Origin of the sequence: Streptomyces sp. BK340, assembly GCF_007827595.1 — a bacterium.
In the GTDB taxonomy this organism is placed as follows: domain Bacteria; phylum Actinomycetota; class Actinomycetes; order Streptomycetales; family Streptomycetaceae; genus Streptomyces.
The window spans coordinates 1-41,179 of sequence record NZ_VISR01000049.1 but is presented as its reverse complement, the minus strand read 5'-3'; the positions used below and the strand labels follow the sequence as shown (position 1 = coordinate 41,179).

Genomic DNA, 41,179 nt, shown 5'->3' with positions numbered 1-41,179 from the left:
GCTCCAGTACCGCCCCGACGTCCTCGACGGCTGCTTCACCGGCACCGGCCTCCGGCGCCAATCAGCATGACGACATCACGCATTCAAGGTCAGTAGTACTCCAGCCGTAGATCGTGATTTCGCCTGCTGGGTCCCGGACGCTTGAGTTGACGGTCCCACACTCTGTCGTGCTCAGGTGCCGAGTGAGGTTGTCGAGAAGGTCGGCCAAGATGTCCCCCGTAGGATCCGGGCATGAACAGCAAAGGGTGGGGAGCCCTCTACGGGCTGTGCTTCGCTGGCGCGCTCGGCTGGGGGGACGACCGGGCTTGTCGAGGGCGGGTGCGGCTGGCATTACGACGGCCAACGTAGCGCGCGTGGGGGGCCGGACGGCTACGGTTGGTATACCGCCGTCTTCATCATCGCGGCCCTTTCGTTCCCTCCGCTGTGCTGGACGGTGATCCGTACCGACGACCGGCGACCGTCGTCGGGGATCTCTGTCGGTGCTGCCATTGCTTTGGCGATCACCCTGTCCACGGGTATCACCCGAGGATTCTTGATCCTGGCGGCAGTCGAGGCAGCCATCGCCGTGGAAGTGCCTTGATTCTTAGGAGGGTCGGGCGCACGAAGGCGCGAGCGAAGAAGATGAGCGGGTCCTCCACGCCAACTTGAACGCTCGGAGTCGCCGGCCAGAGCGCCCGGAGTCGGGCGGGACGCAGACTGGTGCGGCCACCGATGATCATCGGTGTGTGAAGACTGAAGATCACGCGGTGGCCGCGGGTCACAGCGTGGACCCTTGCAGGAGGCGTTCGAGATCCCATTGATCACGAGCGTTTGTCAACGCTGGCCGGGCTTGATCATGGCGAAGACCTCCGGTGTGGTGGAGCTGTCCAGGAACACACCGCACGGAGGTCTTCGTGTCCCACCGTAATGCCCGGCTGACCGTTCACGGCAGGCGCCTGCTCATCGAACGTGTCTGCTCGGGCCGTCCGGTCGCGCACCTTCGTGAACCATAGGGATGCGTGCCGCGTCCTCCTGATGCGCGGTCCGTGCCGGGCGGGCGCTGTGCGAGGGAGAGCAGGGGACGGATGACGGGTGAGACGATCGGTATCGGGCTCGCCGTATTGGCGGGCCTGGTGAGTCTGTGGGCCGGCGCCCGGGAGGCACGGCTGCAGATGCGGGTGAACCGCCACGGGCTGCACACCGAAGGGGTGGTGGTGGACCAGGAGCACACGTCGGCGGACGACTACTCAAAGCCCGTCATCGAGTTCACCGACCGGCAGGGCCGACCCATCAGGTTCCGGCCCCCTATGACGGGGACGGGGCTGGCCCTCGGAACCCATGTACCGGTCGCCTACCTGCCCGAACGGCCGAAAAGCGCAAGGGTATTCACCCGGAAGTACCGCCTATGTCCGATCGTGGGCCTGTTCTTCGGAGCCATGCTCTGGCTCGGCGTCGCGGCTGGGTGCGTGCTCGCGCGCTGAACTTGTTCTCCCACCTCGTTCTCACTTGCAGATCCACCGCCAGACCCGTCACGGGACCCACCGGACACGCCCAGCGACCTTGCTCATCGCCGTTATGGCCGGCCATGGACCAGCCCTGCGCTCAGAGTGAACGGTCGAATGCGTTCTGATCGAGCTGAACCTGTGGCATATGCATCTCTGCCCACTCTCGCAACTGTGACAGGGGTTGTGCCAGCGACGTTCCACGCACGGTGAGCCCGTAGAACACCCGTGGCGGAACGGAGGGCTCGACCCGGCGGGTGACGAGGCCATCCCGTTCGAGTGACCTCAGGGTCTGCGTCAGCATCTTCTGGGAGATCCCGGTCATGGCTCGCTTGAGTTCGGTGAAACGAAGTTCTCCATCGGTCTGGTCGAGGGTCAGGACGAGCATTGTTGTCCATTTCGTGCCGACCCGGTCGAGCAGCTGCCTGGTGGGGCAGGCCGCATCGAAGAGGTCGCCGCGGGGAGGGGTTACCCCGGGGTGACCAGGGTTCCAGGAAGTGCCTCCTTGAACGTCCACAGCCGGTCTCCTATGTTCGCCTGGTATCTGATGGTAACCAACTGGATGAGATGAACGATGTTGATTGCCTACCTGGCGGATGCGCAAGCGCGGTACATCTCGGTGAACGACGTCCGCCTCGCGGTCGAGGTGGCGGGTGAGGGCCCCGCGGTCCTGCTGCTGCACGGTTTCCCGCACACGCGGGCAATCTGGTCCGAAGTCGCGCCGCTGCTGACGGCGGCCGGGCTTCGTGTCGTCGCGCCGGATCTACGCGGTCTGGGCGACAGCGACCGAGCAGCTGGCGGCTACCTGGCGACCGAGCTCGCCGGGGACCTGGTCGGGGTCCTCGACGCGCTTGACATCGACCGGGCGCACGTCGTGGGTATCGACCTCGGCACCGCACCGGCGTTCGCGTTGGCCGCGGCCCACGCGCACCGGGTGTCCAGCCTGACGCTGAGTGAGGCGATGATCGGCACTCTGCCCGGCGCCGAATCCTTTACGGCGAACGGCGCGCCCTGGTGGTTCGGGCTGCACTCGGCTCCGGGCGGGTTCGCCGAGGGCTTGCTGGAGGGACGGGAAAACCACTACATCCGGTTCTTCCTCGAAGGCGGAAGCCGCCGCGGGCTCTCAGAGGCGCTGACCGCCCGGATCGTCGAGGCGTACCGTGGGCGGGAGTCCTTGCGGGCCGCTTTCGAGCATTACCGCGCGATGCCCGCGAACGCGGGCTGGATCTCCTCGTGGGTGACACAGAACGTGTTCACACTTCCGGTTCTCACGATCGGCGGAGGCGCGGTCGGCGAGGGCACGGCGCGTCAACTCGCTCCGTTTACCGAGAACTTGACGGCGAGCCTGCTGCCCAACGCCGGCCACATCGTTCCGGTCGACGCGCCCGAAGGGTTTTCGGCACTGGTAGCGCAGCACGTCAAGTCGGCGGAGGCGCGATCATGACGAACAAGTGCGCCGTCGTCCTCGGCCCGGTCGAACTTCCACACCGCATCGGCCTCGGAACCAGACAGGTGACAGCAATCGTTCCATCGCCCGCCCCGACGGCCGGACTTCGGAAGATACGGCGCGATCCGCGACCACTCATCGTCTGTTAGATCACCCCGCCCCACGAGCGAAACGATGACCCCTAAGCGGGACGGCCCACATGATCTGCCGGACAGAACCTAGCCTCGAAGACCATGTCGGCGACAGATCGCGGGACGGCTCCCCAAGAGGGGACGGCCTGGCTGGCCCAGAACACCATACCGCTGAACAGCCTGCTGCCAGGCGTCCCTACCACCGGCCTCCAGCCACTGAAGAGCACCCTCGACGGCATACGGATCGTGGGCCTGGGCGAGGCCACTCACGGGACGCGCGAGTTCTTCCAGGTCAAGCACCTCCTGATGGCACCGACTCAGGGCGTGCGGCGGCCGCCGTCATTACCCAGCCCCTGAGCAGTGTCGAGAACCGCGCACTGGACGGCCTGCCCGCCGAGGCAGTCGCCGGCTTCTACGCCGTTCTGGAGGCGCTGGTCAAGGAGGGGTCATAACCGCGCACGACCACGGCCCGCTCCGGGTGCGCAGTCCATCTCCGCCGGCCGTTCAAAGCGCTGACCGTCCCGGCGGGGCGTCTGCGGCGGCATCTGCATGTCGGCCACGGCGCGGACGAGGAGTCCTCGCCGTTCGCCGAGCTGATGGGAGAAGTGATGGCGACCGCCGAGCGGTTCGGTCACCGCCAGCACCTCCGGCTGACCTGGCTGGCCGTCCGGCGCTACGGCACGACTGCGGCAGTGGACCTGGTCAGCGACGGCATCCAGCGCACTGCCCGCTACGCCGGCGCCCCGCACACGTACAACGCCGCCGTCAGCCAGGCCTGGGTCGAACTGGTGGGCCACCATGCCGGGCGGTCGGGCACCACCGACTTCGACGCCTTCGCCGACCAGCACCCCGTGTTGCTCGACAAGAAGCTGCTCGCCCGCTTCTATCGGTCCTCGATGCTGGCAGGCGACCTGGCCAGGACCGGCTGGGTCGAACCGGATCTTGCTCCGTTCCCCTGGCAGCAAGCTGGCGGGTGAGACGGGGCTCAACTCGTCCTCGGTGATAACGCGGAGCGGGGCATGACGGTCGTGCGGTCGGACGGGGATTTTTGCGGGCTCCGCGGCGGGCGTGGCCGGGTCCCTGGACACACTGGCGGGCGTTTCCGGGTTCCTGGATGGAGGAGTCCACACCCGGCAGCGTGAGTGTCGTCCGCTGTGGGGATGGCTGTAGCCGAAGAAGGGCCCTGACGCGGTCGGCCCGGCGGGTACTCGTGTCTCGGCTCGTCCTTTGGCTGCGCAACGGGCTGGTGGCTCACCCGCCTTTTCGTTCCTGGGCGGCCATGACCTCATCGCAGTGCTCGAAGACCCACGCGCCGAATGGGTCGACCGGGCCGAGCAACGTCCGCCCCAGAGCGCTGAGTTCGTACTCGGCACGGGGCGGCGCTTCGGCATAGGAATTCCGTGCCACCAGCCCGTTGAAGTCCAGCCATCGCAGTGCCTCAGTCCGGACTCTGGGGCTGATGCCGCCGATGAGCTCGCACAGTTCGCCGGGGCGCCGCGGGCCGTCCACGAGGACCCAGATCAGCACGGTTTTCCAGGTGTTGGAGAGGGAGGTCGAACGCCAGACGGGCGCGGCAATCAGCGAGGTGGGCGTCGGTTGTCGCGTACCAATGGTGGCTGACGGGTTCCGTGATGTCGTCCCGAAAGCGGTTGGAGCAGGTGCGGAGAGAGGCGGCTGTGCGTCTTCATGTGACCGTCGATGCCGACAATGTGCAAGGGATCCTCCCCCGGGCCGTGGAGACCTACCGATGTCTCCACCATGGGGGCACGCCTCAATCGGGTCGCGCGGCACGCTCCTATCAGGCCACTCCGAGGCGGAGACCTGGGCTTGACGCGAAAAAAGCCGAGGCCGCCTTGCGGATCTCGTCTGCCCGTCGCAGTTCGGCGGCCTCGGGCGCGCAGCCGCTCGATCCCCGCGGCTTCTTGCCATGTTTCTCCGGGCCGCTGGCCAGCGGCCACCTCAGTCTTCCGGGCCCAGGTCCGCACCGTCTCCGCCGCACCGATCCCCGGCTTGGATGCAACCGCCCTCATCACGGCCCGATCGGTCGGGTAGTTCGGGCAGATCTCTGCGACCATACGTACCGCACGCTCGTGAAGCTCAGCAGGGTAGGGGGACGGACGTGCTGTGGCTCGATCCTCTTAGGGAATCGAGCCTCCATCAGCCCCAGAGCGGTTCGGCGTCCTGTTACGGCCGTGGACCGCGCATCCGGCCGCTCACGAGGGCGGTTCCGTCCCGGCCTGCTCGCTCACCATGTATCGCGCGTACCAGTCCGGCCAGTCCGGGTCCTCCGCACCGATGCGAGCCTCGTGTGCACCGTGCGCCGCCGCGGCCCGCCGCAGGGCGCCCGCCAGGTCCTCGGCCGAGGTGAACGACGTGGTCGTGGGATCCAGCCGTCCCGGAAGCCGTGTGGTGACCTCCTGCAGGAGCCAGCCGTTGCCGTCCGGGTCACTGAACGACAGGAAGGAGCCATAACTGCCGTGCTGTGTATCAGGACCGGGTACCCGGGCGTCAGCGCCGGCGTGGTGGAAGACGCCGCCGGCGTCGTGAAACACATCGCTCGGCTCGGCGCCGCGCCGTATCAGCTCGTCATGGGCGGCCTCGATGTCGTCGACGACCAGGTGCAGGCCACGAGCCGAGCCCGGGGTCTGATCGGTGACCGAGCTGCCGAAGATGACAGAGGCCGGGGAACCCGGAGGGGTCACCTGCACCACCCGGAAGTCACCGTCAGGGGCAATGTCCGCGTCGAGCCTCCAGCCCAGCGCTGAATAGAAGTCCTTGGCCCGGTCGACGTCGGACACCGGTACCACGACGACCTCGAGTTTCATGTCCATGGCTTGCGCCTCCCGTCTCGGAGGGGGTAGCGGCGACGACCGGATCCGCGGTGGCGCCGGGCTTGCAGAACGCATCCCACGGCACTCGAACGCGTTGCGTGCGCCTCGTCTCACGCCCGGCCCGGCAGTGTCCTGACGCCCTGTCGAAACGGGCTGTATCGCTTTCCAGCTTAGGCGCGCGTTCGATGAGGCCGCATGTGGACGCTCGCCCACTTCGTCGGCGGCGGATCACGATAGGCGTCGGACGAGGCGGTGCCGCCTGCGGGAGCCCGGGCGCTCGACGGCCGACCGCGGCCTGGGCTGAGCGCAGTGGACGGTCAGTGTGCGACGAGCTGCTGGCCGCCGTCGATGTCGTACGTGGCGCCAGTGAGGGCGCCGTTGGCCATGATATGCAGTGCGAGAGCGGCGACATCCGCCGGTTCGACCACCCGGCCAATGGGGAGCGTCTTCCTCAACTCCGCTCGTCTTTGCTCAAGTTGCTCTCCGAGGAGGGAGGCCGACAGCGGTGTGTCCACGAACCCGGCAGCGATGAGGTTGACCCGGACAGGGGCGACCTCCAGTGCCAGGTTGGCGGTCAGCGCTGGCAGCGCCGCGGTGAGGGCGCCCACCACAGCCATCCCGGGTGCGGGCCGCCGACCGCCGGTGCCGCCGATGAACAGCAGCGTTCCCCCGGCCCTGACTTTCTCCCGGCCCGCCCGCGCCACCGCCAGCATCATCGCGATACGCCCGCCGAAGTCATGCCCGGCCTCGGTCAGGTCGAGTTCGGCGACAGGGGTGTATGACGGGCTGCCCGCCGTGACCATCACGTGGTCGATCTGCCCGGGCAGCTCTCCGAGAAAGCGCTCCAGGCGGTCGGTGTCCTGGGCGTCGAACGCGGCCGTGCTCAGCGGGTTCAGTTCGTCCGCCGCCTGCTTCAGGCGTTCGGCGTTGCGCGCGACGAGTATCAGCTCGCCCTCGGCCGCGCGCACCTGTCGCGCGGTCTCCAGACCGATGCCCGCACTGCCTCCCACCACCACGACCGTCTGCCCGGCGAGCCCTCCGCGCGCTCCACCGGCTCTTCCATCGGTCCCATTCACGGGGGTCACCACCTCAGAACACGGTTTCCGTACGCTCCTCCGCTCGCTCGGTACACCTCCGCTTCTTCTGGGCGCTCGTGGTCCTGTTGTGCTCTCCGGCGTTTACTCTTCCGCGCTGATGGCAGCCCCGCGCCTCGCGGTTGCTGAGTTCGTTCCGCGCTCCTGCGCGCGCCGATGATGCGTAAGATCCGTAAGCGAGTTGCTGAGCCGCCCAGCCTTGCGCACGGCCGACCAACTGGATGCCGAGGATTTGGCACCACGGGGAGCCATGCCGATCAGAAGGATCTTCCGGATGTGGTGCTGCTTAAGCATCAAGTCGAGGTCCGTGTGAGCAAGCCGCTTGAAGCCCAGTGCTGGCGTATGACGGGCTCGTCCTCGCGAGAGTGGAAGTCGGGGTGCCACTCTGCCCCAGCTGCCCTCCGCAAAGGTCTGTCGGGACACGATGTGCTGTTCGGTCGGGGACAGGTGGTCCCACGCGTTGTGGTCGTCATAGCTCGCATCCGGGGCTTTCGTCTCCTCACCGTGCCCCACCACCAGACGACGCCGAGAAGAGCGGTCTCGTCCTGGGAATGCGGCGTTTGAGAAGTCATGAACAGTGCCCATCTGGTCAGCGAACGGATCGCTCGCTGCTGGGATGCAAGACGGAATGGACGGCAAGGGCAGGCCCCAGACGCTCTGGTGCACACCGCCGACTCGAGTTTCAGTCTGTCACTCGTCCGGCGGAACGGCATCCGCGCCGACAGTGCCCAGGCAGGTGAGCTGGACCGGTCGGGGTACGGAAGGCCGCTCCTCCGTGATCGTCCAGCGGTGCACGGGCGGCCCGCCAGGTCGTCCGGTTGACTGCCCGCTGGCTCGTCTCCGTGATTCGTCCGTGGCCCGGAGACGAGGTCGTGGCCTGCGGGGACGGGCTCGGATGCGGTGCTGCGTGGGGACGCGAAACGTGGACCGCGTCAGTACTCCAGAAGACCACGTCGCACATGTGGTGGGCTGGGTTGAACACCGACTCTCCGAGTGCCACAAGGTTGGCCGGTGAGCGGACGGCGCCCATGTCGCAGGCACCGTCTACGACCGCCGTCATGGCGTCGAGGAGCGCGACCCCTGCGCAGGTCAGCGGGTGAGCCGACGCATCTCCGCCAGCCTGGCAGCCCTCGGCCTCGCGGACGCCGGTCTTCTCGCCACGGGGGCCGGCTCGGCCCACGCTGCGGACCCGGGCTGCTCGGACTGGGCCAAGACCGCGAAACGCGGTCACATCACTGCGGCGACGTGTCGCCGTCCCGTTCCACGGTGGTGGAGACACCCGCCGGTCCCTCCGGAGGCAGGACCTGGTCCTCGGGCACGTCCTCCTTCTTGGGATGGTGTGTGCCCCGCGGCGGGCCCGCCCAGCTCGCGAAGTCGTCGTCGAGTTCCTCGTAGTCGGCGGCGTCAGACTGCGTCATCGGCGTCTCCTCGGGTGTCGCGGCGCGGTTCGTGGAATTCCAGGAGGTCGACGTCGGCGGCCCGGACGTACAACCCGGCCGTGCCGCTCATCCGTGGTCCGAAGGCGCCGTCCGGCTCCATCCGGTACTGGGACTCCAGATAGAGGTCACCGGGCTGCGGATAGGCGGAGGCACGCGAGCGCGTTCCGTACCAGCCGCCGGCCCAACCGCCGTTCTTCAGCCGGACCCGGACGAAACACGCCCCGCGGTCCTGGAAGAGAGCGTCCCACGCGGTGGGGGTCCCCTCGTGCACGGCGGCGCGCCGACGCCGGATCCAGTACGCCTCCGCCCACGCCACCAGTGTCGGCACGATGACGACGAGAAGCAGCAGCCACAGCCCGGCCGCCCGCGGCTGCTCGGCGACACCGGTCAGAGGCTGCTTCCCCCCGCCCTGGAGTAGACGTATCAGGTGGGGACCGGCGGTGATCAGATATGCGGCGTCGAGCAGGACTCCGACGGCGAGGGCGCGCAGAAAGCGGTTGTTCACCTCCTGCTCGGCCTCGCGGATCCCGAGGAGCCGCTCCCTCGCGTAGAGGTAGGAGGTGCCGGGCAGAATCAGCAGCACCAGGATCGCGAGCTGCTGGATGGTACTTGGTGTCATGCTCCGCTCCCCCGCTCGCGCGCGCTGACGGCCGCGTTCCGGGCCAGCGTGCTCAGTGCGCCGAGGTCCAGATGAAAGGCGTGGGTCTTCACCCACTCGGCCAGGGACGGCTTGATCAGCTCCACTTCCTGCCCGGCCCGCTTCATCAGCTCGATCGTCGCCGGCTCGTCGTCCTCGTGGAAGGCGAGCTGTGCTCCTACGAGCAGCAGGAATGCCGCCAGCAGGCGTTCCCGTGGCCGGGCGCGCCGCTCCAGCAGGGCCAGGGCACGGGAGAAGCACGTCCTCGTGCGCGGCACGATGCCCCGCAACGCGCTCTCCACACCGTCGTCGACCAGAGCGCCCACCTCGCGCAGGGCGCCGGGGCCGAGCGGCGGCGCGCCCGCGGGGTCGCCGATGCGCCGGTCCGCCTCGCGCAGGAGCAGGGTCGTCTCCCGCCGCATCGACCGGGCGCCCCCGAGCGACTCGGTCAGCACCAGGACCCGGTCCAGGACGGCGATCGCGTCCGCCACCTGTCCACGGTCGAGGAGCGCCTCCCCGAGCAACCGGGAGGCCCGCGCGCTTTCCGGCTGCCGGTCCGCCGCCTCGAAGACGGCACGGCACTCCTGGAGGAAGGCGAACTCGGCCTCCCCGGTCCGCCGCCCGGCCTCCAGCGCCAGCAAGGCGTTCGCACCGGCCTTGAACAGCGTCCCCTCGTCGCCGCCACGGCGTGCGTGCGTCCAGCTCTCGAGATACGCGGCGAGGCCCTTTTCGAGGTCACCTGCCTGGCTATGGGCGACCCCGAGGTTGAGCAGGACGTGGCCGAGCAGCGCCGGGTCGTCCGTCGCCCGGCCCCTGGCGATCCGCTGTGCCCGCAGCCCTGCGGCGAAGGCCTCGTCGTAGCGCTCCTCCATGGCGTAAGCCAGGCAGAGCGAGCCCAGAATGGAGGCCACATCCCTGTCCGAGAGCGTGCGCCGGAGAGCCGGGGTGTCGACGAGCGCGAAGCGTGCGACCCGTTCGTAGGCGGGCATGTGCAGGAAGTCGGCGGCGGTTGGGTCCGGCACCTCGGTCATCATGCCCCCACCATGCTGAAGGGTGCCCACAGGAAGGGGTGCCGGAAGGGACGCGCCGGCACACGGCGGGACGTCAGCCGCCGGCGGATCTCGGCCGGGAGCCAGTCCAGGCCCAGCAGTTCGGGCACGGTGGCCGAGCGCAGCCACAACTGGGCCCACCGCAGCGCCTGTGCGGGCGATTCGGCAACGCCGGGCGGTGTGCCGTTCGGGGGCGGCTCGACGCCGTGGCCGAGCAGCCGCCGGTAGAACGCGATCATCAACAGCACGGCCGCGGTGTCGTTCGTCCTCCAGCGCGAGCAGACGACGCCCGCTCCGCCGGCCAGCAGGATGCCGGTCGGCAGTCCGATCGCCTCGTCCGGCAGGCGGGGGTCGACGAGCCCGGTGTCACAGGCCGACAGGGTCACCAGCCGAGCCCGTTCCAGCGGCCGGGGACGTGAGTTCAGCAGGTCGGCCAGGGTGATGCGCTCGCCGCCGAGGTCGAGCCTGGAGGCGAGCGGATCGGTCGGGTCGTAGGCCCCGTGGCATGCCAGGTGGACGTGGCTGCCGCCGGACAGCGCGTCGACCAGGTCCCCTTTTGTGCATCCGTCCTCCGCCCCGGGCGGATCGCCGGTGACGTCCCGGCTCTCCCCCACCGCGGCGAACAGCCGCCGCAGCGTCTCCACCTCCTGCGCGGCGAGCAGTCCTCCGTCCTGGCCCGGGGTGGACGCCGTCACGAGAAGGGGTTCCGACAGCGGTGCCGCGGCCCGGTGTCTTGCCGCGAGGAGCAGCCGCACCGACGGTGCGTACGCGACCGCACAGGTCGCAAGCAGCGGCTCGCCCGTCGAAGGAAGGTGCGCGGCGTGCAGGGGCAGATGGGCGGTAGGGCCACAGGCGATCACGACCACACCGGTCGCCGTGCCGAGCGCCACGGCGACGGGTCCGATCAACTCCTCCCCGAGCCGCGGGAGCAGCTCCCGCAGCTCCCCTCCCTTCTCGGCTACGGTTGCGGCGAAGGCGTCGGCCAGCGCCCGGGCGTCCGCGGCGGTCAGCGTGGACTCCACGGCTTCGACGCGGGGCCCGGGATCGCTCTCGTGCCGGACGATCAGGGACAGGCTCCCGTTCTTCGTCGCGGCGATGTAGCAGAGCGGCTCTCCCGGTAGTGCGGCCCCCAGGATGTCGGCCCGCGTCGTCTCCCGCAGGAAGGAGTCCATACCCGGCAGCGCCCTGACCCGGGCCAGGGCGGCGGCCAGCTCCGCCCTGGCTTCGTCGAGATCTCCGCCCAGCTCGTACTCGGCCGCCTCCAACTCCCGCCCGCCGTCCCGCGGGGCTCCCTGGCGGCTCAGCTCACGGTTACGGGCCTCCAGGGTCTGTACGGTTGCGGCGGCTCGCACATAGGCGGTGTGGGTCTCCGGGTCCGTCTGCGCCAGCCGGTGAAGCTGGTCGTGATCCGGTGACAGGGCCAGACTGAAGTTGCGTGTTCTGCCGCGCTCCAGGCAGAGCAGCGCCTCGTCCAACCTGCCAGCGCGAGCGAGTGCGTAGGCGGCTCGCTGATGCAGATCCCCGGCCGAGTTCAGCTGCAGCTCCCGCGAGGAACTCACCAGGCAGGCGCGGAACCGCTGTTCGTCCGCCTCTACGGCCTGCTGGTACGCATCGGCCGCCGCGGACCATTCGGTCCGTTCCGCGAGGGCGTCGCCGAGCTGTTCTGCCGCGGTGTGCAGCAGGTCGCTGTGCCCGTAGGCACGGTCCATCGCTTCCCGCAGAACGGACAGCTCCCGCTCACGAAGTTCGTCCTCCCGCGAGGGGTCCAGCTTGCGACAGAGCCGGCACGCCCGTGCCAGGGAGATGAGCTGAAAGCCGACTTCGAACCCGGTCGGGAGACCCTCGTAGGCGGCGACGGCGTCTTCGATGTGCCCCAGACCCCGCCGTGCCCTGGCGGCAACATTTTCCGTCTCGTCTCTCTCGGCCTGCTCGAGCAGAGCCCAGCCGAGCTTGGACATGCTGCGTGCCCACAGGTGGGGAGCGGTGTCCCTGTGGCGGTTCACGAGGGCGGCCTCGTGGCACCGGATCTCCTCGTCGTACTCGCCGAGGTCGCCTGCGACGACGGCCAGCTTGTCGTAGGTGCTGGAGGCCTCGCCGCGGTCGCCGACCCGCTCGTAGACGGCGAGCGCCCGCAGCAGGTGCTCGCGTGCGCGAAGGCTGTTCTCCCGGCTGTCCCCGCGCATTCTCTTGGAGAGTGAGACCGCCAGCCGGGCCTGCGTGTTGGCCCACTGTTCGGGGTCGGTCTCTTCCGATTCGACGGCGTCCAGCTGCTCGTACAGCCGCACCACATGCTCCCTGTTGACGGCCGGGTCGCCTTGTAGCCGTACGTTGTACGCGCCGGCGAGGAAACTCTGGGCGTCGCACCAGAGCTCCTTGTCCCGGGCGGGGTCGAGCCGGGCGACGACCGGTTCCAGCAGGCCGATGGCCTCTTCGATCTGTCCGGGTGCGGACTGAGTGCCCTGATCGATCAGCACCTTCGCCAGCTCGCTGCGGACACGTGCCCAGGTCCCGGTATTGCGCTCCGGCTCCGTCTCTTCCAGAGCCGCCCGCAGGTGCCGGATGGCCAGCTCCTGGTTGGCGTGGACATCACCCGTGTAGCGCTGGCCATAGGCGCGTGCCAGTTCGTATCGCGCTATGGCCCAGCCCTGCGGGTCCTCCTCCCGCGAAATGCTGCGCGCTCTGCGCAGCAGCAGGCCGATGGCCCGTTCCAGGCCGATGACGTCCTGCCCGCGGTTCGCACTGCTCAGCATCATGCCCAGCGTCATCTCCAGGTCGCCCCGCAACTCGGGCTGGTCACGGTCGCCCAACAGCTCCAGCGCCCGCTCCGCCAGACGCGCCAGCTCCTGCGCGAGCGGCCTGTCGCTCAGGGACCGGCCGAGCCCGGCACGCCCGGACGCCACCAATTCGGCGCCGATCCGCAGAACTTCAGGCGGTGGTGCCGAGCGCCGGGGCTTGACCCTGCACATGCGCGGCCCTCCACCCGCCGAGGCGCCGCGGGCAGTCGGCGCCAGCACTCCCCGTGCCGCGTCGAACGGCACGGTCAGGACGCCGGAGTTCTCCGCCTCCTCCGCACTCACCGGCCCCAGCCTGTCGAGCAGCGCCTCCACGTAGAGCTTCTTGTTGGCCTCGTCCTGCTCGGGCGGGGTGTGGGGTGGATAGAAGTAGACCAACTGCCCAGTCGCCTCGCCGCGGTACACCAGCAGCGGGAAGAACCGGGCCTTCCTCGCGCCACAGGACGGACAGGTGACCGACGGCACCTTGCCCTTGATCACTCCCTGCACCAAGTCCGGCCGCGCCAGGGCGTCGACGACCATGTACGTGTCGTCCTGGACGTCTTCGCCGCACCTGCGGCACTGCCAATCGTGCCTGATCCGCACCGAGTAGTTCACCGGCCCCCCAACCGACATCACACGCTCCGAGTGAGGACCCCCTCCCCCGTGCCCACCCGAGGTCCTCGGGGTGCGGCCGCCGAACCACAGACGCGCCGTCACCCACTGCCCCACTGTAGGGACACACAGTGACAGCCGCCGCGTGAACCCGTGATTCCGGCATCGGGCGCCTCGCCCGAGTTCATAATGCCTCCCCGCACCGCCAAGGAGCGACAGCAGGCCGACGCACTAAAGGGTGTTGCAGAAGGCCTGGTGGCGGGCTTTTTGCCTGTATGGGTGGGGTGTTGAGGGCTGAGCCGGTGTGGGTGGAGACGTTCACCGGGTTGCGGATGGGGCGGTTTGAGAAGCTGCTTCGGGCGGCGCGGGAACGAGGCGGCAACGGTCCTGGTGGCGGCCGGCCGTGGTGTCCTCCGCCGGCCGAGCGGGTGCTGCTGGTCGCCGTGTACTACCGCACGAACCTCACCATCCGGCAGCTCGCCCCGCTCTTCGGCTGCTCACCTGCCACCGTCTGCCGGGTCATCCAGCGCCTGCGACCGCTGTCCTGGAAATACACGTCGTTGAGTGCTTCGGCGGTGATCTGCTGGACCTGCTGGTCGGTGGCGCCCTGCTACGGGGTCTCGAATGGGCGGGCGGCGTAGCGGGGTGGCAGGGCGACGGTCAGGTGCCGGAGGCGGGCATCATCGGTGGTGCCGATCGGGGCGGTGCAGCCGATCCGGGCGCGGGTGTCGATGACCATGCCGCCAGGGTCGCCGCCTTCTGGCGGGCCTCGCACCGGATCTGCGGCTGCCACCGCTTATTCACCTCGGACTCCATGCGGGCAGCGAGGTCCGGGCGGTGTGGCGCCCCAGGGGAGGCGCTGGTCAGGATTCGCTGGTGATCAGGCGCACGGCCGGGGCCGACACCAGTTGGCTGCCGGGCACGCCGGGGAGCCGGACATGGACGAATCCGCCCTCGATCGCGAAGTCGATACCGTCGGCGCGGCCGACGGGACGGCTCTCGGCGTCCATGAGGGTGTAACCGGACACGAGCTCGATCGAGCCCTTGCGCCAGTCGCGGTTCACGCGGCCACCTCCGGGAAGTCCAGGTCGGGCTGGGCAAGGTGGTTGAAGTAGTTCGACAGGGTGTTCAGCGCAATGTGGGCGACGATCTCGGCCAGTTCGGCGTCGGTCACCCCGGCCTCGCGGGCGTCGGCCAGGACCTTGTCCTCGACCCGTCCGCCCGTGCGCATGATCTCGCGGGCCAGGTGCAGGATCGCGTCGGCATGCGGGTCGGTGTCGTCCGCCGCCTCGCGGGTGCGGGCCAGCTGCTCGCCGGTCAGGCCCAGCTTCCGGCCGCGCAGGGTGTGGGCACTGACGCAGTACGTGCAGTGGTTCTGTTGCGCGACCAGCAGCGCAAGCTGCTCCCTCAGTCGGGTGCGCAGGACGCCCCGGGTGAGGTGGTCGCGCAGGGCCAGGTAGCCGCCGAGGGCGGCCGGGCCGTTGGCGAGCGCGGCATAGAGGTTGGGTACGCGGCCGAGCTGGCGGTGGGTTTCATCGAGCAGACCCGAAGGGTCTGCGGTGAGCTGAGGCATACGTGGCACTACGACCTCCCAGATGGTACCGATCGGTTCCGTCTTGGCTGAGCCAGACGGTACTGATCGGTTCCGTCTTCGTCAAGATCGGGATACGCTGGGCCCATGGCCACCCGAGCACGCGAACGCCTCCTCAACGCCGCCGAGGAACTCTTCTACGCCGAGGGCATCCGGGCCGTCGGCGTGGAGCGCATCCTGGCCGAGTCCGGAGTCGGCCGGGCCTCCTTCTACCGGCACTTCGCCGGCAAGGACGACCTGGTGGTGGCGGTGCTGCAGCGACGCGACCGGGCCTGGCGCACCTGGCTCGCCGAGAGAGTGGACGCGCTCGGCGGGCAGCCCCTGAACGTCTTCGACGCACTGGCCGAGCGTTTCGCAACCGCCGACTTCCGCGGCTGTGCCTTCATCAACACCATGGCCGAGACCGCAGACACGGGCAGCTCCGCCTACCGGGTCGCCGCCGAGCACAAGGAGCGCGTCACGTCCTATGTCGCAGGCCTTCTCGGCGACGCAGGCCATGAAAATGCCCATGCATGCGCGCGACGCTTCGTCCTGCTGATGGACGGGGCGATCGTCACCGCACTGCGCGAACGCACCACGGCCCCGGCAGCGGAGGCACGGGCGATGGCGGCAGCCATGCTGGACGGGGTGGCTTGAGGCCGCACGGAGGCCGACTGGCACGACGTGGACGACGACGAGCCGGTGGGCGTCGCCGCCGACCTCGCGGATCGCGCGACCAAGAACGCGGTCGGCCTCCCGCTTCCGCCAGCGGTTCATCCGGGCCGCATCACCGCCGGATCAGCCGCCCGGCTGCAGCGGCGGCAGGGCGAGGCGCCGACGCCGTCCTCCCGATACTCCTGGCGCCGACCCTCCTGTGCGGCGGGGCACCCACTCCAAGAACATCCCCGGAAAGACGTCTCCGGCCAGCTCGCCCACCACCCGCCCACCCCGGTAGCCGGGCCTCAGGCCCCGGTCGACAGCATCGCGAGCCCTGCCGCACATCGACCATGCGCGGCCGCCGCGCTTCCAGCACTGGGCCGGCGCTGCCTCCCGCACGACCAACTCGCGGGCCAGGCGGTCGAGGCTGGGCGCCACAATCCCGTGCACCTTCCTATCCTCGACCCACAGCAAGGCGCCGGCCGGCTCGGGCCGCTCGTCCCCGGCGATGGTGCCGGACCGGGCCTTCTCCACGAACAGCTTCGTCAGGCGATGGCCGTACTCGCGGGTCCGGCGGCGCACGAAGCGCTCCTCGTCCTCCAGCCCGAAACCGTCGGGCTGTCCGCCAGTGGACACCCGGATCTACCCCGCGATCCGCACGGAACCGCCTCCGTCACTCTGACCCGTGCTGTCACAGTAATGGGGCCGCGGCAGGCACCCTTGGCGGCCGAGGGAGGGCTGAGGGTTCAGCCGAGAGTGACAACCATCTTGCCGAGGGCTTCTCCGGCCTCCATGACCCGGTGGGCTTCAACGATCTCATCGAGCCGGAAGACCCGGGTGGGACGGGCCCTGAGGGCACCGGCTTCGACTTTGGCGTAGATCTCGTCCAACGGCACGTCGGTGAGCGGGAATGCGGGGGTGCCCAGGACGAAGGCGCTGCCGAAGAAGCTGAGCTGGACCCCGCTGGGGAGATCGGCGATCGGGTCGAAGTCCCGCACCGGGCCGAAGCCGCCCAGGAAGCCAAGCTGGCACACCCGGCCACGGGGCCGGACCAGGGCCAGCGAGTCGCGCAGGACGCTGTTGCCGACGACGTCGAACACCGCGTCGACGCTGATCTCTCGCTCCCTGACCTGGGCGGCGAGGGCGCCGTCGTCAATGAGCACGTCGGTGGCCCCGAGCTCCTTCAACAGCGGTACGTGCGCCGGGTTCCGGGTCGTGGCGAGCACGATCGCGCCGTGGTCGACCGCGAGGTTGACAGCGGCCTGGCCGAGCGAGGAGGTCGCTCCCCGCACCACGATCGTCTCGCCCGGCCGCAGGTCCAGATTGCCGAACACGCCGCTCCACGCCGTCGCGTACACCTCGGGAACCGCGGCCAGGTCGGCCCAGTCCAGCGACGAGTGCACAGCCACCACGTTGGACGCCGGCACGGTCACCAGTTCCGCGTAGCTGCCGTTGCGGGTCCGGCCCATGCCGCCGAGGATCGCCACCACCCGGGTCCCGACGGGGAGTTCGCCGGACGGGTCGGCCTCGACCACCCCGGCGCACTCGATGCCGGGGACAGCCGCCACCTCTCCCCAGGCTCCGCCACGCATGTACGCCTCGGCGTGGTTGAGGCCGAACGCCTTGACCCGGATCAGCACTTCGCCGTCGGTGGGCACCGGGTCGGGCAGTTCGGTGAGGGTGAGCACCTCGGGGCCGCCGTGGACGGAAATGACGATGGCCTTCATGTCGTGACTCCATTCTTGAGCGTGCATTCAACTATTGGGGCGAAAAAAGAGGGCCACCCGTACGGTGGCCCGTTTGGCCGGCCGTCAGCCGAGAGCGGCGAAGGCGTTGTCGACGATCGCCCCCAGAAGCGCCTCGTCGGGATTCGCCTTTCCGACCACCATCAGCCCCTGGCATGTCGCGACGAGCAGCTTGGCACTGCCAGTGCAGTCCAGCGAGGCGCGCACCTGGCCCCTGCGCGTCGCGTTCTCCAGGGCGTGGTTCATGCACCGTTCGAGCCGGGCCAAATGACCGCGCACGACGGCAGCCGCCTCGTCGTCCTCGGCAGCCTTCTCGATCGCCGTGTTGACGAGCAGACAGCCCTGCCGGCCCTCCGGGCTGAGCAGGTCGCGCACCAGCCCGTCGAAGTAGCCGCGGATCTCGTCCAGCGACGCGCTCGACGCCTCCAACTCGCCCAGCTTCTCGGGGACGACCAGCCTGGAGTAACGCTCCAACGACTTCAGGAACAGTGCATGCTTACCGCCGGGGAAGGCGCTGTAGAGGCTGCCGGGCTTCACCCCGGTCGCCTTCACCAGATCCTCGATGGACGTCGCCCGGTACCCGCGCTCCCAGAACCGCAGCATGGCCACGTTCAGGACCGTGTCGGGCTCGAACTCTCGAGGTCTGGGCATGAGGCAAACATATATGAGCGTCCATTCAAGAACAACCTCTGCCGTGCGGAGCGAGGGCAGATTGCGGCCCGCGAAGCCGGACCATCGCCAGCGGCGCCGACAACCGACCCTCGACTCAGCGAGCCAGGGGCACATCACACGCCCTGGGCCGGAAGCCGCCTCCACCTCGCGCCCGAAATTCCGCGCGCTCCTAGACTGCGCCCGGCCGGGCGACATGGCCCACGTCTCCGAGATGTTCCGCCTCGTACACGGCACCGGGCACATCCTCGTCGATCGCCAGCAGTGCACTCGGCCCGGCAAGAACCACCAGCGCCGCGCCCCACAGCCGTCCCCGCATAAGCCCCCCACGGTACCGATCTCCTGCCGGGACCCCAGCCGAGGGTCGCGCGGACTTGAGGCACAGTTCGCAGACGCGGTCCGCGCAAGAGCCGCGCAGCCAACGGCAACGCACCGCACCGCACCAGCACCCGCTCACCCCGGCCGACCTCCCGGCCGGAGACCGTTGGTGGAACGGCCGCCCGCACGGGTCCGGCGATGACCGGACGGGTCGCCCTGCCGCACGCACCACCCCGAGCGAGGAGGAGCCCCCCGTCGTGGAAAGCCGACTGCAACAACATCCGGCATCAGCGGGTCGCTCATCGGCGCCGGCACCCACCTGCACGGCGCCCTGGACCAGCAGCCGCGGCACCCGCGCCCGGGGCACAGCACCCCGGCCCTGATCGTGCCCGGCTCGCACCGCATGCACACAGCCCTCAGCCACCCCGCCTGAACCGGCACCGCACCGCGCCCCGTCCACGAAGCGACAGCTGACGCACCCCGGAACGGGGGCTGGCGGCCCACAATCAGTCGGTCTGGTAGGGCGCACCGGGCCGAATGGTTTTCACAGCGAGTACCGGGTTGCGAGGCTCCACGAGTTCCTTGGTGGCCAAGGCCACCAGGCGCGCTGGGGCATCACTTTCCAGCAAAGCGCTCACGTACTCGATAGCCTCCGCAGGCGACAGCACCGGCAGCTTCTGGCGCAGGGTCCGCACGGCGTGCATGCGTCCGCGGGCAGCGGCGACCGCACGTATCGCATCGTGTAGATCGTCCAATGCGGTGCGCACCGGCAGCCCACGTATCCGGGCTCGGTAGTCGGCCTCCCACTCTCCGGTCTTGGCAGATACGACGCCGATCTGGTGCAGTCCCCCGTCGACACGGTCGACCAGGTACGGCCCATTGCCGACAAGCATGAACTTCCCGTTCCGAGTGCGGACGAATTCATCGGACTGCCAGGAGACGATCCACACCAGCTCGTGCTCCTCGACACGGACCACGGCCATCCGCATCGCGTTCACACTCACAGACCGCCACTGCTGATAGTCGCGCTCCAGCTGATCTTCGACAGTCTGAACGGCGGCCTCTCGCTCAATCACGCGTGCAGCATCCCGCACGGGCTCGGTCTCGACGAGTGTGTTTCCACGGCTCAGGACTACTTGGACGGGGCTGGCTGACGGACCTTCCTGCTCAGGAATACGGCAGCTGCTGAACAGTGCTCTGCGCCAGTAAAGCCCGGTGGAACAGCCCAGCGTCCTCATCGAGGATGACGAGCGCCTGCAGCAGCTCCGACGATGCGTACAAGACGAGACCACCCCGCTTGCCGCGCGAGTGGTCGGGAGCCTCGTCCTCCTCCTCGGCCTGCAGATCAGCAAGATCCTCCGGCTCACCACCGGGTAGTCCAACCTGGGCGAATCTCGTCGTAGGCCCCTTCTCGGTGGCACAGGAGTCTTCGCCGCCTCGTGGCGTTCCACGAAAGCGCTCCGCGCCAACACGAAGGAAACCTTGGGGCACGAAAGGACCCGGCTACTCAACGAACGCTTCGACACCGCAGCTCGACTCCTCGGCCACGGTGAAGCAGCCTGCCGCCTCGCTGGCGTTCACGCCATGGCTGGACTTGCCGACGACTGGCCCGAGCGCCGGCAGACTTGCATCGACATCCTTCGACTGTCGCGAGACCCTCCAAGAGGCACTCAGCAACTGGTAGCCCAGCCCATGCAGTCACTCAGAGTGGATGCATTTGTACATAACGTCACAGTGCTTGTCGTGCGTCCGCCCATCGGCTCCGCCATATCGGCATGCTTCATCCATGTCGCACTGGTGTTTGGTCGGAGATAGGGAGGCTACTCGAGTCCCAAAGCCTGCGTCGCAGCGAGGGACAGCGAGCTCGACGCACTGCTGTCGGCGGTCTTTGCCGACGGGAGGCCGCAAGACAGATGACAAGGGGTTGGTCGCGATGACTGTGGCGACACAACAAGGCGGCGGGGGCGGTTCCAGCGGCCTCTACGACGTTTTGGAACTCATTCTCGACCGTGGGCTGGTGATCGACGCGTTCGTGCGGGTCTCGCTCGTCGGCATCGAGATACTCAAGATCGACATACGGATCGTAGTCGCCAGCGTCGACACCTACCTTCGCTTCGCCGAGGCGTGCAACCGCCTCGACCTCGAAGCGGGGCCCCGCAAGCCGGCCGGGCTGACCGAGCTCACCGGGCAGCTCACCGAGTCCGGCGCCCAAGGCAAGACCAAAGGCGCCCTCTCCGGCGCCGCGGAGACCATCTCCGAAGCCTTCCAGCAGGCACGCGACGAGGGCCGGGAGCGTCAGGGCGACCGGGCCGCGCGCCAGAGGGGGGAATAGGAGATGGGCACCTACGTCTACGGGATCATCCGTGCTTCACACTCCCCCCTCCGCCAGGACCTGGACGGCATCGGCGACCCCCCGCGGCCGGTACGCATACTGCGCCAGGGCGAGCTGGCCGCGATCGTCAGTGACGCCCCCGAGGAACTGCGGCCCAAACGCCGTGATCTACTCGCCCACCAGCAGGTACTCGACGAAGCCGGAGCGGGCGGCGTAGTACTGCCCATGCGGTTCGGCAGCACCTCTCCGGACGACGACACGGTGACCACGGTGCTCGCCGAACGGGCGCAGGACTTCCTCGAGCGGCTACAGACACTGGACGGCACAGCGGAGTACAACGTCAAGGCAAGCCACGACGAAGAGGCCGTGCTCCGCCTGATTGTGGCGGACCGTGACGACATCCGGTCCCTGACGGTAGCGAACCGCGAGGCCGGCGGTGGCACGCAGGAGCAGAAGATGCAGCTCGGGGAGATGATCGCCGCCGCCGTCCAGGAACGCGAGGCGACCGACGCGGAACTGCTGCACCAGGCGCTGGCACCGCTGGCCACGCAGGTCAGCGCCGGACCGCAGAGCACCGGCTGGCTGGCCAACCTCTCCTTCCTGGTGGACCGCCGTGCAGCGGAGCAGTTCCTCACCGCGGTCGACGAGTTCCGCCGACAACACCCGCACCTCGAACTGCGTGTCAACGGCCCGCTGCCGCCCTACAGCTTCGTCGACACCCACGCATCCCAGCAGGCCGAAGGCGGCACCACAGAAGCGTTCGGGACCACCGCCGGCCGGCCGAACGGGTAAGAGGCCGTCACGGAACGGCTTTTCGACGGCGGTCTCAGGCACCGGCCGGCTCGCCTACTGTCAGTGGAGGATGCTGACGGCCCGGGCGATGACCAGCAGTGAGGTGAGCAGAGCGGAGACGCTCTGGATGCTCATCAGGAGCTTGGCACGGGTGGACAGCGGCATGGTGTCGGTCGGACTGAAGGCCGTGGAGTTGGTGACGGACACGTAGAGGTAGTCCGTCAGCGTGGGCACCCAGTCCGATGTACGGCTGGCGCCGTCGGCGACTTCCTCGACAGCGTCGTCGTTCTCGTCCTGCGAGAAGCGGAAGTCGGCCAAGGGGAGTGCGCACCGGGGAACTTGCGTGCGACTGACAGGACCACCCCGGTCCAGCTCCCAGTAGGCCAGTCCGAAAACGATGATGTTGGTGAGCCAGACCTGCAGCGCGGCGACGAGCAGCCCGCGGCCGTCCTTCACGCCCGCGTAGACAAGCTCGTGGATCAGCAGGCCCAGCGCCACGAGGTTACTCGCCGCGATGACGGCGACCAGCGTCAAGGACAGTGCGCGGAACGTTTTCGTCTGGCGGGTCAGCCGCTTGGGGTTGATTGCGACGAGCGGCACGAGAAGGAGGAACTCCAGAGCCGGCAGCACGTAGCGCGGAGCAATCAAAAGCCGTTGCGGTAGGGCGAGGTAAAGAGCGATGGCCGCCAGCGTCGCAACTACCGCGGGCAGCCGGGCTTCGCCTCTACGTTCGTGGCGGGGATGCCGGGTGCGGGCATCGGCTCGTGTGCGGGTCACATTCCCTCTTCTCCTGTCAGCCTCTGCCGGCCAGCCGCACACGCGTTGCATCGGCACGGTTGTGCGACCCTCGGCGCGTGCACGCGACAGTGTGCAACACCTGCCCCAACCAACGAGCTCGAAGCCATGGCCAGACATCAACATTTCGCGTCCGCTCCCGCTCTGGCGGCCCCCTCGGTGAACCATCCGGCCGGCCGGGGGGGCTCCCCGCATTTGCCACCGCGGCACTGACGCCGGCACGGGCGCGGCGATCCGGCCGTCCCAGGCGGTATGGGGACACCAGGCTGCCGCTGCCGTCACGGTCTCGTCGGGTACCGGTCTGCGACGGCCGTGATGCTCGCGTGCGCCGTGTGCGGTGGAATGGCGGGAGGGAACGAGATTGTCTCGGCCGGGGCGGCCCTGCCTAGTATGCAGAGGCCAGGCCCGGGGCTGAGGTGTCCTGGCTCGGCCGCGTCACATGCACCTGCTGGTGTCCGCGGATCCGCAGGCCGGAAGGGAGCCCGGCATGGACACAATCCTCTCCACCGATGTGCTCGTCGTCGGTGCGGGACCGTTCGCACTCTCAGCAGCCGCCCTGGCCCGCGATTACGGCATTGACACGCAGGTGGTCGGGCGGCCGATGGGTTTTTGGCATGAGCACATGCCCGACGGGATGCTGCTGCGCTCGGGGGTCGACTGGCATCTGGACGCCGCGGGAGTGCACACGCTTCAGGCCTACCTGGAAGAGCAGGGGCTGACCGGTGACGAGGTCCTCCCGGTCCCCGTGGGACTGTTTCGTGAGTACGGGGAGTGGTTCCGCCACGTCAAGCAGGTGCCGGTCCGGTCCGGACTGGTGCGAGACATCGCACAGCGGGAGACGGGGTTTGAAGCGGAGCTCGCCGATGGCCAGCGGCTGCGCGCCAAGGTCGTGGTCGCCGCTCCTGGTGTCTGCTACTTCCGGCAGTTGCCGCCGTGGGCGGCCGGAGTGCCGGCCCGTCGGGCGGCCCACAGCTGTGACCTGGTTTGTTTCGACGATCTGGCGGGCCGACGTGTGCTGATCGTGGGAGGCAGGCAGAGCGCGTACGAGTGGGCGGCCTTGCTGGCCGAGCACGATGTCGAACACGTCGACATCGTCCACCGCCACCCCGTTCCGCGTTTCGAGCCGGTGAGCTGGGCGTTCTTCGACGACTACATCGACAGCACCCTGCAGGTCAGCGGGTGGTGGCGTCGGCTGACGGCCACGGAACGGGAGGCGATCGTCATGCGGTGCTGGCGGGCCGGACGGGCGACTCTGGAACCATGGCTGCCTGCCCGGCTGGACCCCGCGGTGGTGCACCTGTGGCCGGACACCGATGTCGTCCAGGTCCACGGCGGCGCGACCGGTGACTCCGTGCGGGTCACGCTGTCCAATTCCGATTCCGAAACCCTGACAGCTGATCACGTGGTGTTCGCCACCGGGTACGCACCCGATCTGGCACGTGTCCCTTACCTGGCCGGTCTCCTCGAGCACATCGCCACCCGCAACGGGTTCCCGGTATTGGACGAGAACTTCCAGACTGCCGTCCCCGGCCTCTATCTCACCGGATTCGCAGCCACCCAGGACTTCGGACCGTTTCTGGGTTTCGTCAAGGCCGCACCGGCCGCGGCGACCATCCTCCTGCGGCACCTGCAGGCCCGCTGGGCCTGACAATGACTCGAACCGCTCAAGAGCGCTCCCGCGGTGCCCCAGCCTCCCGTACCCACGCACCGCCCACGGCTTCGGCGGCATGGCCTGGCAACGCAGCGTGCCGGCCACTGACAGGCGCGGCCGTGCCCCCCGTTTTTCCGACCCGCTCGGGTGCGCGCAAGGCGTCGGCCACCCTTGGCGCTATTCGGGCCAGTGGGGTATGCGTTTGTCGAGGAAGGAGGCGATGCCTTCACGGGCTGCCGGGGTCTGGGAGGAGTCGGCCATGACCTGGCAGGCAATGTCGTAGGCGTCTGCCTCAGGGCGGTCCAGTTGCTCATACAGGGTGCGTTTACCCAGTGCCTTGCTGGCCGCGCTGCCGCGGGTGGCGCGGGTGAGGAGTTCCTCGACCGCTGTGTCCAGCTCGCTGTCGGGTACGACTTGGTTGATCAGCCCCCAGTCCAGGGCGGTGCGGGCGTCGATCACGTCCCCGGTCAGGGCCATCTCCATGAGCCGTTTACGTCCGATGGAGCGGGCCACCGGCACGGCAGGGGTGTGGCAGAACCAGCCCCCCTTGCCGCCGGGAAGGGCGAACCCGGCACGGTCACCCGCCACGGCCAGGTCGCAGGACGCCACCAGCTGACACCCTGCGGCCGTGGCCAGCCCCTGCACCCGGGCCACCACCACCTGGGGGACGGACTCGACCAGCCGCATCACGTCGGTGCACAGCTGCAGCAGCTCGCGGGCGCCCTGAACGTCGAGGGTCAGCACGTCGGCGAAGTCGTGCCCGGAACTGAAAACCGGTCCCGTGGCCGCCAGCACGATCCCCGTGGCTCGTGAGCCGGCCACCTCGGTCAGGGATTTCTGCAGCTCTCGCAGCATCTCCCAGCTCAGGGCGTTCCTGCGCTGGGGATGATTCATGGTGACCCAGGTGAAATCGCCCCGAGTGGATACGATCACCCACTCACATGTAGCCATGATCTCAGCCTACGCCCGGCCGCGTTCCGAGTCCGTGTGCTGAACTTCGAACGTGGCGCCCCCTGCGTTGTGGAACGCCACGTTGTTCCCGGACATCAGTGTCCTCCCCATGGGAAAGCTGGTGCGGCTACAGCGCAGCCAGGGGGAACACCGCTCGTCCAGGGGCCGCCCGACAGCAACCCGGTCTTTGGGAACGTGGTGGACAGTCCAGGGTGAGGGCAGCTCACCGCGTCAGCTGGAGCCTCTTCGGGAGCCTGCTCGCCTTGGAGTCGATCACGGGCACCGCGGCACACAAATAGAGCACAAAGGACAACATCACCACCATCGCCCAGCCTCTGCTTCAGGGCGCAGGCCCGCTCGCCTGGGCGCGATCGCCGCCGGCACGCTGGGCCTGACCGTCAGCGTGCTCGGCGGTGTGGCGCACGCCGACATCCCCGGTGCCGGAGGGGTCTACACCGGCTGCTACACGTACTGATGTCGCAAGGGTGACGGCCCTCGGCCCGCCCTGTGGACCCCGGGTCATTCGTCAGTGGCGTGCTTGTCACACAGGGCCGCAGGCCGCCAGGCAGGCAGGGAGCAGTCGGGTCGCCCAGGAACACCCCGAGATGGCGCGCCGTTGTCAGCTGGACGCGAAGCCGAGCCGGTTGCGGGACCGCCGCTTCACCTCGATCAGCTCCCGGTCCGCGTCCTCCAAGGCGCGGGCCCTGGTCGAACGTGGCCTTGCCCGTCTGAAGTCCTGGCGGATCTTCCGCACAGCGCGATGCAGCCCGAATCGAACGAGCGGGTGATCGGAAAGACAGCTAAACGCCGACGTCCGGGGCGGACGCCTGGGCGGTGCAGCGGAAGGCTGCCCGGTAAGCGCTTGGGCGGTGGCCGGTGTGGCGGGCGAAGAGGGCGGCGAAGGTTCCGGGGTCCTGGTAGCCGACGGCCGCGGCGACGGCGGCGACGGTGCGGTCGGTGGTCTCAAGAAGATGGCGGGCGCGGCGGACCCGGGAAGCCTGCAGATGGGCCAGCGGGCTGCGTCCGGTCTCTTCGGCGAAGCGGCGCAGCAGCGTGCGGGTGCTGACCCGGAAGGCGTCCGCGAGCGCGGCGAGGTCGTAGCGCTCGGCGAGGTTCTGGTCGAGCCGGCGCATGACCCGCTGGGAGAACTCCCGGCCGGGCTGCGGGAGGAGCCACGGGTCGACGTACGGGGTCTGGGAGGTCCGCGCGTCGTCGACGAGCGCCAATCGTGCGGTGGTGCGGGCAACCCGGGCGCCGTTGTGCCGGCGGATCAGGTCCAGCGCGAAGTCGTACATGGCGCTGAAGGCGGCCGTGGTCGTCACCCCCGTGTCGGTGACTACCAGGTGCTCAGGCCGCACGTCGGCGTCCGGGCAACGCCTGGCCAGTTCGTCGGCGTGCAGCCAGGAGGTGGTGGCCCGGCGCCGGTCGAGGAGCCCGGCCTCGGCGAGCAGGAACGCGCCGACGCAGATGGAGACGACGGCGGTGCCCGCCGCGGCCCGCGCGCGGATCGCCGCGATCTCGGGGGCGAGCCGGGTGAGCCGCCCGTCGAGGTCCATGTCCGGGCGCAGTTCGAAGCCGGGGACCACGAGGACGTCGACCTCACGCAAGGGACGCACGTCCAGGCTCGCGCCACCCGAGGCGGTGACCCGGCGGCGGGGCGACACGACCGACACCCGGTAGCCGGGCGCCTCCGGTCCGGCGACATGCCCGGCCATCGTCAACAGGTCGGGAACGCCGAACACTTCGGACGCGAAGCAGTCCGGGTACGCCAGGACCCCGACCCGCAGCGCACCCGCTCCGGCGTCCGGGCCCGCACCGTCCTCCGCCTGCCGTGCCGCCTGGGTCATCGCTCCCGTACCCCCATCGTGTCCCCGCCCGGGGTCGCCGACCGCGTACCGCTCGCCTCCCTCGCGCGTGGCGAGATTACCCCTGCCCTTGGCGATCTGGCCCCTCACCCGGGGGCCGGCCCCGGCAGCAGGCTGACCCCATGAGCGACGACGATCCCATCACCGACTTCACCCGCCGAAGCATGGCCGTGGAGGGGGTGGAGAAGACGGTGTACGTGGCCGGGGCCGGGCCCGCGGTCGTGGTGTTGCCCGAGATGCCGGGCATCAGTCCCGACGTCCTGCGGCTCGCACGCTGGGTGCGGGACGCGGGCTTCACCGTCCATGTGCCCTCCCTGTTCGGGACGGACGGCGCCTTCCCGACGATCGAGGGCGGCCGGGAGGTCGTCCGCCGCGCCTGTGTCAGCGCGGAGTTCCGCGCCTTCGCCGGGGGCGGCACCAGCCCTGTGACGGTCTGGCTGCGCGGCCTGGCGCGCCAGGCCCACACCGCGTGCGGTGGGCCGGGGGTCGGCGCGATCGGCCTGTGCTTCACCGGCAACTTCGCCCTCACCATGGCACTGGAGCCGGCGGTGATCGCCCCTGTGGTCAACCACCCGTCGCTGCCGCTCGACGACCCCGGCGGACTCGAACTCGACGCGGCGGACGCGCGCGCGGTGCGCGACCGGCTCGACCGCGACGGACTCACCGTCCTCGCCTACCGCTTCGAAGGCGACCGCTGGTGCACGGGGCAGCGCTTTGCCGCCTACCGCGCGCTGCTCGGCGACGCCTTCGACGGACGCGTCCTCCCTGACAGCGCCGCCAACCCGGCCCCACCGCCCTTCTTCGCCGACCTGGTCGGCACCCCGCACAGCGTCGTCACCGCCCATCTCGTCGACGACGCCGGCCACCCCACGGTCCGGGCCCGCGACGAGATCCTCGCCTTCCTCACCGACCGCCTGCACTCGCGCGGGAACCGACCGCTGCCCGCCACCTGACCGGGCCCTGGTCCGCCAGACACCGCAACCTCGCCGCCATCACCCGCTCATCGACGAACACGAAACGTCGGTCACCTTGAGGTTCTTCGCCTTCGCCGTCTCGGTCGGTGCCGCGAATCCGTGGCAGGCGCGAGGACTCGACGCGGTCGAGTGCGGTCCTGGTCCGCATCGGCGTGAAGACCTTCGGGGTGGATGGGGTGGGTGGTCCGGCCGGCCCACGACCGTCGCCGCCGTCGCGGGGAAAACAGTCTTGGTCGCCGGCCAGGGCAAGCACGTGTCCTTCGAGGCCGTCGAGATCCGCGCCGATCCCCCAGTTGGACGCCTGGCCGGTCGCGTGCGGTGACGTCACTGGCAAGTCGAGAGGATTGACGCCGCGGGAATCGCACCTGCGAGGTGAAAGCCGCAGATGTTCGACAAAGGCAAAAGACATGGACACTGCAGGTCAAGGGCGCCAACCCTATCCTGATCACCCATCAGTAGCTTCCCCGCATGCCAAGGCCAGGCTAGCGCCCCGGACATGCCGGCGGACCTGACCAGGGGCCTGGCCACGCACTCCACTGCGCACGACTCGGGCCCGCCGCTTCGCGCGACGGGCCCGGTCTTCGTGGCCGAGGCGGGATTTGAACCCGCGACCTCTGGGTTATGAGCCCAGCGAGCTACCTACCTGCTCCACCCGGCGGCCTTCACTGTAGGACGGCAAGCTCGCGCTGAGCGACGCATTTTCGGGGACCGTGCCGAGGGCAGACCGCAGCGTGCCCCCGTGTGAGTCCCTGCCCAGGACATGCACCACGGTGCTCGGCGACGCGTGAATCGTGATGTGACAGGACCGTGTGTCCCTCTCCGCCGACCATACTCGGTCCCCCTGGTTGACCTCTGTGAAGAAACCCTTGATCGCGCCGGACCCTCCGAAGGCGAGTACTCAGATTTCAGCGTCGGGTGTCGGGGAGCAAGGGGCCAACTGAGTGGCCTGGCCGGCACATCGCACCCGGCTGTACTGCCAGACGGAGCTGCTCCGAGCGGGGCAGGGCATGATGTCCTTTCATGGGCAGGGGGCGCTCAACGGGTCCGCCAAGCACATGAGTCCCACAAGGCCGGGTTCCGCGTCGCAACGGAGGCCGCAGCACTGATCGACATCGCCCCGACCGTCCAGAGCTGGCGCCCAGCCGACTACGAAGCCTGCCTGGGCGCGGATGGCGCCGATCCGTGTCCACCGTCCCGGCCCGACCGACGGGCCGGGACATTGCCCGTGGATGCGTCAGAGAATGCGCCAGGCAACGGCGTAGGGCTGGGCGAACCGGGTGATCCGGTGGGCCCGGACGACGACCTCGGCGTCCCCGGCGGGGATGTCCTCCCACTGGACCTGCTCGACGTTGTTGGTCCGGTCGAAACCGGGATCCGTGCCCATGTTGCCGTGGCGTTCCTGGCCGCCTGCGCGGACGATCAGGTCGAGGTCGTTCTGCAGGGCCGGGCCAGGGGGGTCGGTCCACACGAGGGTGATCTTCAGGGTATGGCCCGCCCCCTGCGGAACCGGGATACGGAACTCGCGTTCCTCTCCCTGGTCCAGCTCTGCGGCGTCGGTGAAGCCTGCCCGGTCGCCATCGGTCGGGAGGACGACGGCGCGCTGGAGGTTGACGATGCCGAAACCGGAGTTGTTGTTCGGGGAAGGGCCCGCCTCGGAGGGAATGTACTGGCCCTTGAGCTCATCGGCACCGTTGATCAACATGGCCTTGATGAGGGCGGCGCTCGGCTTCGGGGTGCCGTTCTTCACCAGTGTCTCGCGCAGTACCGCCACGCAGCCGGCGACCAGCGGGGTGGCCATGCTGGTGCCGCTGTCGAACATGAAGGCGGGGTCTGTGGAGACACCGAAGCTCCCGTGGTCGGGGGCCAACCGCGAGCGCGTCGACAGGATCGACGTGCCGGGGGCGACGAGATCGGGCTTGATCCGGTCCTCCGCGGTGGGACCACGGCTGCTGAAGGCAGCCATCCCGGCGGGGTTGTCCGCCATCTTGTTCCCGTGGATCGGCGGGGCTGGGAACTTGACCGCCCCGTGGAGCAGCGTGCCGTCGTAGGTGAAGGGGATCTCTGGGCGGTTGCTCTCGCTGGCTCCGACGGTGATGACGTTCTTGGCCGTCGTCTCGTCGCTGACGGATCTCAGGTTGATGCGGCCGTCCCCGTCCCGGTCCGTTCCGTCGTTGCCCGCGGCGAAGCAGATGACGAAGTCCTTGTGGTCCCAGACCATCTGATCGGCCTCGGCTGCGGCCGGGCCGTACGGAAGCCCGGGGGTGACCGGGCCCCACGAGTTGGTGTGGATCCGTACCCCATCCTCGAGGAAGGGCTGCTCGAACAGGTCGAGCAGGTTGTCCGGGATGCCGGCGAGAGATCCGTTCTCGGCCAACACGGACTGGAGGACCAGTCGCGCCTCGGGAGCCGTACCGGTGATGGCGCCACCCATGGACTGCGACGTCCCGTCTCCGAGGACCGAGCCCGCCACATGGGTGCCGTGCCCGACGGGGTCGTCCGTCCGTGCGGGGCTCGTGCGACCGAGGGCGATCAGGCGCTTGACCCGGCCGGTGAAGGCAGGATGCACATTGGTCGTCGATCCCTTGTCGAAGCCGGTGTCGGCGACGCACACGATCTCGCCCTCACCCCGGAACTTCGTGCCGTTGAGGGACACCTGGGCGTGCATCAGCGTCCCCGCGACGGTGTTGTACAGCACCCGCTCCGGGACTTCCTCGATCTCCTTCACCTCGTCGAGGGCGGCCAGTGCGGCGACGTCCTCGTTGCGGACCGTCATACGCATCTTGCCGCGGCTGGGCCGTACATCGCCGGGACTGACTCCGGCGGCCGCCGCGATCCGGTCCCGTACGCCGTCCACGCTCGCATCGACGTCCTCGTGCAGGACGACGTCGACGGTGCGGCTCCCGTCACCCGCCGCCTCCATGGGATCGGCCAGCGCGGCCACACTCGAACGCAGCTGGGTCGACTGGAGCGACCGGCCGATCTTGAAACCGTTGAAGTACACGTCCGCCCAAGCCACGAACGGCAGTGCGCGCACGGCGTCCAGGTCCGTGGCCCGGTAGCCACACAGGTAGGTGTCCTGCGGAACATACTCGTGGACCACCACCCCGAGCGCCGCGAGTTGTTCCTTCTCCTCGACGGTGGGCGGGTGCGTGGTCTGAACGAGCAGGTAATTGGACGCGGACGCGTCCTCGGACGTCAGCGATGCGGTGGCCAGCTCGTCAGCCTGGACCAGCGGGTCCACCGTGACGCCATTGATAGTGATACGGGCCATGCCGAACTCCCGGAGGGGGGTGGGGGAAGGCGCGCACCGGGCAGGCAGCACCGCGGCGCCCCGGCACTGCCCGTGCCGACGCCTAGAGGACCAAAGCCCGTCCGAACCGGTGGCGCGCCGGGCTGCGTGGTTACTTCCGTTCGGCCAACACGCTAGACAGATGACAGTCCACCTGCACGTCGAGCTTGGATGGAGACCCCCATCCGGGCCCACTATCACCCCGGAGAGCACTCGACAGCCGCGTCCGCCTACGCCTCACACGTCCTTGGCGGCCTGACACTGCTGGAGCGTCAGGTTCAGGAGGAGTCGTTGGAGTCGCCCGCGAGCGTCTTGCCTGCGACCCCTGCCCTGGTGACGCCGTCGACTGCCACACAGATACCAAAGACACGATCGTAGCTGGTCCAGCCATTGACGAGGCCACCGTTGTTACTGATCTGCACCCGCTTCCTGGCGGGGTCCACGGACGACACCAAGTGCAAGTAGACCGTCCCGGCGACACGGGCGAGGACGATGTCCCCGACCTCCAACTTCGACGGATCGACCGGAGCAACGACCGCCTGCTGCCGACTGCGTATCAGCGGGACCATCGAGGAGCCGCTGGGCCGGAACGCCACGGTGGCCCCGCCAGCAACCCTGCCTGCCACTGCATCCAATGCACCCATCCGGCGATCGTGGCAGATTCCCCTGCATCACCCCACCGATTTACTCCTCCGTGCTCCACCAGCGAGGCGAACGTCACCTGATACGGCACTAGTCGATGTTCCTCTCCATGGATTCCATCACGAACCCTTGTTCTGGCGGTCGTAGATGGCGTTCGGGTGGAGGACGTTCTCAAGCAAAGGCACGAGTCCGGGCAAAGAGCCGTGGTGGTATTCCGCACCCCGCCGAGCGCACAGCCCTCCAGGTGGTAGCGGCGGCAGCGGGCGGATCATTCCAGGTTCCCGCGGACCCAGGCGCGGAGGACGTCGAGGTAGCGCAGGACCTGGACCTGGACCTGGACCTGGACCGGGGCGGTGGGCTCGATGGTGCCGGCCTTGTTTTCGAATGCTCTGATCAGGTCATCGCACAGGTTGGCGGTGGCGGTGACCGCTTCGGGCAGGCTGATGTCGCGCTCGACCATCAGCACGTGGGGCAGCAGGGTCGGGATGGCCCCGGGCTCTTGGATTTCCTTGTGGTACGACCACAGGTCGTTGGCGACACCGATGTGGTCGATGGCCAGGGCCGTGAGTTCCTCCAGCACGGGGAGAGCGAGCTCGTAGGCGCAGGGCGCCACACCGCTGCTGAGCGCGCTGAGCTCGCTGAGCTCCAGGCATGGGCTGACAGCGCCGTTGAGCCGGCGCAGGCTGCGGTAGGCGGCCGCATTTAGGAGCCGTCACGGGCCTCATATGCCTTCGGTGTCCAGGAGAACGGCAAGTCGGCACCAAGTCCACGCCAAGGCCCGGTGGGCACCGTGTCGTATCCGCCGTCGGCATTCGATCCTGGAGCAACCGAGCGTGTCACCCAGCAGTACCTCCGAACAGCCCCGCCCCTACGAGACGATCGCGGACCCCCGCGAGCGGAAACCGCTGTCGCCCCCGCTCCCCGCAGCCCCGCACGGTGCAACGGGCCGGGCCGCCTCGGTCGCCCACGGCTTGACCGAATACGGGCTGCACCGCCACCGCAAAGGTGAGGACGAGTCCGTCCGGCCATCGCTCCGCGAAGGCACCGCGCAGCGGACGCCGGCCGTACTCGTCCGCGGAGCGGCGCGATGACGGTACTCGACTGCGCTCCCCACGACGTCCTGGACGCCTACCGCACCTGTGAGTTCGTCACCCTCGGCAAGAACGGAACCCCGTTGGCCTGGCCGACGGCCGTGGCTCGGCGCGAAGACGGAACCCTCCTGCTGACCACGTCCCTCGCCTTCGCCCAAAAGGCGCTGAACGTACGCCGCGACGGCCGGGTCGCGCTGCTCTTCTCCGACCCCACGGGCAGCGAACTGGACCGGGCTCCGCAAGTCTTCGTCAGCGGCCGCGCCCACTGCCCCGACGCGATCATGACGGGTCCGGAAGGGGCCGAGGAGTACTGGCGCAGGCTCTTCGAACGCCAGCCGCACAGCCGCGCCTACCTCAAGCGCCCCATGAGGCCGGTGATGTCCTGGTACTACCTGCGCCTCCTCATCACCGTCGTACCCGAACGGGTGAGCATAAGGCCGAGCCTGGAGGAGCTGCCGTGGCTCGAGGCGCCGGCTCCCGCCGCCGCGACGCAAACGCTGCCCGGGGCCGCGCAACTCGGCCGTATGCCGACGGCGGTACTGGCCGGCCGGGACGCCTCGGGGGCACCGCTGCTCGCCCGTACCCGCCCGCAGCCGACACCGTCGGGCTATCTGGTCGAGGTCCCACCGGACTGCCGTGTCGAGCCGGGGCCGGCCAGCCTGCTGGTGCACCGGCACGACGAACTGCTGAACCACATGTACAACGCGCTCGTACGCGGAGACCTGAGGCAGACCGGTTCGGGCTGGCTCCTGGTGCCGTACAGCGTGATCGAACCCATGGGTTCGGGCCGGGTCAGCGATGCCCTGCGGGTCCTGCGCCAGACCAAGCGGTCGACCGACCGCTATCTCGCGCGGCGCGGCCTGCCCCGCCCGAAAGTGCAGTGGGATCAGTTCCGTTCCCTGGCGGCGCCGTCGCATACAGGACGGAGCCGACCGTGCTGAACTGCCGCTCCGTGCGTGAGGAGTCTCCGTGCGAGCCCTGATCGGCCACCTCGCCGCAGCACTCTCCCGTCTCGGGCGTCGCTCTGCCCGCCCAGCGTTCCCCGCACCGTCGGACGGGGACCGCGTGGCGGCCGTCATGAAGTCCCCGCACCATTGATCACCACTCCGGCTCGTTCGGGGCACGCGGACTGACGGCGCGGCGGGGGGAGGGAATCAGGCGAGGTTCTCCGGGTGCTCGGCACGGTCGCCGGAGGTCGTCCACGGTGCCGCGCCGTTTACGATGTGGTTGTCATGGTCACAATGAAGGTGCTCGGCGCGTTCCGGGTCGAGGTCGAGGGCCGCCCCGTTGCCACACCGGGTCGGCTCGCGCGGATGGTTCTGGTCCAACTCCTGCTCGCCCGTGGAGAGGTCGTCTCCACGGAGCGGATCGTCGAGAGGTTGTGGCCCACGCGTGTCCCGTCGAGTGCGCAGGCGTCGCTGCACGCGTACATCGCGCGTCTGCGGCGCCTTCTCGAACCGGAACGAGCACCTAGGACCGCCGCTCGGCTCCTGCTCAGTGCGCCGTACGGCTACGCCCTCGCCCTGGAACGGGACGCGCTGGACGCCTGGGTGTTCGAGGACCGGGTCGCGGCCTGCTCGGTAGCGGGTGTGCCCGCCCACGCCGCGGCCGAGGGCTTGGCCGAAGCGCTCGCCTCGTGGGGCGGGCAGCCGTACGCGGAGTTCGCGGACGAGCCCTGGACGGCCGGTGAACGCACCCGCCTGGAGGAACTGCACCGCGCTGCCCGCGAACGGCTCGTCGCCACGCGGCTGAGCCTCGGGCAGGCCGCGCAGGCCCTCACCGACGCGGACGCGCTGGCCCGGGAGCAGCCCTTGCACGAGGAGGGATGGCGGCTGCTGGCGCTGGCGCTGTGGGCCCGCGACCGACAGGGGGACGCTCTGGCGGCACTGAGGCAGGCCCGGCACGTCCTCGGAGAAGAACTCGGCGTCGAACCCGGTCCGGCCCTGCTGGAGCTGGAGCAGGCCCTGCTGCACCAGCGTCTGGACGTCCTTCACCGAGAGACCGGGGCGCCCACCGCGACCACCGCGCGAACCGGGATGGCGACCGCGACCACCGCGCGAACCGGGACGGCCGCCCCCGTGACGCTCCGCAGCTCCGTCACGGCTGCCGGACCGGGGACGCCGACTGCGCCGACGGTCCTCATGGCAGGCCGGCTCCTGGGCCGTGACGAAGAGCTGGCGGCAATCGCCGATGCGGCGGAGCGGGCACGCGGCGGCCGCGCGCAGGTGGTCCTGGTCTCCGGCGAGGCCGGAATCGGCAAGTCGAGCCTTCTGCAGGCCGCGCTGCGCCAACTGCCCCCACAGGGTTGGCTGGTCGGATCCGGGCAGTGCCCGGAGACCGACGGCGCCCCGCCCGGCCGGGCCTGGTTCGATCTCGCCCCCGGCCTCGCCGAAGACGCGCCACCAGGACCGTACGCCGACGAGCTGGCCCCCCTGCTGGCCCCGGGCACCTCGAGCGGCTCCGAGCAGCCGGACGGCAGCCCGGCCCGGCGCTTTCGGCTGCACCGGGCACTGCTCGGCTGGCTCCGCGACGCAGCCGCGCGGCAGCCCCTGGCGATCGTGCTGGACGACCTGCACCGGGGCGACCAGGAGAGCATCGAGCTGTTCCTGCTCTGCGCCGAGCAGTTGCGCGACGCACCACTGGTCCTGGTCGGCTCGTACCGCACCGGCGAGGGCGACCTGACCGGCGCACTGGCACGCCTGGCTGCCTGCTCGCCCGTACGAATCAAGCTCTCGGGCCTGTCGGACACCCAGGCGAAGGAACTGCTGCGGCGGTCGACGGCCGACATCAGCGAGCAGGCCGCGGCGGCCCTGGCCGAACGGGCCGGGGGCAACCCCTTCTACCTTCGTGAAAGTTCCCTCCTGCTGGCCGGCGAGGGCGAGCAGCAAGCCCTGGCCCGGATCCCGCAAGGGGTCCAGGACGTACTGCGGCGCAGGCTCGCCCTGCTCGCACCGACGGTCACGGCCGGACTGCGGCTCGCAGCCGTCGCCGGACGCGAGGCCCCGATCGCCCTCCTGGTGCAGGCCGCGGACTGCGATCCCGAGCAACTCCTCGACGCCCTGGACGCCGGCGTGACCGCCGGGCTGCTCACCGAGCCGCGGGCGGGTACGGTCCGCTTCAGCCACGCCCTCGTGCGCGACGCCCTGGAAGCGGACCTCACGCGCCTGCGGTTGGCCCGGATGCATTCCCGACTGGGCAGGAGCCTGATCGCCCTCGGCTCGGACGACGTCGCCGCCACCGCCCACCACCTCCTGCGGGCGGCCGCGGTCGTGACCGCCGACGCCGGCCCGGCGGTCCACCATGCCCGGCTGGCGTGCGAGCAGGCCGTGCGCCGCTATGCCCCGCAGAACGCCGAAGCCCTGCTGAACACGGCCCTCGGCCTTCTGGCCGACCATCCGGCAGCCTTCGCAGACCAGGACGCCGCCCTGCTGCGGGTGATGCTGCTGGGCCAGCTCGTCGACTGCCGGATCCGGATGGGGGCCGTCGTACCGGCCCGCGACGCACAGCAGCAGGCCGTCCGGGTGGCCCGTGCCGAGGGCCGGGCAGACCTGCTGACCGCCGCCTACACGACATGGACCGAACCGACGCCCTGGCGCGTCCGCCCGTACGCGGCCTGTGATCCCGAGGCCGTCGAGGAGCTCACGAACCTGCTGGAGAATCACCACCCGGACGACCGCCAGCGGTGCCTGCTCCTCGACCAGCTCGCCGACGCACTGGACGACACCGACCCCCGCGCCGTGACCGTCGCACGCCAGGCCGTGGAGCTCGCCAGGACCGTGGGCGATCCCCGGCTCCAGGGCCTGACCCTCACCTCCTTGCTGCGCCGCATCGACTGCGAACTGGAACCCGCCGCCTATCTCGAACTCCACGAAGAACTTGCCGAGGTCGCCGCCTCCCAGGACAGCCCCGAGTACTCCTGGATGAGTTCCTACATCGCCGCCCGGATCGCCGCCGCCGGCAACGACCCGGCGCAGATGGAGCGGTGCCTCGTACGCGCCGACGAGATCGCCCGCACCTACGAGCTGCGCGGTGCCCTCGCCATCGCCAGGCTGCGCCGCCCCATGGTCGCCATGGCCCAGGGCCGATTCGGCGAGGCGGAGCAGGACCTGGCGTCTGCGGTGGCGGAACTGCGAGCGCTTGGGGCGGTGGACCTCAGCGGACTGGCGGGCCTGGCGGCCGGATGCATCCGCCTGCAGCAGGGCCGGCTCGCCGAGGTCCTGCCGGTGCTGCTCGCGGTGTGGGAGAAGTACCAGCCGCACAACGAAGCCCTCACCGCCCTCGCCCTGCTGGCCGCGGACCGCGCCGAAGAGGCCCGTGAGGTCTTCGCCCGCAGGGCGCCGATCCGCCGCGACTTCGCCTACTCCATCCTGGCCGGCCTGCGCGGCATCGCCGCCATCGCCTTCGACGACCGGCAAGCGGCCGCCGAGGTCTACCGCGATCTCCTTCCCCTTCAGGGGCTGGCAGGCGGAGCGAGCAGCCTCAGCCTCGTCTTCCGGCCCGTCGCGCAGACCCTGGGCGAACTCGCCCAATTCCTGGGCCATGCGCAGGAAGCGCAGCGCCACTACCGGGAGGCCGAGCGGGTGGCAGCCGCATGGGACTCCCCGCACTGGTCGGATGCCGCCCAGACGGCCCTGGCCCGGCTTCCGCAGTCGGGCGAGTAGAACGGGAGGCGGTCACGGGGGTGGGGCTGGTCCGGATCGCGCAACGCTAGGCCAGCTCGGCCATGAACTCCGCCGCCAGCTCGAGGAACCGACCGGGCGAGTCCGTCGTCAACTGGAGGTCCACGAGCACCTCGTCGGTCTCCGCCGCGCACATCGTGCGCAGGTGGTCGCAGATCTGGCGCACGGTCCCACGGTGGTGGCCCTCCGCCAGGTCGGCCGCGGACCTGGTGACGTCAGGGTTCACACGCAGCACCCGCCGCAGTCCTGCCGGGTCCCGCCCCGCCCGTTCGGCCGCCTCGGAAGCCACGGCCCACAGACCGCGGAAGTACTCAAGCGGCATCGAGGCCGCGAGCCAGCCGTCGGCACGCCGGCCCACCCGCTCCAGGGCATGTGGAGTGAATCCGCCCAGCAGCACGGGCGGCCTCGGTTTCTGGAGGGGCTTGGGCAGGACGGTCGACTCGCGGATCGTCCACAGCGGGCCGGTGTGGACCACCGACCCGGGCCGCCATACGGCGTCGAGGACGTCAAGAGTCTCCTCCAGCCGGGCGCCCCGTCCTTCCCAGGGCACCCCGGCGGCCTCGTACTCCTCCCGCATCCAGCCCAGCCCGATGCCCACTTCCAGGCGCCCGCAGCTGAGCAGATCGAGTGTCGTCAGCGCCCGGGCGAGCACGAGGGGCGGCTGCCACAGGGCGTTGAGCGTACTGCTGCCCAGACGTACCCGTTCGGTCGCCATGGCTGCCACGCCCAGCGCGAGCAGCGGGTCGAGGTGGGTGCCGTACCGGACGGGCATCTTCCCGCCCGGGTACCCGTCGGGGGGGATGAGCGGGGCCAAGAGGCGGTCGGCCACCCAGAGGCTGTGGCAGCCCAGCGCTTCCAACGCCGTGCACATGCCGACGGAGAGGCGGGGGTCGGCGAACGGACCGAACTGGGGTACGGAGAATCCGATGCGCATCGGTGAGGTTCCTCGATCGGTGAGGGGTGGACAACGGGGCCGGACGCACTGGCGCGCATCCAGCCCAGCCGGCGGGGACGACGGTCACGCCGTTGTACGCCGGCCCCGGATCCGGTCGGTCTCGCGGCGGTACTGCCGCTGCCCGAGCAGCTTCCACAGCACCCGCGCCGGAACGGCCAGCCGGGCGAGGAACTCCCTGCGCTCCTCGGGAGAGGTGTCTTCCAGGATGGCGCCGAGCGCGATCATCAGCCGGTTGCGGGGCGTCTCGGCGAGGCCCCGCTCCCCGACCGCATGCCAGTCCTTCTCGTTCACGTGGAGGGCGACAAGAGGCATGACCTGCTGTTCCTCCTCGTCAAGATGGGCGCACAGCTGCCGGTGATGCCGACGCAGCGCCTCGGCCAGCTCGTCACGGTCCTCGGACAGGGCCTTCGCCTGCCACCGGTCCATGAGCACCTGGACCTCGCTGATCCCTTCGGAGAGCTCCCGGTGCTGCGCCTCCATGGCCAGCACCTGCTCGGCATCGAGGTCCAGATGGGGCAGCAGGACCGGCCAGAGCATCTCGTCCTCCCCGGTGTGGTGGGCGTGCAGGCCGATTACGTAAAGCCGCCAGTGCTCGGCGAGGATCCGGGCGCGGGCGGTGTCTGCGGGCCGAACGTCCTGGACGAGGTCGGCCAGCAGGCGCGACTCGCGACGGAACACCTGGTGGATCATCGCCATCTCGCGGGTGTAGGGGTGAACGGCGGAGTCTGAAGCATTGCTCGTGGTCATGATCCCCAGTCTTCGGAGTCCGATTGCCGGGCACTTGCACCCGACTTGCCGTACCTGGCTCACGTGAACGCCGGCTCGAGCTTCGGCTGCCTCGTAAGCCGGTCTCGACCAGATAGATAGGTGGCGACCGAGTCGGCGGCGTCCAGCCACAGCTCTGCGTGCCAGTTCTCTACGACGACACGGTGATCGTCGTAGACCCAGCACCCGTTCACCGGGTAGATCCTCAGCGACGCGGTGAACGGGACCACGCCCAACTCCAACTCGCTGGTCTGCTCGTCACTGGCGCAGCGGGCGCCGTGTCTCCAGCCGCCAGGCGGTGTGCTCGAACGTCGAGAACAGCAGGTCGAACTCGTCGCCGGCGTTGACGAGCCGGGGCCCCTCGACGGTGAGCTCCCGGTGTCGAAGTCCTCGTGGGCGCTGGAGCAGCCACCGCCGCCTGAGAGCCTGTCGGATGGCCAGCTGATTACGCCGAGCATCGACCGCTGGCGGCCTCGGAGTTGTCGCACTGCCACACACCACGTGATCGGGACCGTCGCCGTGTCCGAAGGGCAGATCGCAAACGTCACGCGTCTCGCATGCTCCAGGCACCCCAACATGCTTTCAGAGGAAGACGCGCGCCACCTCCAGCCACTTCAGGGCGTCCTCGCCGGTCGCCGTCATGTTGGTCTCGGACCAGGGGCGACGCCGGGTGACACACAGGCAGAAGTCGATAGCGCCGCCCTGTACCCGTTGCGCGGCAGCCTCGGGGCCCCACACCCAGGTCCGTCCGTCAGGTGCTGTCAGCTCGACGCGGAAGGGGTCCGCCGACTCAGGCAGTCCGACGGCGGCGAAGGACAGCGCCCTTCCCAACACCCCCAGCGACGCCACGTGCTGCAGACGATTCGTCCGGCGGTGTGCCACGCCCACAGCATCGAAGACGTCCTGCCCGTGTGCCCAGGTTTCCATCAGACGAGGGGCGCCATCAGGGCCGGGGTCACCTTCGACATATACCAGGGGAATGCGTGGTCCCATGGCGTGTCCCGCAGTGCCGCCGCCAGTTCCGCTCGACCGGCCCGCCACTCGTCCAGATGGTTTTGTGCGTGACTGCGGGAGTCGTTTCGAGGTGACTGTGGGAGTCACTGTCTGACCGAGTTTGCGATGTCAGTTTGTTTTGACGTCACTTGGGGGCTTGCGGTGAGACTGTGAGGTGTGCTTCTCCCGCTGGGGGCCTCATGGGTAACTCGCAGTCGAAGGTCGAGTTGTACGCGGCGATCCGCCGGGATCACCAGATGGGCATGTCGCTGCGGGCTCTTCAGCGCACTCATAACGTGACGTGGAGGACCGTCCGGCGGGCTCTGGACGGTCAGTGGCCGGAGCCACGGAAGAAGCAGCGGCGCAAGGAGTCGAGGCTCGATCCCTACAAGCCGCTGATCGACGGGATGCTGCTGGCTGACCTGGACGCTCCGCCCAAGCAGAGACACACCGCCCAGCGCATCTTCGACCGCCTGGTCGAAGGCCATGAGGCCGACAACATCTCGTACTCGATGGTCCGTGCCTATGTGAAGGACCGCCGCAAGGAGGTCCGCCGGCAGGCCGGAGTGGGCCCGGACACGATGTTCGTTCCGCAGACCCATCTGCCTGGCGTGGAGGCGGAGGTCGACTTCGGCGACCTCCACGTGATGCTCGCTGGCCGGATGACCAAGGTCTATCTGTTCTCGTTGCGGTTGTCCTACTCCGGCAAGGCCGTGCACCGGGTCTTTGCTTCCTGTGGCCAGGAAGCGTTCTTCGAAGGGCACGTGCACGCTTTCCGGATGCTGGGCGGTATCCCCCGCGGCCGGATCCGCTACGACAACCTGCGGGCCGCGGTCGAACGGGTCCTGGGCCTAGATGTATTGATCACGAGCGTTGTTGACACTGGGTCTTGATCATGGCGAAGACCTCCGGTGTGGTGGAGCTGTCTAGGAACGCACCACACGGAGGTCT

General features: G+C 69.4%; 35 protein-coding genes, 1 tRNA gene and 6 pseudogenes. 15 read left to right on the top strand and 27 right to left on the bottom strand.

Going from position 1 to position 41,179, the window contains the following annotated elements; translation table 11 throughout:
- Positions 1–1,064: 1,064 nt before the first annotated feature.
- Positions 1,065–1,460: a DUF3592 domain-containing protein gene (locus FB157_RS45670; protein WP_145887547.1), complete on the top strand. Its 396-nt coding sequence runs from the start codon at positions 1,065–1,067 to the stop codon at positions 1,458–1,460.
- A 121-nt stretch (positions 1,461–1,581) separates the two neighbouring features.
- On the opposite strand, the gene FB157_RS45665 is transcribed toward FB157_RS45670, so the two are convergent.
- The gene (locus FB157_RS45665) at positions 1,582–1,998 is read right to left on the bottom strand and encodes a helix-turn-helix domain-containing protein (protein ID WP_145887545.1); all 417 of its coding nucleotides are present in this window, start codon (positions 1,996–1,998) and stop codon (positions 1,582–1,584) included.
- A gap of 57 nt (positions 1,999–2,055) precedes the next feature.
- On the opposite strand from FB157_RS45665, the gene FB157_RS45660 reads away from it, so the two are divergent.
- The 3 genes from FB157_RS45660 (at position 2,056) to FB157_RS45645 (ending at position 4,036) form a co-directional block, all read left to right on the top strand.
- The gene (locus FB157_RS45660; RefSeq protein WP_145887543.1) at positions 2,056–2,925 is read left to right on the top strand and encodes an alpha/beta fold hydrolase; all 870 of its coding nucleotides are present in this window, start codon (positions 2,056–2,058) and stop codon (positions 2,923–2,925) included.
- 236 nt (positions 2,926–3,161) lie between these two features.
- The gene (locus FB157_RS45650) at positions 3,162–3,416 is read left to right on the top strand and encodes a hypothetical protein (protein ID WP_145887541.1); all 255 of its coding nucleotides are present in this window, start codon (positions 3,162–3,164) and stop codon (positions 3,414–3,416) included.
- Between the two features lie 251 nt (positions 3,417–3,667).
- The gene (locus FB157_RS45645; RefSeq protein ID WP_222441040.1) at positions 3,668–4,036 is read left to right on the top strand and encodes a hypothetical protein; all 369 of its coding nucleotides are present in this window, start codon (positions 3,668–3,670) and stop codon (positions 4,034–4,036) included.
- Between the two features lie 274 nt (positions 4,037–4,310).
- On the opposite strand, the pseudogene FB157_RS45640 reads toward FB157_RS45645, so the two are convergent.
- From FB157_RS45640 to FB157_RS45605, 7 genes and pseudogenes are all read right to left on the bottom strand, one after another.
- Positions 4,311–4,692: pseudogene (locus FB157_RS45640) on the bottom strand (winged helix-turn-helix transcriptional regulator).
- A gap of 580 nt (positions 4,693–5,272) precedes the next feature.
- Complete coding sequence (locus FB157_RS45635; RefSeq protein ID WP_145887537.1) at positions 5,273–5,890, bottom strand: VOC family protein; 618 nt, start codon at positions 5,888–5,890, stop codon at positions 5,273–5,275.
- Between the two features lie 317 nt (positions 5,891–6,207).
- Positions 6,208–6,966, bottom strand: a complete 759-nt coding sequence (locus FB157_RS45630; RefSeq protein WP_145887535.1) for an SDR family oxidoreductase — start codon at positions 6,964–6,966, stop codon at positions 6,208–6,210.
- Between the two features lie 1,250 nt (positions 6,967–8,216).
- Positions 8,217–8,402: a hypothetical protein gene (locus tag FB157_RS45620; RefSeq protein WP_145887533.1), complete on the bottom strand. Its 186-nt coding sequence runs from the start codon at positions 8,400–8,402 to the stop codon at positions 8,217–8,219.
- A complete protein-coding gene (locus tag FB157_RS45615) occupies positions 8,389–9,042 on the bottom strand; it encodes a DUF6338 family protein (RefSeq protein ID WP_145887531.1) in 654 nt (217 codons plus the stop codon). Before FB157_RS45615 ends, FB157_RS45620 begins: the two co-directional genes overlap by 14 nt.
- The gene (locus FB157_RS45610) at positions 9,039–10,094 is read right to left on the bottom strand and encodes a tetratricopeptide repeat protein (RefSeq protein ID WP_145887529.1); all 1,056 of its coding nucleotides are present in this window, start codon (positions 10,092–10,094) and stop codon (positions 9,039–9,041) included. Before FB157_RS45610 ends, FB157_RS45615 begins: the two co-directional genes overlap by 4 nt.
- Entirely contained in the window at positions 10,091–13,516 is a 3,426-nt protein-coding gene (locus FB157_RS45605; RefSeq protein ID WP_145887527.1) for a CHAT domain-containing protein, read from the bottom strand. The genes FB157_RS45610 and FB157_RS45605 overlap by 4 nt, the downstream gene beginning before the upstream one ends.
- A 254-nt stretch (positions 13,517–13,770) precedes the next feature.
- Between FB157_RS45605 and FB157_RS45600 the strand changes: the two are divergent.
- Positions 13,771–14,037, top strand: a pseudogene (locus FB157_RS45600) (transposase family protein); the annotation flags it as partial.
- Here FB157_RS45600 and tpg read toward each other — a convergent pair.
- The 3 genes and pseudogenes from tpg to FB157_RS45585 form a co-directional block, all read right to left on the bottom strand.
- Positions 13,944–14,332, bottom strand: a pseudogene (tpg, locus tag FB157_RS45595) (telomere-protecting terminal protein Tpg); the annotation flags it as partial. The pseudogenes FB157_RS45600 and tpg sit on opposite strands and share 94 nt — an antisense overlap.
- A gap of 26 nt (positions 14,333–14,358) precedes the next feature.
- The gene (locus FB157_RS45590; RefSeq protein WP_145887525.1) at positions 14,359–14,559 is read right to left on the bottom strand and encodes a hypothetical protein; all 201 of its coding nucleotides are present in this window, start codon (positions 14,557–14,559) and stop codon (positions 14,359–14,361) included.
- Entirely contained in the window at positions 14,556–15,068 is a 513-nt protein-coding gene (locus FB157_RS45585) for a carboxymuconolactone decarboxylase family protein (RefSeq protein WP_145887523.1), read from the bottom strand. Before FB157_RS45585 ends, FB157_RS45590 begins: the two co-directional genes overlap by 4 nt.
- A gap of 105 nt (positions 15,069–15,173) precedes the next feature.
- Between FB157_RS45585 and FB157_RS45580 the strand changes: the two genes are divergently transcribed.
- A complete protein-coding gene (locus FB157_RS45580; protein WP_145887522.1) occupies positions 15,174–15,722 on the top strand; it encodes a TetR/AcrR family transcriptional regulator in 549 nt (182 codons plus the stop codon).
- 141 nt (positions 15,723–15,863) lie between these two features.
- On the opposite strand, the gene FB157_RS45575 is transcribed toward FB157_RS45580, so the two are convergent.
- The 5 genes from FB157_RS45575 to FB157_RS45560 form a co-directional block, all read right to left on the bottom strand.
- The gene (locus tag FB157_RS45575) at positions 15,864–16,358 is read right to left on the bottom strand and encodes a recombinase family protein (protein WP_186581990.1); all 495 of its coding nucleotides are present in this window, start codon (positions 16,356–16,358) and stop codon (positions 15,864–15,866) included.
- Between the two features lie 110 nt (positions 16,359–16,468).
- Positions 16,469–17,449: a zinc-binding dehydrogenase gene (locus tag FB157_RS45570; RefSeq protein ID WP_145887518.1), complete on the bottom strand. Its 981-nt coding sequence runs from the start codon at positions 17,447–17,449 to the stop codon at positions 16,469–16,471.
- Between the two features lie 84 nt (positions 17,450–17,533).
- Positions 17,534–18,118, bottom strand: a complete 585-nt coding sequence (locus FB157_RS45565; RefSeq protein ID WP_186581989.1) for a TetR/AcrR family transcriptional regulator — start codon at positions 18,116–18,118, stop codon at positions 17,534–17,536.
- A gap of 190 nt (positions 18,119–18,308) precedes the next feature.
- The gene (locus tag FB157_RS47855; protein WP_186581988.1) at positions 18,309–18,455 is read right to left on the bottom strand and encodes a hypothetical protein; all 147 of its coding nucleotides are present in this window, start codon (positions 18,453–18,455) and stop codon (positions 18,309–18,311) included.
- A gap of 505 nt (positions 18,456–18,960) precedes the next feature.
- Positions 18,961–19,530, bottom strand: coding sequence for a YrhB domain-containing protein (locus FB157_RS45560; protein WP_145887514.1), 570 nt, complete (start codon positions 19,528–19,530; stop codon positions 18,961–18,963).
- A 139-nt stretch (positions 19,531–19,669) separates the two neighbouring features.
- On the opposite strand from FB157_RS45560, the gene FB157_RS47850 reads away from it, so the two are divergent.
- The 3 genes from FB157_RS47850 to FB157_RS45545 all read left to right on the top strand — a co-directional run bounded on the left by FB157_RS47850 (position 19,670) and on the right by FB157_RS45545 (position 21,578).
- Positions 19,670–19,831, top strand: a complete 162-nt coding sequence (locus FB157_RS47850; protein WP_186581987.1) for a hypothetical protein — start codon at positions 19,670–19,672, stop codon at positions 19,829–19,831.
- Positions 19,832–20,387: 556 nt separating this feature from the next.
- Positions 20,388–20,786 (top strand): gas vesicle structural protein GvpA, encoded by a 399-nt coding sequence (locus tag FB157_RS45550; protein WP_145887510.1) that lies wholly within the window; start codon positions 20,388–20,390, stop codon positions 20,784–20,786.
- A 3-nt stretch (positions 20,787–20,789) separates the two neighbouring features.
- Positions 20,790–21,578 (top strand): GvpL/GvpF family gas vesicle protein, encoded by a 789-nt coding sequence (locus FB157_RS45545; RefSeq protein WP_145887508.1) that lies wholly within the window; start codon positions 20,790–20,792, stop codon positions 21,576–21,578.
- A 60-nt stretch (positions 21,579–21,638) separates the two neighbouring features.
- On the opposite strand, the gene FB157_RS45540 is transcribed toward FB157_RS45545, so the two are convergent.
- Entirely contained in the window at positions 21,639–22,355 is a 717-nt protein-coding gene (locus FB157_RS45540) for a hypothetical protein (RefSeq protein WP_145887506.1), read from the bottom strand.
- A gap of 505 nt (positions 22,356–22,860) precedes the next feature.
- On the opposite strand from FB157_RS45540, the gene FB157_RS45535 reads away from it, so the two are divergent.
- The gene (locus FB157_RS45535) at positions 22,861–24,021 is read left to right on the top strand and encodes an FAD-dependent oxidoreductase (RefSeq protein WP_145887504.1); all 1,161 of its coding nucleotides are present in this window, start codon (positions 22,861–22,863) and stop codon (positions 24,019–24,021) included.
- 180 nt (positions 24,022–24,201) lie between these two features.
- On the opposite strand, the gene FB157_RS45530 is transcribed toward FB157_RS45535, so the two are convergent.
- Positions 24,202–24,918, bottom strand: a complete 717-nt coding sequence (locus tag FB157_RS45530; protein WP_222441039.1) for an enoyl-CoA hydratase-related protein — start codon at positions 24,916–24,918, stop codon at positions 24,202–24,204.
- Positions 24,919–25,664: 746 nt separating this feature from the next.
- Between FB157_RS45530 and FB157_RS49260 the strand changes: the two are divergent.
- A pseudogene (locus FB157_RS49260) lies at positions 25,665–25,763 on the top strand (IS5/IS1182 family transposase); the annotation flags it as partial.
- Positions 25,764–25,775: 12 nt separating this feature from the next.
- On the opposite strand, the gene FB157_RS45520 reads toward FB157_RS49260, so the two are convergent.
- Entirely contained in the window at positions 25,776–26,822 is a 1,047-nt protein-coding gene (locus tag FB157_RS45520; RefSeq protein ID WP_145887500.1) for a GlxA family transcriptional regulator, read from the bottom strand.
- A 140-nt stretch (positions 26,823–26,962) separates the two neighbouring features.
- On the opposite strand from FB157_RS45520, the gene FB157_RS45515 reads away from it, so the two are divergent.
- Positions 26,963–27,793, top strand: coding sequence for a dienelactone hydrolase family protein (locus FB157_RS45515; protein WP_145887497.1), 831 nt, complete (start codon positions 26,963–26,965; stop codon positions 27,791–27,793).
- Between the two features lie 605 nt (positions 27,794–28,398).
- On the opposite strand, the gene FB157_RS45510 is transcribed toward FB157_RS45515, so the two are convergent.
- From FB157_RS45510 to FB157_RS45495, 4 genes and pseudogenes are all read right to left on the bottom strand, one after another.
- A tRNA-Met gene (locus tag FB157_RS45510) sits at positions 28,399–28,472 on the bottom strand.
- Positions 28,473–29,048: 576 nt separating this feature from the next.
- Complete coding sequence (locus FB157_RS45505; RefSeq protein ID WP_145887495.1) at positions 29,049–31,085, bottom strand: S8 family serine peptidase; 2,037 nt, start codon at positions 31,083–31,085, stop codon at positions 29,049–29,051.
- A gap of 296 nt (positions 31,086–31,381) precedes the next feature.
- On the bottom strand, positions 31,382–31,747 hold the full coding sequence (locus tag FB157_RS45500; protein ID WP_145887493.1) for a S26 family signal peptidase: 366 nt from the start codon (positions 31,745–31,747) through the stop codon (positions 31,382–31,384).
- Positions 31,748–32,013: 266 nt separating this feature from the next.
- Positions 32,014–32,433: pseudogene (locus FB157_RS45495) on the bottom strand (hypothetical protein); the annotation flags it as partial.
- 399 nt (positions 32,434–32,832) lie between these two features.
- Here FB157_RS45495 and FB157_RS45490 point away from each other — a divergent pair.
- A complete protein-coding gene (locus tag FB157_RS45490) occupies positions 32,833–33,777 on the top strand; it encodes a pyridoxamine 5'-phosphate oxidase family protein (RefSeq protein WP_145887489.1) in 945 nt (314 codons plus the stop codon).
- Positions 33,778–34,068: 291 nt separating this feature from the next.
- Positions 34,069–37,497, top strand: a complete 3,429-nt coding sequence (locus FB157_RS45485) for a BTAD domain-containing putative transcriptional regulator (RefSeq protein ID WP_145887487.1) — start codon at positions 34,069–34,071, stop codon at positions 37,495–37,497.
- Positions 37,498–37,543: 46 nt separating this feature from the next.
- Here the strand turns inward: FB157_RS45485 and FB157_RS45480 are convergent, their stop codons facing one another.
- From FB157_RS45480 to FB157_RS45465, 4 genes and pseudogenes are all read right to left on the bottom strand, one after another.
- Positions 37,544–38,449, bottom strand: a complete 906-nt coding sequence (locus tag FB157_RS45480) for a TIGR03619 family F420-dependent LLM class oxidoreductase (RefSeq protein ID WP_145887485.1) — start codon at positions 38,447–38,449, stop codon at positions 37,544–37,546.
- Positions 38,450–38,533: 84 nt separating this feature from the next.
- Positions 38,534–39,217 carry a hemerythrin domain-containing protein gene (locus FB157_RS45475; RefSeq protein ID WP_145887483.1) on the bottom strand — a complete coding sequence of 228 codons (684 nt, stop codon included), beginning with the start codon at positions 39,215–39,217 and terminating at the stop codon, positions 38,534–38,536.
- Between the two features lie 116 nt (positions 39,218–39,333).
- Positions 39,334–39,477 (bottom strand): annotated as a pseudogene (locus FB157_RS45470) (transcriptional regulator); the annotation flags it as partial.
- 340 nt (positions 39,478–39,817) lie between these two features.
- Positions 39,818–40,162, bottom strand: a complete 345-nt coding sequence (locus FB157_RS45465; protein WP_261387011.1) for a maleylpyruvate isomerase family mycothiol-dependent enzyme — start codon at positions 40,160–40,162, stop codon at positions 39,818–39,820.
- 266 nt (positions 40,163–40,428) lie between these two features.
- Between FB157_RS45465 and FB157_RS47845 the strand changes: the two genes are divergently transcribed.
- Complete coding sequence (locus FB157_RS47845; protein WP_186581985.1) at positions 40,429–41,121, top strand: transposase; 693 nt, start codon at positions 40,429–40,431, stop codon at positions 41,119–41,121.
- Positions 41,122–41,179 lie beyond the last annotated feature (58 nt).

What these genes read in the sequence shown, in the direction of transcription:
- FB157_RS45670 (WP_145887547.1), top strand. Translation starts at nt 1,065, where the DNA reads ATGACGGGTGAGACGATCGGTATCGGGCTCGCCGTATTGGCGGGCCTG.
- FB157_RS45660 (WP_145887543.1), top strand. Translation starts at nt 2,056, where the DNA reads ATGTTGATTGCCTACCTGGCGGATGCGCAAGCGCGGTACATCTCGGTG.
- FB157_RS45650 (WP_145887541.1), top strand. Translation starts at nt 3,162, where the DNA reads ATGTCGGCGACAGATCGCGGGACGGCTCCCCAAGAGGGGACGGCCTGG.
- FB157_RS45645 (WP_222441040.1), top strand. Translation starts at nt 3,668, where the DNA reads ATGGCGACCGCCGAGCGGTTCGGTCACCGCCAGCACCTCCGGCTGACC.
- FB157_RS45635 (WP_145887537.1), bottom strand. Translation starts at nt 5,890, where the DNA reads ATGGACATGAAACTCGAGGTCGTCGTGGTACCGGTGTCCGACGTCGAC.
- FB157_RS45620 (WP_145887533.1), bottom strand. Translation starts at nt 8,402, where the DNA reads ATGACGCAGTCTGACGCCGCCGACTACGAGGAACTCGACGACGACTTC.
- FB157_RS45615 (WP_145887531.1), bottom strand. Translation starts at nt 9,042, where the DNA reads ATGACACCAAGTACCATCCAGCAGCTCGCGATCCTGGTGCTGCTGATT.
- FB157_RS45610 (WP_145887529.1), bottom strand. Translation starts at nt 10,094, where the DNA reads ATGATGACCGAGGTGCCGGACCCAACCGCCGCCGACTTCCTGCACATG.
- FB157_RS45605 (WP_145887527.1), bottom strand. Translation starts at nt 13,516, where the DNA reads ATGTCGGTTGGGGGGCCGGTGAACTACTCGGTGCGGATCAGGCACGAT.
- FB157_RS45585 (WP_145887523.1), bottom strand. Translation starts at nt 15,068, where the DNA reads ATGCCTCAGCTCACCGCAGACCCTTCGGGTCTGCTCGATGAAACCCAC.
- FB157_RS45580 (WP_145887522.1), top strand. Translation starts at nt 15,174, where the DNA reads ATGGCCACCCGAGCACGCGAACGCCTCCTCAACGCCGCCGAGGAACTC.
- FB157_RS45570 (WP_145887518.1), bottom strand. Translation starts at nt 17,449, where the DNA reads ATGAAGGCCATCGTCATTTCCGTCCACGGCGGCCCCGAGGTGCTCACC.
- FB157_RS45565 (WP_186581989.1), bottom strand. Translation starts at nt 18,118, where the DNA reads ATGCCCAGACCTCGAGAGTTCGAGCCCGACACGGTCCTGAACGTGGCC.
- FB157_RS47855 (WP_186581988.1), bottom strand. Translation starts at nt 18,455, where the DNA reads ATGCGGGGACGGCTGTGGGGCGCGGCGCTGGTGGTTCTTGCCGGGCCG.
- FB157_RS45550 (WP_145887510.1), top strand. Translation starts at nt 20,388, where the DNA reads ATGACTGTGGCGACACAACAAGGCGGCGGGGGCGGTTCCAGCGGCCTC.
- FB157_RS45545 (WP_145887508.1), top strand. Translation starts at nt 20,790, where the DNA reads ATGGGCACCTACGTCTACGGGATCATCCGTGCTTCACACTCCCCCCTC.
- FB157_RS45535 (WP_145887504.1), top strand. Translation starts at nt 22,861, where the DNA reads ATGGACACAATCCTCTCCACCGATGTGCTCGTCGTCGGTGCGGGACCG.
- FB157_RS45530 (WP_222441039.1), bottom strand. Translation starts at nt 24,918, where the DNA reads ATGAATCATCCCCAGCGCAGGAACGCCCTGAGCTGGGAGATGCTGCGA.
- FB157_RS45520 (WP_145887500.1), bottom strand. Translation starts at nt 26,822, where the DNA reads ATGACCCAGGCGGCACGGCAGGCGGAGGACGGTGCGGGCCCGGACGCC.
- FB157_RS45515 (WP_145887497.1), top strand. Translation starts at nt 26,963, where the DNA reads ATGAGCGACGACGATCCCATCACCGACTTCACCCGCCGAAGCATGGCC.
- FB157_RS45505 (WP_145887495.1), bottom strand. Translation starts at nt 31,085, where the DNA reads ATGGCCCGTATCACTATCAATGGCGTCACGGTGGACCCGCTGGTCCAG.
- FB157_RS45500 (WP_145887493.1), bottom strand. Translation starts at nt 31,747, where the DNA reads ATGGGTGCATTGGATGCAGTGGCAGGCAGGGTTGCTGGCGGGGCCACC.
- FB157_RS45490 (WP_145887489.1), top strand. Translation starts at nt 32,833, where the DNA reads ATGACGGTACTCGACTGCGCTCCCCACGACGTCCTGGACGCCTACCGC.
- FB157_RS45485 (WP_145887487.1), top strand. Translation starts at nt 34,069, where the DNA reads ATGGTCACAATGAAGGTGCTCGGCGCGTTCCGGGTCGAGGTCGAGGGC.
- FB157_RS45480 (WP_145887485.1), bottom strand. Translation starts at nt 38,449, where the DNA reads ATGCGCATCGGATTCTCCGTACCCCAGTTCGGTCCGTTCGCCGACCCC.
- FB157_RS45475 (WP_145887483.1), bottom strand. Translation starts at nt 39,217, where the DNA reads ATGACCACGAGCAATGCTTCAGACTCCGCCGTTCACCCCTACACCCGC.
- FB157_RS45465 (WP_261387011.1), bottom strand. Translation starts at nt 40,162, where the DNA reads ATGGAAACCTGGGCACACGGGCAGGACGTCTTCGATGCTGTGGGCGTG.
- FB157_RS47845 (WP_186581985.1), top strand. Translation starts at nt 40,429, where the DNA reads ATGGGTAACTCGCAGTCGAAGGTCGAGTTGTACGCGGCGATCCGCCGG.